Genomic DNA, 57,671 nt, shown 5'->3' on the forward strand with positions numbered 1-57,671 from the left:
GGCCGTCCGAGGCGCCCCGGTTCTCCGAACCCGAGGACCGCATGCTCGCCGAGCTCGGCACCCGGCTCGGCACCGTCCTGCACAACCGGCAGCTGGACGCCAACCTCCGGGACGCGCTCGCCGAGCTGCGGCACGCCAACGACGAGCTGCGGGTCTCGCGGGCGCGGCTGGTGGCCACCGCGGACGCCGAGCGGCGCCGGATCGAACGGGACCTGCACGACGGAGCGCAGCAGCAGCTCGTCTCGCTCGCGGTGGGGCTGCGGCTGGTCCGTGACCTGGTCGCCGACAGCGCCGCGGCCGGCGGTGCGGACGGGGCCGGCGCGGACGGCGCGAGCGACGCCGACGAACTGCTCGCCGCCATGGCCGAGCAGGTGGCCGAGACGATCACCGAGGTGCGCAACCTCGCCCACGGCATCTACCCGCCGCTGCTGCGCTCCTCCGGGCTGACCGAGGCCCTGCGCGCGGCTGGCCAGCGCTCGATGGTCGGGGTCACGGTGCGCGCCGAGGGGGTCGGGCGGTACTCGCCCGACATCGAGGCCGCGGTCTACTTCTGCTGCCTGGAGGGCCTGCAGAACGCCGCGAAGCACGCGACCGACTGCGCGGTGGAGGTGGTTATCGCCGAGCAGGAGGGAGCGCTGACCTTCTCCGTGTCGGACAACGGCGCCGGGTTCGACCCGGATCAGGCGGAACGCGGCCACGGCATGACCAACATGGCGGACCGCATCGGTGCCATCGGCGGGACGCTGCGCTGGGAGTCCGCGGTGGGTGCGGGAACCCGGGTGATCGGCGTGGTGCCGGTGTGACGCGCGCTGCCGGTACCAGGGCCCGAGGCGGTCTGCGGGCGCCAGGTGGCCCGGGTGGCCCGGGCACGCGGGGGGTCCTCGGCGCGATCGGGATGATCGCGCGCGCCGAGCTGCGCCGCCGCTGGACGGCGCTCACGGCGCTCGGCGTCCTGGTCGGCCTGGTCGTCGCCATCGTGGCCGGGACGACCACGCTGATCCGGCGCACGGCCACCGCGCACGAACGCCTCGAACGTGCCAGCGCGGTTCCCGACCTGCAGGTCAGCTTCCTGCGCCACGACCCGGAGCTGGCACGCCGGATCGCGGCCGTGCCCGGCGTCGTGCAGTCGTGGACGAGTGCCGGCTCCGTCGGGCGCCTTGAGGACCAGGCGTCCGTCTCCTACCTCGGCATCCTCGGGGACACCGGCGGCAGCCGGGACATCTACCGGCCGGTCGTCGTCAGCGGGCGAGCCGCCGACCCGGCGTCGCCCGACGAGGTGCTGCTCGACGAGCGGGCGGCGGCGGATCTGGGCTTCGAGGTCGGCGACGTCATGACGCTGCGCCTACTCACCGAATCCGACTTCCTCAACTTCGATACAGGATTCGGCACGCCGGGCGGGCCGCTGCTGAAACTGGAGGTCACCGGGCTGACGAGGGCCGCCGGCGAGAGCGCCCGGCAGATGCCCCTGACCATCACCCCCGCCCTCGTCAACCGGCTGGACATGGTGACCACCGTGGTCATGCTGCGGTTGGCGCCCACGCCCGAGGCCATGACGACGGCGACCTCGGCGCTGCGGCGCATCGGGCAGGGCCTGCGCACCGACCCCCTCGCCCGCGAGTTCCCCCCCTTGCTCGTCGCCCGCCCGGCCACCGACGGGGACGCCCGCATCGCGGCGACGCAGCGGGTACTCGTCACCGGGCTGGTCGTGTTCGCCGCCGTGGTCGGCGTGGCCGGGCTGGCCGCGGCCGGCCAGGCCTTCTACCGGCACCACGCGGCCGGCGCACGGGACCAGCGCATCGAGGCTGTACTCGGCCTGCCGGCCCTGGGACGCGCCAGCGCCCGCGCCCTCGCGGCCGCGCCCGCCGCGGGGGTCGCCGCCGCCGTGGCCGCCAGCGGGCCGCTGCTCGCCGGATCGCTGGAACCACTCGGCCCGCTCGCCGGAATGGAGCCCCACCCCGGCTACGCCACGCACACGGCGCTCATCTGCATCGCCGCGGCGGCGGGCCTGGTCACGACCACGCTGCTCGCCGCGGTCTCCGCGTTCCGGGCCGGGCAGCAGCCGGCGCCGGCCCAGGTCACCCAGGCGACGGCCGTCCAGGCGACCGCCGTCGCGCCGACGGCCACCCTGCGCGGCGTCGGCGGGCTGACCGAGGCTCCCGGTGCCGGTCACGGTCGGGCCGGGTCGCCGCAGTCACCGTGGTCCGCGGTTCCTGCCTGGCCCTCGCCGGCGCGCCGGGCCGCACCGGCGAGGCCGCCGCGGACGCCCGCGTCCCGGATCACGCGCAACGCGGTGGCCCGGCGCGGGCCGGCCTGGTGGTGGATCGGCGTGACGTTCGCGCTCGACCGCGGGCGGGACCGGTGGTCGGCCGCCCGGCGCCCGGCGATCACCGGCACGGCGATCGGCGTGACCGGCCTCATCGCCGCCGCGACGATCGCCGGAAGCATGAGCCGCCTCGTCGACGAGCCGCAACGCTACGGCTGGAACGCCGACCTGGAGATCACCGATGCCCGGCCGGAGATCGTCAATCGGCTCGCCGCCGACCCCCGCATCGCCGCGGTCAGCATGCTCGACGTCTCGACCGCCACCGTCGAGATCGACGGCCAGGGGCACGCGCTGTCCATGCCGGATGTGATCACCGCCCACGGTCCGGGCGACGCCGGGCCCGGCGCGATCGGCCGCGGTGACGCCGATCCCGGGGTGGATCTGACCGTGTACGCGCTGTCCGCCAAACCGACCGCCGTCCCCCCTCCCCGCCCCGTCGGCTGGACGATCTTCGAGGGGGCGGCACCGGCCCGCACGAACGAAGTCGCCGTCGGCCCACGGGCCGCGCGGCGGCTCGACCTGCGGGTCGGCGACCACCTCAGCATCGCCACGAACAACGGCGGCAACGCCCGGCTACGGGTGGTGGGCATCGGCGTGGGCCCCGTCCTGAACGGTGAACGCCTCGGCGAAAGCCTGCTGGTGGCGCCGGACATGCTCGCCCGCGTGCAGCGGACCCAGCCGATGCGCAGCGCGCTGGTGCGGGCCGTGGCCCAGGTGGACCCGGTCAACCTGGCGGCGGCGCTGGGCACCGAGTACGAGCTCGCCGCCGGGCTCATGCCCGCCGAAGTCGCCAATCTCGGCAGCATGGGCCGCCTGCCCGCGCTGCTGCAGGCCGTGCTGGCCGCGCTCGCGATCGCGGCGGCCGGCCACGCCGTCGGCACGACCTGGCGGCACGCGCAACGCGAGCTGGCGATCCTGCGCACGCTCGGGTTCACCCCCGCGCAGACCGCCCGGATCCCGCTGGTCACGTCCTGCGTCACCGCCCTGCTGGCGGTCACCGCCGGGGTCCCGCTGGGGCTGCTGCTCGGACGTCTCGCCTGGTGGGAGATCGCCGCGGCCACCGGGGTGTCGACCGACCTCGCGGTGCCCGTCGAGCTGCTCGTCGCGCTGCCGGCGGCGGCGGTCCTCATCGGTCTGGCGATCGCGGCCATGCCCGCGTCACGGGCCGGGCGGCTGCTCCCCGGGGCGCTCCTGCGCGGCGAGTGACCCTTCCGCCGGGGCGGGAGTGTGCCGGTGCCAGATCTCACGCAGCACGCTGGGCGCGAGATCCTCTTTGCACAGATAGTCCAGGCCGCTGTCCGCGACGGCCGCCGGCAGGTCCGTCCGGACGTAGGTGGAGCACAGGACGACCACGGTGCCGGGCGCGTCCCGCTGGATCCGCGAACCCGCGGTCACACCGTTGATCCCCGGCAGGTTCACGTCCATCAGCACCAGGTCGGGGCGCAGCTCGGCGGCGGCGGTCAACGCGTCCTCGCCCGTCTCCGCCTCACCTGCGAGGACGAAGCCGGCGGCGCGGCGCAGCACGGCCCGCACAGCGAGCCGGAAGGGGCGCTGGTCGTCCACAACCAGCACGGAGACCGCCGAGGAGGAGCTCATATCCGTAGTCTCGCGGTTGCGGGCCCAGGCTCCCAAGGGTGCAGCCATGTCATCAGGTCGGTGTGGCTACCTTCCCCGGCGGCTCACCGGCCGGCCGGTGCCCCGAATGCAGATACAGCAGGACGGCCTTCACCCGCCGGTTCAGGTCCGGCTCGTCGGTGAGCCCGAGCTTGGCGAAGATCGAGTTGCTGTGCTTCTCGACCGCCCGCTCGGACAGCACGAGGGCCGCGGCGATGGCCGCGTTGCTCCAGCCCTGGGCCATGTGGCTGAGCACCTCCAGCTCCCGCGGCGTCAGCCGTTCCAGCTCGCTGTGCTGGCGGCGGGCGTTCGCGGCGACCAGGCCCTCGACGACGGCCGGATCGATCACCGACTCGCCGGCCGCGACCGCGCGGATGGCCCGCAGCAGGTCGTCGACCCCGGCCACCCGCTCCTTGAGCAGGTAGGCACGGCCGGACGAGCCGCCTTCGAGCAACGCGAGGGCGTAGGTGGCCTCGGCATGCTGGCTGAGCACGACCNCCCCGACCCGGGGGCGCTCCCGCCGCAGCCACCCGGCGACCTTGATGCCCTCGTCCGACCGGGACGGCGGCATCCGGATGTCGGTGACCACCACGTCCGGGTCCTGGTCGCGGACCGCCTGCTCGAGAGACGGCCGGTCAGTCGCCGTGCCGACCAGATCAAGGCCGTCCGCACGCTCGATGAGAGTCGCAAGACCATGCCGGAGCAGGGCATTATCCTCGGCGAGAACCACACGTACGGCCATTCGTCCACTGTAGGCCCGCGTTCACCCGCGCAAGCCGCTCGGGAACCCGCCGGTTGGCGGAAACGGTGACCACCAGGCGACAGCCGGCCAGGCCGGGCCGCCGACCTGCCAGCACGGCCCCGAGGGACACAGCGGGCACACAGAGGATCTTCAGCCGGCACACAGGAACCGGTCGCATCCTGGCGATATGCAGCCGTCAAGCCCCCGCATCCTGGTCGTGGACGACGAGAGCACCCTGTCGGAGCTGCTGTCGATGGCGCTGCGCTACGAGGGCTGGGAGGTACGCACCGCCGCCGACGGGCGCGACGCGCTGCGCGCCGCCCGCGACTTCCGGCCGGACGCGGTGGTCCTCGACATCATGCTGCCGGACATGGACGGCCTGGAGGTCCTGCGCAGGCTGCGGGCGGAGAGCCCCGAGGTACCGGTGCTCTTCCTCACCGCCCGCGACGCGGTGGAGGACAGGGTGGCCGGCCTGACCGCGGGCGGCGACGACTACGTCACCAAGCCGTTCAGCCTGGAGGAGCTGGTGGCCCGGCTGCGCGGTCTGCTCCGCCGGCTGCACCGCTCGACGTCCTGGGACGGCGCCGTGCTGACCGTCGGCGACCTGGTGATGAACGAGGAGAGCCGGGAGGTCACCCGGGCCGGCAAGGAGGTCCGGCTGACCGCGACCGAGTTCGAGCTGTTGCGCTTCTTCATGCGCAATCCCCGCCGGGTGCTGAGCAAGGCCCAGATCCTCGACCGGGTGTGGAACTACGACTTCGGCGGCCAGGCCAACGTCGTGGAGCTCTACGTCTCCTACCTGCGCCGGAAGATCGACGCCGGCCGCCCGCCGATGATCCACACCATGCGCGGAGCCGGTTACGTCCTGCGCCCGGCGACCTGAGCCGGCGCCGGTGATGACGGACACCGCCACCGGGGCGCCCGGCAACCCGGGCGGTGGGCCGGGCGGTGGGCCGGGCGGTGGGCCGGGCGCGGTCCGGCGCCGTGGCCCGGCGCGCTGGTCGCTGCGGGTCAGGCTCCTCGTGCTACTGCTCGCGTTGCTCACCGTCATCTCCGCGGTGATCGTCTTCGTGACGCTGGTCGCGCTGCGCGGCGTGCTCGTCGAGCAGCTCGACGACCGGTTGACGGACGCCAGCAGGCGCTCGTTCATCAACGTGGACATGCCGATCGTGCCGGGCTACGGCGGAGCGGCACCCCCCGGCGACACGACTCCCGGGAACACTCCCGGGAACGACGGAACCGCTCCCGTCGACGATGCGGCACCCGGTGACGGTGCCGACACCCGGCCCGTTCCGGGCGGCGGCGGAGCCCGGTCCGCGGCCGATCGGTTGGGGGCGCTCCTGGGACGCAGCCAGGCACAGGGCACCATCGGCGCGATCATCGAACTGCGGGACAGGGTGCCCGTCGAACCCACCGGCCCCGAGGACCCACCNGCCGCACTCAACCGGGATGTCCGCGACCTCGTCGAAAGCGTCACCGCCGCGGTCATCGACAACAACTCGTTGATCCCGCTGACGGACGCCGACCTCGCCGTGCTGGCTCGGATCCCGCCGGACGCGACCCCGCACACCCACGCGATCAGCGGCCGCGGCGAGTACCGGCTGACCGCCCAGATCGACCGGGCCGGCGGATCCGTCGTCCTCATCGGCCTGCCGATGGACGAGGTCGGAGCGACCCTGACCCGCACGGCGGCGATCGGCGCGCTCGTCGCGGCGCTCGGGGTACTCGCCGCCGCCGTCGCCGGCGCGGCGATCATCCGGGTCACCCTGCGGCCGCTGAGCCGGGTGGCGGCCACGGCCGCGCGGGTGGCGGAACTGCCCCTGCACCGCGGCGCCGTCGACCTCCCGGCGCTCGAACCGGACGTCGACACCGACCCGAGGACGGAGGTCGGGCAGGTCGGAGCGGCGCTCGACCGGATGCTCGGCCACATCGGGGCGGCCTTCGCCGCGCGGCACGCCAGCGAGACGCGCATGCGGCAGTTCCTCGCGGACGCCAGCCACGAGCTACGCACCCCGCTCGCCGCGATCAGCGGCTACGCGCAGCTGACCCGGCGCACCCATGCCACGGTCCCGCCGGACGTCGTCTACGCCATGGGGCGGGTCGAATCCGAGAGCGCCCGCATGACGGCGCTCGTCTCCGACCTGCTGCTGCTGGCCCGGCTGGACTCCGGCCGCCCGCTGGAGCGGCGGACCGTCGACCTCTCCAGGCTGGTGGTGGACGCCGTGAGCGACGCCCATGTCGCCGCGCCCACGCACCGCTTCGAGCTCGACCTGCCGGATGAGCCCATCACCACGGCGGGGGATCCGGAGCGCCTGCACCAGGTGCTCGCCAACCTGCTCGCCAACACCCGCAGCCACACTCCGCCGGGAACGCGGGTGACGGCCAGGCTGACGACCCGGACCCGCCCGACCGCACCCGGCGCCGCCGCCCCACCCGTGACGTACGCGGTGCTGCAGGTGGTCGACGACGGGCCGGGGATACCTCCCGAGCTGCTGCCCCGCGTGTTCGAGCGGTTCGCGAGGGGAGACAGCTCCCGCTCCCGATCGGCCGGCAGCACCGGTCTGGGGCTGTCCATCGTCGCTGCCGTGGTGGAGGCACACCACGGGCAGGTCGAGGCCACCAGCCGGCCCGGGCGGACCGTGTTCACAGTGCTGCTACCCGTCGGCACAGCCCAGGCGCACCAGCCCGAGCAGGCTCCGGACGCGGCACCACCCAGGCAGGCGAGGTCAGTCGGTACCGCGGAACCGCACCATCCCGCGGAACCAGACGACCCCGCGGAACCGCACGGCGCCGCGGAACCGCACGGCGCCGCGCATCCTCACAGGTGACGCACAGGCGGCACACAAGGGCGGTAAAGGTCCCGGCCTGAGGCTGATATTCATGCCGATCACACCGACGCCGCCACCACCGACCGGCCAGGCCGGTCTTCCGGGGGAAGCCGGGGACGGGCCTCCGCCCGCCGCCGGTTCCGGTCCGGGCGGCGATCCTTCCTCGCCCCTCCGCCGCGGCGACCCGCTCACGAGAACCGACCAGCCCACCGGTGGTCGGCCAGGTCGGGTGCGCCGGCTGGTGCGCGGGCGTCCGGACGACCCCCGCTGGGTGCGGCCCGCGCTGATCGGACTGCTCCTCGCCACAGCAGTGCTCTACCTGTGGGACCTCGGCGCCTCCGGCTGGGCGAACGCCTTCTACTCGGCCTCAGCCCAGGCGGGGTCGGTGAGCTGGAAGGCGATGTTCTACGCCTCCTCCGACGCGGGGAACTCCATCACCGTCGACAAGCCTCCGGCGGCTATGTGGCTGATGGCGCTGTCGGCGCGGATCTTCGGGGTGAGCTCCTGGAGCATCCTCGTCCCGGAGGCACTGCTCGGCGTCGGGTCTGTCGGCCTGCTCTACCTGACCGTGCGCCGCGCCTTCCCCGCGGGGGCGGCCCTGATCGCCGGCGCGGTTCTCGCACTCACCCCGGTCGCGACCCTGATGTTCCGGTTCAACAACCCGGACGCCCTGCTCGTCCTGCTGCTGATCGCCGCGGCGTACGCGACCCTGCGGGCGATCGAGACCGCCAGCACCCGCTGGCTGGTGTGGGCCGGGGTCTTCGTCAGCTTCGGCTTCCTGACGAAGATGCTGCAGGCGCTGCTGATCGTCCCGGTGCTGGCGATCGTCTATCTCGCGATCGCGCCCACCCGGTTCACCCGGCGGCTGTGGCAGGTCGGCGCCGGGACGCTCGGGCTGCTGATTCCCTCCGGGATCTTCATCGCGATCGTCGAACTCGTCCCGGAGTCGTCCCGCCCGTATATCGGCGGCTCGCAGAACAACAGCATTCTTGAGCTCACGCTGGGTTACAACGGCCTGGGACGGCTCACCGGCAACGAGACCGGCAGTGTCGGTGGCGGTGGCGGTGGCGCCGGCGGCGGCCCCGGTGGCCCCGGCGGTGGCGGTGGCGGTATGTGGGGGTCGACCGGCTGGGGCCGGATGTTCGGCTCCGAGATCGGCTCCCAGATCTCCTGGCTGATCCCGACCGCACTCGTCCTGCTGGTGGCGGGCCTGTGGGTGACCAGGCGGGCGGCGCGTACCGATCCGGCGCGGGCGGCGTTCGTGCTCTGGGGAGGCTGGCTGCTGGTCACCGGCATCGTGTTCAGCCAGATGAAGGGGATTTTCCACGCCTACTACACGGTGGCGCTCGCGCCGGCGGTCGGCGCGCTGGTCGGCATGGGCTGCGCTGTGCTGTGGCGTCGGCGGAACCACCCGGCCGCGTCGGTCACCCTGGCCGGGGCGCTGACGCTGACCGCGATCTGGTCGTTCGTCCTGCTCAACCGGACGCCCGACTGGCACCCGTGGATCCGCTGGGCGGTTCTGATCATCGGCTTGACCGCGGCGCTGCTGTTCGTGGTGTTCACCTGGCTGCCCGGGCCCGCGCGGGCGGTGGTCACCGCGGCCGCACTGGTGGCGATGTTGCTCGGGCCACTGGGGTACTCGGTCGCGACCGCGGCCGTTCCGCACACCGGCTCGATCCCGTCCGCCGGCCCGAGCGGCGGCGGCTTCGGCGGCGGCCCAGGCGGCGGCCGGCCCGGCGGCGCCTTCGGTGGGCCGGGCGGCGGCGGTACGCAGGCGGGTGGCCAGAACGGCACCCCGCCCGGCGGCACCATGCCCGGCGGCACCATGCCCGGCGGTGGGGCCGCACCCGGCCTGCCCGGCGGGCAGGGTACCGGGGCTTTCCCAGGCGGTACCGGCGGCTTCCCCGGCGGCGGCTTCCCCGGCGGCGGCTTCCCCGGCGGCGGCACCGCCGGCGGCGGCACGCGCGGCGGCGGCATGGGCGGCGGCATGGGCGGTCTGCTGGGTGCCAGCGCGCCCAGCGACGAGATCCTCGCCCTGTTGGAGAAGGACGCCTCCTCCTACACCTGGGTGGCCGCGTCGGTCGGATCGAACAACGCGGCCGGTTACCAGCTCGCCACCGGCGACCCGGTCATGGCGATCGGCGGGTTCAACGGCAGCGACCCGTCGCCGACCCTCGACCAGTTCAGGCAGTACGTGGCCGAGGGCCGCATCCACTACTTCATCGGCGGCGGCGGATTCGGCGGTCAGAACGGCGGCAGCCGCGCGGCGAGTGAGATAGCCGCCTGGGTCCAGGAGAACTTCACTGCCACCACCGTCGGCAACGTCACCCTCTACGACCTGACCGCCCCGGCCGCGGCGGATTCGTCGGACAGCTCCAACACCTGAGCCGGAAATCCGGCGGGGCGCGGCCCCGGTGGCCGGGCCGGCATCTTCGTGCCGCCCGGCCACCGCACCATGACCGGCAATCATCCGGAAATCCGACAGGAGCGTCGTGTTTCTTTTCCGTTCCTTCTTCCGAGAGATCGCGGAACAGGCTCACAGCGGGCGCACAGCATCCGCACACAGCCACCACAGCCCGCGAGTGGACGGTGCGGGCATGAGCACGGATGCCTGGATCAGCACGAGGGTGACCAGCACGGACCCGGCCTCGGCGGCCCGGTTCGGAAAACCGGCCGCGGCCTCGGGCGGGGGAATTCCACAGACGCACCTGATACCCGGACCCCGCGGGGAACAGCTTTTCCCGGTCCGTCCGGTCCTCGATGTCGTCATCCCGGTCTTCAACGAGGAGAACGACCTCGCTCCCTGTGTCCGCAGGCTGCACGAACACCTTCGGACCACTTTTCCCTACCCGTTCCAGATCACGGTCGCCGACAACGCCAGCACGGACGGGACGCTGGCAATCGCGCAGGCCCTGGAACAGGAGCTTCCCGAGGTCTCGGTCATGCACCTCGACGCCAAGGGACGCGGCCGGGCGCTACGCGCGGCCTGGGGCATCTCGGCCGCACCCGTCCTTGCCTACATGGACGTCGATCTCTCCACCGACCTGGCCGCCCTGCTCCCGCTGGTCGCTCCGCTGATCTCCGGCCNCTCGGACCTCGCGATCGGGACCCGCCTCACCCGATCGTCACGGGTCGTGCGCGGGCCCAGGCGTGAAGTGATCTCGCGGTGCTACAACCTCCTGCTGCGCGGCACACTCGCCGTCCGCTTCACCGACGCGCAGTGCGGCTTCAAGGCGATCCGTGCGGACGTCGCCGCCAGCCTGCTGCCGCTGGTCGAGGACAGCGGGTGGTTCTTCGACACCGAGATGCTGGTCATCGCCCAGCGCAGCGGGCTGCGGATCCACGAGGTGCCGGTGGACTGGGTCGACGACCCCGACAGCCGGGTGGACGTCGTCGCGACCGCGGTGGCCGACCTGAAGGGGGTCGCCCGGCTCGCCCGCGCGCTCGGCACGGGCACGCTGCCCATCGCCGAGCTGCGCCGCGAGTTCGGGCGAGCCCCCCTGGGCGGCACCGGGGCGGCCCGCTCCGGCCCGCGCACCTCCGTGCCCGGTGTGCCGGCGGGGCTGACCGGCCAGCTGCTGCGCTTCATCGGGATCGGGACCGCCAGCACGCTGGCCTATCTGGTGCTGTTCCTGCTGTTGCGCGACGCGACCGGTTCGCAGGTCGCCAACCTCGTCGCGCTGCTGGTGACCGCGGTCGCGAACACGGCCGCCAATCGCCGGCTCACCTTCGGTGTCAGCGGCCGCGACGACGCCGGCCGCCATCACCTGCAGGGACTGTTCGTGTTCGCGATCGGTCTCGGGCTCACCAGCGGCTCGCTGGCCGTTCTGCACGCCCTGAGCGACGAGCCGGGCCGGCTGCCCGAACTCAGCGTGCTGGTCCTGGCGAACCTCGCCTCGACCGTGGCCCGGTTCCTGCTGCTGCGCGCCTGGGTGTTCCATCCGTCACGGCTGCGCGGTCGCNGGCACGGGAACGGGAACGCCACCGACGTCTGACCAGGGCACCCGCCCGGGTCGGTGCGGTGGCCGGGTCGGCCGTGGGCCGCGGCGGCAGTGCGCCGCCGCGGCCGACCGGCGTCAGGAACCGAGGACGAGGAGCAGGTCTCCGACCTCGACGGATTCGCCGCTGGCGCGGACGAGTTCGGTGACGGTCCCGCTGGCGGTGGCGGTGACCGCGGCTTCCATTTTCATCGCTTCGATGACGGCGAGCTTCTGGCCCTTCTCGATGGTGTCACCGACGGCGACGGCGAAGGTCACGATGCCGGGGAGGCCGGCGCCGACATGGGCGGGATTGGCCGGCTCGGCGCGGCGGGCGGCGGCCGCGGTGGTCTTGATTGCGGCGTCGCGGACGCGGACGGGCCGGGGTTGGCCGTTGACCCGCAGGTAGAGGGTGCGCATGGCGGCGTCGTCCGGCTCACCGACGGTTTCGAGCTCGACGATGATCTCGACACCGGGTTCGAGGAAGACGTGGACGGGCCGGCCGGGCTGCAGCCCGTAGAGGAACGCCTCGGTGGGGATGACCCCCGAATCGCCGTAGGTGGCGACGGCCTGGGTGTAGTCCTTCCAGGGGCCGGGGAACAGCAGCCGGGACAGCGCCGCGCGCCGGTCGGCGCCGGGGGTGGCGATGGCGGCGGCGTCGGCGGGGGGCAGGGTGGCGGCGGGGGGCTGCGGATGCCGGCCGGCCAGTGCCCGCTCGCGGAAGGGCTCGGCGAAACCGGCGGGCGGCGTGCCGAGCTCACCGGCGAGGTAGCCCAGAACGCTGGCGGGCAGGTCGTATTCCTCCGGGTGGTCGCGCAGCCGGTCGACGTCGACGCTGCCGCCGGCGATGAACAGGGCGAGGTCGCCGACGACCTTGGACGTGGGGGTGACCTTGATGGGTTTGCCCAGCAGGTCGTTGGCTACGGCGTAGCACTCGGTCACCTGGGTCCAGCGGTCACCGAGGCCGAGCGAGATGGCCTGCTGGCGCAGGTTGGTGAGCTGCCCGCCGGGGATCTCGTGCCGGTAGACGGCGCCGGTGGGGGCGCGCAGGCCGGCTTCGAACGGGGCGTACAGGTCCCGGACCGCCTCCCAGTAGGCCTCCATCGCCGACAGTGCGGACAGGTCGATGCCGGTCGAGCGGGGGGTGTGGTCGGTGGCGGCGACGAGCGCGGACAGGTTCGGCTGGCTGGTGCCGCCGGACATGGGGGCGGCGGCGGCGTCGACGGCGTCGACCCCCGCCTCGCACGCGGCGAGCAGGGTGGCGAGCTGCCCGCCGGCGGTGTCATGGGTGTGCAGGTGCACCGGCAGGTCGAACCGCTCCCGCAGCGCGGTGACGAGCCGGCTCGCGGCGGCGGGCCGCAGCAGCCCGGCCATGTCCTTGATGGCCAGCAGGTGCACCCCGGCCTCGACCAGCTGCTCGGCCAGGCGCAGATAGTAGTCGAGGGTGTAGATCTTCTCGCCGGGGTTGGTGAGGTCGCCGGTGTAGCACAGCGTGCCCTCGGCGAGGGTCGTCCCGGTCTCCAGGACGGCCTCGATCGCCGGGCGCATCTGCTCGATGTCGTTGAGGGCGTCGAAGATGCGGAAGATATCCAGCCCGGCGGCGGCGGCCTCGGCGACGAAGGCGCGGACGACATCGTCCGGGTAGGGGGTGTAGCCGACGGCGTTGCGGCCCCGGAGCAGCATCTGCAGGCAGATGTTGGGCACCGCGCCGCGCAGCGCGGCGAGGCGCTCCCACGGGTCCTCGGCGAGGAACCGCAGCGCGACGTCGTAGGTGGCGCCGCCCCAGCACTCCAGGCTGAGCAGCCCGGGGGTCGCGGCGGCGAAGGTCGGGGCGGCGGCGAGGATGTCGAAGCTGCGCAGCCGGGTCGCGAGCAGCGACTGGTGCGCGTCCCGCAGGGTGGTGTCGGTGACGGCGAGCTCAGGGCGGGCCCGCAGATCCGCGGCCCAGCCGGCCGGACCCAGCTCGACCAGCCGCTGCCGCGACCCGGCGGCCGGGGTGGTGGCCGGCAGCGGCGGCAGCATGGTCCGCGGATCGGTCAGCGCCCGCCCGCCCGGACGGGCGTGGCCGTTCACCGTGCTTTCCGCGAGCCGTGCCAGCATCCGGCTGGTCGCGTCCCCGTCGTCGACGGCGCTCAGCAGCCCCGGCCGCTCGTCGATGAAGGACGTCGTCACGCCACCGGCCAGGAAGTCCGGGTCGGCCAGCAGCCGGGTCAGGAACTCGATGTTGGTGCGCACCCCGCGCACCCGGAACTCCTTCAACGCCCGCCGGGCGCGCCGCGACGCCTTCTCCAGGCTCGCGCCGCGGGTGGTCAGCTTGACCAGCAGCGAGTCGAAGTACGGGCTGACCTGGGCACCCGGGTAGGTCGCGCCGTCCAGGCGCACCCCCGGCCCACCCGGCGACTGGTAGAAGGTGATCGTTCCGGTGTCGGGCCGGAACCCGTCGGACGGGTCCTCGGTGGTGACCCGGCACTGGATCGCGGTGCCGCGCAGGGTGACGGCCTCCTGGCCCAGGTTCAGGTCGGTCAGGCTCTCCCCCGCCGCGATCCGCAGCTGCGCGCCGACGATGTCAACCCCGGTGACCTCCTCGGTCACCGTGTGCTCAACCTGGATCCGCGGGTTCATCTCCATGAACGTGAACGCGCCGTCCGCGCCGACCAGGAACTCCACCGTGCCCGCGTTGACATAGCCGACGTGCCGGGCGAACCGCACCGCGGCGGCGCACAGGGCGTCCCGCACCTCCGGGNCCAACGCCGGTGCCGGGGCGATCTCCACCACCTTCTGGTGACGGCGCTGCACCGAACAGTCGCGCTCGAACAGATGGATCACGTTTCCGTAGGTGTCCGCCAGCACCTGCACCTCGACGTGCCGCGGCCGGTCCACCGCCTGCTCCAGGAACACCGTCCCGTCACCGAACGCCGCCGCGGCCTCGCGCGACGCGCTCGCCACCGCCTCCGCCAGATCCTCCGGGCGCAGCACCCGGCGCAGCCCGCGCCCACCGCCACCGCCGGAGGCCTTCACGAACAGCGGGAAACCGACCTGCTCGGCGGCCTCCGCGAAACCCTCCCCGTCCGGCAGCGGCTCCGACGCCCGCAGCACCGGCAGCCCGGCCGCGATCGCCGCGTTACGGGCCGCCACCTTGTCACCGGTAAGCCGCAGAACCTCCGGCGGCGGACCGACGAACGTCACGCCAGCCGCCGCGCATGCCTCCGCCAGCACNGCCGATTCCGACAGGAAGCCGTACCCCGGATGCAACGTGTCCGCATCCGCGATCTTCGCTACCCGCAGCAGCGCCTCGATGTCCAGATAGCCACGTACCGGATGACCCGGCTCGCACAACTCGTACGCCTCGGACGCCTTCGTCCGATGCAACGCCGACACATCCTCAGGGGTGTAGACCGCGACCGTGCGCAGCCCCAGCTCATGAGCTGCCCGGAACACCCGTACCGCGATCTCACTGCGGTTTGCCACAAGCACCTTGCGCACGCGCAGCTCCTCAAGGAATGCCCCGGAACGTCCCACACGGACCGAGGGGTCCGCCAATTTTCGACGGTTTGGTCGCCGGGCGCCAAGATTCGTGACATACGTTTCGTCGACCAGATCACCAGCCGCCGCCCTCCGTCCCGGTCTGGTACCCCGCCCGGGAGCGAAGACGCCACAACCAAACAACAACGGGCGCGGAGCGCACAGCGGGCGCGCGGGAAAGCCGTCAGTCTCTCGACCGCTCGGCCCGCTCCGCCGCCGCGCTCGGGGCCGCCGCCGCGCTCAGTAACGCCACCTGACCTGTTCGACGATCTCCGCCGGCTCGACGCCGTCGAAGAGCTCGATCTCGCCGCGGCGCACCGCCGCGATCGTGTCGTGCAGGCCGTCCCCCAGCGCGGCCCGCAGGACGTCGTCCGCCTCGAAGGCACGCACGGCCTCCGCGAGGCACACCGGCAGCCGCCGAACCCCGCGGCGGGCCAGTTCGTCCGGGCTCAGGCTGGCGGGATCGCCGGCTACCGGTTCCGGCAGCGTGCAGGGGCCACCCGCCGAGCGCGGCGCGCCCCCGCTCACGTCCAGCCCCTCCAGCCTTTCCGGTCCCTCCTGCGTTTCCAGCGTTTCCAGTGCTTCCAGCGTTTCCAGTGCTTCCAGTGCCGCGGCGAGGACTCCGCCGAGCGCGAGGTAGGGGTTGGCGGCCAGGTCGAAGCACTTCACCTCGATGTTCGCCGCGTCCGGCTCACCCGCCGGACCAGTGATCATCCGGAGCGCGGCCTCCCGGTTCTCCAGGCCCCAGCAGGCATACACCCCGGCCCAGTGCGACGGCACCAGCCGCAGGTAGGAGGCCACGCTCGGCGCACCGAGCGCCATCAGCGCCGGGAGATGCCGCAGGATCCCGGCGACGAACGCCTCCCCGCGGCTGGTGAGCCCGCAGGGCCCCGCGCCCGCCGACATCAGGTTCCCGCCGTCGCCGTGCAGGCTGAGATGCAGGTGGCCGCCGTTGCCCACGCCCCCGGCGACGACCTTCGGCGCGAAGGACGCCCGCAGCCCGTGCCGCGCCGAGACCGCCCGCACCGTCTCCCGCACCAGCACGGACGTGTCCGCCGCGCCGACCGGGTCCTCCGCCGCGACGGACACCTCGAACTGCCCCGGCGCGTACTCCGGATGGATCTGCAGGACGTCGACCCGCTGCCGGGTCAGCGCGACGACGATGTCACGCAGATAGTCCGAGAGCTCGACGATCCTGGTCATCCCGTACGCGGGCCCCGAGCAGGCGGCGGTGAAGCCGTCCCGGCCCGCCGGCGAGACCATCCACTCGATCTCGAAGCCGGCGAGGCAACGCAGGCCGCGCCGCGCCAGTCGCCGCACCTGGCGACGCAGGAACGCGCGTGCGTCCTGCGGGTGGGGTGGGCCGGCGAGCGTGCGGCGGTCGGCCGGGGCCCAGGCCCAGCCGGGCTGCGCGTGCAGCCGGGTGAGGCGGCCGAGGTCCGGCCGCAGGCGCAGATCACCGACCGGCCCACCCGCGTACCGGGTGACGAGCGTGCTGTCGTCGACGAGAAAGGCGTCGAACGTCGGTGAGGCCCCGACCCCGTGGGTCACCGCGTGGCCCAGGCGCCCCACCGGCACGCCCTTCACGCGGGTCAGACCGGCGTTGTCCACCCAGGTGAGCGCGATCGCCGCGACACCGTGCGCCGCCAGCCCGGCCGCGATCCCCCTGATCCCATCCGCCCCGTTCGCACCATCCGCCGACCCGCTCATCCGCCCGGCCGCTCCCCTCTTCCGGCCGGCTGCCCGGCTGCCCTCCGGCCGGCTGCGCGGCTGCGCGGCTGCCCGGCGCCGATCCGTGCCGCGGCGCCCCCTCCCGACCGCCATCATGATTCCGAGCGGAGCGTTCGTCTCGGCCACCCGTCGTGTTCGTCCACAGGCGGGTGTCCCGGGAAAGGCCGGCCAGCAGCGGACATACCGGGGGCACGGAAACGGCTATCCCCAGGATGAGGGCCGCCATCCACAAGTTATCCACAGCCCTGGGTTCAGGGGACAAGGCAGCCGCCGACCCCACCCGTCCACCCGAAGACGCGAGCGGCAGGCTTGCGGAGGCCACCGAACGGGCACGATCATGTGGTGCTGCCCTGCGTGGAGAACCTCTACCTGGTGGACCATCACTGCCACGGGCTGCTCACCCGCGACCTCGACCGCACCGACTTCGAACGGATGCTGACCGAGTCCGACGAGCCCGCCNCGGCCGGCACGACGCTGTTCGACAGCAACATCGGGTTCGCCGTGCGCCGCTGGTGCGCCCCCGTGCTCGACCTGCCGCCGCTCAGCTGCCCCGAGGAGTACCTGGCCCGCCGCCGCGAGCTCGGCGTGGAGGAGGTCAACCGACGGTTCCTGCGCGCCGCCGGCATCGGCTCGTTCTGCGTCGACGCGGGCTACCTGCCAGAGCCGTTGATGTCAGCCAGCGAGATCGCGCTGGCCTCCGGCGGCCGGGGCCACGACATCCTGCGGCTGGAGCGCCTGGCCGAGACCCTCGCCGTCGACATCGTGACCGGCCAGCTCGGCGTCAACCACTTCGCCGACTCCGTGCGTGAGCGGCTCGCCGGCGCCAGCCCGACGACCGTGGGGCTGAAATCCGTCGCCGCGTACCGCGTCGGGCTGGCCCTGCCGGCAACCCGGCCCACCGACCGCGAGGTCACGGCCGCCGTCCGGGAGTGGCTGGGCCAGATCCGCCGAGGCGCGCCCATCCGGCTCGCCAACCCGCTCCTGCACGCCTTCCTGATCTGGACGGGCGTGGACGCCGGGCTGCCCATCCAGATCCACGTCGGCTACGGCGATGCCGATCTCGATCTCGACCGGTGCAACCCGCTGCTGCTCACCGGCCTGCTGCGCACGCTCGCCCCGACCGGCGTGCCGGTGATGCTCCTGCACTGCTACCCCTACCACCGGGAGGCCGGCTACCTCGCGCAGATCCTCCCGACCGTGCACATGGACGTCGGACTCGCCACCCAGAACCTCGGGCGGCGCGCGTCGGCGCTGCTCGGCGAGGCGCTCGAACTGGCCCCGTTCCACCGCTTCCTCTTCTCCACGGACGCGTTCGGGCTCGGCGAGCTCTACCTGCTCGGCTCGCTGCTCTTCCGGCGGGCGCTGTCGGCCGTCCTGGCCGACGGGCTCGCCGCCGGTGACTGGACGGAGGATGACGCCGCCCGGCTGGCGGAGATGATCGGGGTGGGCAACGCCCGGCGCGTCTACCGCCTGGAGGAACCCGGCCGCGAGACGACCGCCGTGACAACCACGCGAGCCCACACCACGCCGTCCTGAACGCCGGCCGCCGCTAGGCTCACCACCTTGTGAGCGGATCGGACAGCTTGTGAGCGGAATCAGGCAGCCTGTGAGCGGGATCGGGCAGGGCGCGACGTCCACCGGGCCGCGGGTGGTGCGGCGATGATCGTCGCGATCGAGGGTGTGGACGGGGCCGGAAAGCACACGCTGGCGTCCCGGCTGGTCGAGGCCGTGGCCGCGGACGGGCGCACCGCCGGGGTCTTCTCCTTCCCCCGCTACGCCGCCGGGCCGCTCGGCACCGCCGTCCGGGCGATGCTGGACGGCGACGAGCGCCTCGCGGGCCTGGCGGCCTCGGCCCGGGCGACCGCGCTGCTGTTCGCGCTCGACCGGGCGAACGCGCTGCCGGAGCTGACCGCGGCCGCGGCCGCGTATGACGTCCTCATCGTCGACCGGTACGTGGCCTCGAACGCCGCCTACGGCGCCGCGCGGCTGCCGGCCGCCCAGCGGGCGGACTTCCTCACCTGGCTGGCCGAGGTGGAACTGACCGACCTGCGCCTGCCCCGGCCGGACCTGCAGGTCCTGCTGGACGTACCGGTGGAGACCGCCCGCGCCGGCGCGCGGGCCCGCGCGGCCGGCGACACCAGCCGCGCCCTGGACACCTTCGAGAGCGACGCGGGGCTGCAGGAGCGCTGCGCGGACGTCTACCGCACCCTGGCGGACACCGGCTGGGTGGCCCCCTGGCTGGTCGTCGACCGGGCCACCGGGCCGGAGGCCGTTCTCGAGGCCCTGCGGCCCAGCTGGTGCCCGGCCCGCCACTGAGTCCCGGGATCTGTGCTCCCAGTTGTCCCAAACAGGCAAATGTTTCCTGACCGACCGGAAGGTAGCTGCCCGGAACTGTTCCCGGAGAACAGTTCCGGGCCGGCATTCCACACCCCGCGGCCATGGTCACCGCGCCCCGGGTGGTGGAAGAGTTCAACCATGGGATCTCCTACGGACATCGACCTGTTGCGTGAACTCGAGCCCGTCGCCGAGGCGAACGTCAACCGGCACCTCAGCATCGCGGCGGAATGGATGCCGCATGAGTACGTGCCGTGGAGCCAGGGCCGCGATTTCGACACCACACCCTGGGAACCCGAGCAGTCCGCACTGTCCGAGGCCGCCCAGATGGCCTTCGAGGTCAACCTGCTCACCGAGGACAATCTGCCCAGCTACCACCGCGAGATCGCGGTCGCCTTCGGCCGGGAGGGCGCCTGGGGGACGTGGGTCGGCCGGTGGACCGCCGAGGAGGGCCGCCACGCCCTCGTCATGCGGGACTACCTCCTGGTGACCCGGGCCGTCGACCCCGTGACCCTTGAGCGCGACCGGATGCTGCAGATGCAGCGCGGCTACGACTCGGGCTCGAAGACGCCGCTCGAGGCGATGACNTACGTGTCGTTCCAGGAACTGGCGACCCGGGTCAGCCACCGCAACACCGGCCGCTTCACCGGCGAGCCGTTCGCCGAGAAGCTTCTCGCCCGGGTCGCCGCGGACGAGAACCTGCACATGGTCTTCTACCGAAACCTGGTGGCGGCGGCGCTGGAACTGGCTCCGGAACGCATGCTGCCCATCATTCGGGACGAGCTCGCGAAGTTCGAGATGCCCGGCACCGGCATCCGGGACTTCGGCCGCAAGGCGCGGTATATCGCCCAGGCCGGCATCTACGACCTGCGAATCCACCACGACGACGTGGTCTCGCCGATCCTCCGCCACTGGAAGGTGCTCACCCTGGAAGGGCTGACGGGCGAGGCCGCGAAGGCCCAGCAGGACCTGGGCGCGTTCATGGACGGTCTAAACTCACTGGCCACCCGCCAGGAGGAGAAGAAGGCCGCGGCCGCCGCCCGCCGGGCCGCCCGGCTGGCACAGGCGCCCGCCACCGCGAGCGTTGGCTGAAGCGAGCGTTGACTGAAGCGAGGGAAAGCGGGGGCTGGTGTCGTAACTGTTGCTCGATGTCCGTAGTGTCCGTGGCGTGAGCGCCGGGGCCGACTGGCTCCGGCGCCGCCACGCGCGGAACGCACGGAACGGACGGAGCGCAGTGAGCACACATCGCGGACCCGCCCGGTCGATCCCCACGGTGCAGCTCGTCCTGGCCGCACTGGCCGTGATCACGCTGGTGGTGGCGTTCCTGCTCGGCCAGGAGGGCTCCGGCGGCTCCTCGAACGTCGCGGAGACCTGCCGGGCCGGGTCCGCCGGATCCGCCGGTTCCCCGGCCGAGTGCCCGACCGCGGCGCCGACCCTGGGTGCGGCCGGCGGCGCCCCCACCGCGAGCCGCACGCCCGGCCCCGGCACCAAGTGGGTCCCCCCGCGGCCGTCCACCGAGACGGTCGGCGGCACCGGCGCGGCTGCCGGCGAACGAGGTGGCTCGGCACCTTCGACGACCGCGCGTACGGGTGGCACCGGCTCCCCGTCGCCTGCCCGCGGGGGCCGGCCGCGTGGCGGTCGCAGCCAGGAGCCGGTCGTCGACCTGGAGCTCCCCCCGGTGGCGGTACCGAGCTGCATCCTCGACTGCCGGTAGCCACCGGCGGCAACCCCCCGCCGCCGCGCGGGCACCCGACCGGGTTGACCTGAACGGTCAGATCCGGACGGCCGGGTCCGGATGTGCCGGCCGGCCGAGTGAGGTTTGGCACGGTTGCGCGACGTACCAGTGGGTGCACAGGTATTTCGGTTTCTTCTCGTATCCAGCTCACAGGTTGCTGCGGTGAGGTCAAGTGGACCAGCCGCTGACCGCGTGAGCGTGATCAGACGAACACGAGCGCCTGGCCTCCAGTACGGATCTTCGAGGAGCCGCCATGCCGTCGCCGGTCACCAGCCCGCACCTGCCCACCCTCACCCGCGGCCCGGTCGGCGGGCACAGCCCACTCAGCAAGCACAGCCCACTCAGCAAGCACGGCCCGGTCGGCGGGGCCGCCGCACGGGCGGTGATCGCCCGACCCGGCGCCGTGAGATCCGTCGGCACCGCGGCGGCGCTGGCCCTGATCGGCGGAACGCTCGCCGGCACCATCGTGGACAGGCTGGCCGCCCGGATCGCCGTCTCCCGCACCAACCGCCGGATCAGCCGGCGCCTCGGCGCCCTCGGCGGGACGGTGCGGGTCCGGCCGCCGAGCTTTCCCTACCTGCTCAACGCGGCCACCGGGCGGCAGGCCGCGCTGGAGGTCAGCGCCACCGCGTCCTACGGCGAGCTCCGGCGGTTGCGACGGGGTCACGACGCGCTCGGCAACACCTGGGACGACGCCGCCTACGCCCTGATGTCCCTCTTCGGCGGCTACGCGGGCATCTTCGGCGACTCCTGCGGCCCCGTCTTCGACGCCGACCCGGCCGGGAAACCGTCCCCCGGGAGCCAGTGGACGGAGATCACCTACGGCGGCGGCGAGCGACTGTCCATCGGCACCGAGGTCAAGCTGGGCAACCGCGCCCTGCCGATCAGGATCATCGGCACTCCCCTGGTGCGGGACGGCCGGCTGGCCCTGCTGCCGGAGGAGATCATCCTGGGGAACCAGCGGCTGCCCGGCGAGCTGATGACGGCGGCGCACACCGCGGTCTTCACCGAGCCGGTGGTGATCCTGCCGTCCTTCCCCCGGGGAACCCGGCTCGCCGACGCCGTCGCGACTCCCGAGGGCCTGCGGCTGCGGTTCGAGCAGCGGGATCCGGCCCGCCGCTGAGCCCGCCCGCCCCGCGACCGCCACCGAGCACCGCCGGGCCGGCCGGCGACCAGCACCCGCCGGCCGGCCCGGCGGCTACGTCCGCTCGGGTACCAACAGATACGTCCCTGGACGGACGACCTGACGTTCGCCGCCGGCTACCGTCAGACGGATGGACGTGACCTGGCGAAGCCGAGTCCGCCGGGCGGCCCTGGTGGCGGTGGCCGATGCGCTGCCGGCGCTGGTCTTCGGTGTGATCCTCCTGGTCGGGACGAGCAACATCGCGCGGGAACAGGTGCCGCCGGCGCACCCGCTGGACACCACCGCCTACGCGCTCCTCGTCCTGGCCGGCGGCGCCATCGCGGTGCGCAGGTACGCCCCGCTGCTCCTCCTGGCCGCCGAGATGTCGATCATCAGCACCTACACCGCGCTCGGCTACCCGCATGGCCCGGCGAACCTCGCGGTGGCGGTCGCGGTTTTCACCGTCGGCCTGCGCCTTGCCCCGCGCACGGCGAGCCGCGCGGGCCCGGCGTGCGCGGTGATCCTCACCAGCGCGGCCGCGGTCTCCTACGCCAGGGGCTATGTCGACGGCGGCTGGCGGCTCGTATCCGTCCTCCTGGGTGACCTTCTCCTGATCCTCGTCCCCGTCCTGCTGGGGGCGCTGCTTCGGTTGAGCAGGGTTGCGTCAGCCCGCGCGGAGGAGGAGGAGACCCGGCGGCGGATCGAGCAGATGCGCCTGCGGATGGCCCGGGAGGTGCACGACGTCGTCGGCCACGGGTTGTCGGTCATCTCCCTGCACGCGGCGGTCGCCCTGCACGTGCTCGACCGCCGGCCGGAGCAGGCGCAGGTCGCGCTGGAGGCGATCCGCCGCACGAGCGTGGACGCGCTGAACGAACTGCGCGCCACACTCGCGCTGACCCGCGCCGGCAGCGAGCACGCCGACACGCTGGCCGCGGGCGCCGTGCCCGTCGCCGGTGACGCGCGCGACTCCAGCCCGCCCGCTGCCGCGGCGCCACAGGAGCGGCCGGGCGCGCCCCGGATGCCGCTGACCGGGCTGAGCCGGCTGCCAGGCCTGATCGCCGAGGTCCGGCTGTGCGGCACGGCCGTCGACCTGGTCACCGACGGCGAGCTCACCGAGCTGCCCGCCGAGGTCGACCTGGCCGCCTACCGAATCGTGCAGGAGGCGCTGACCAACGTGCTCCGGCACGCCGGGCCCGCCGAGGTCCGGGTCGCCCTGACCGCGGCCGGCGACCACCTGCGGGTCGAGATCGTCGATTCGCCGGTCGCCGGGCCGGGCACCCCGGTCACCGGGCACGGCCTGCGCGGTCTGCGGGAGCGGGTCGCCGAGCTGGGTGGCACGCTCACCGCGGGTCCCTGCCCACAGGGTGGCTGGCGGGTGCGCTCGGACCTGCCGATCGGCGCCACCGCCGCGCTGCCCGACCCGGCCGGGGCGGCGCGGTGATCCGCGTCTTGATCGCCGACGACCAGCCCCTCGTCCGGCTCGGGCTGAAGGTTCTGATCGAGACCGAGGACGACCTCGAACTCGTCGGCGAGGCCGAGAACGGCCTGGCCGCCCTGGAGCTGGTGCGCCGGACTCGCCCCGACGTCCTCCTGCTCGACATCAGGATGCCGGGCCTGGACGGGCTGGCGGCGTTGCGCGAGATCACCGCGGACCCCGCCCTGGCCACCACCCGGGTAGTCATGGTCACCACCTTCGAGCTGGACGAATACGTCTTCGAGGCGTTGCGCAACGGCGCGTCGGGATTCGTCCTCAAGGATGCCGAGCCGGCGGACCTGCTGCGGGCTGTCAGAGTGGTCGCCGCCGGCGAGTCGCTGCTGTCGCCGACGGTCACCCGCCGGGTCATCGAGGCGTTCGCCCGCCGCCCGGCCGCCCCCGCCTCGGTGGATCTGCGCGGTCTCACCAGCCGGGAACGCGAGGTGATGGGGCTGGTCGGCCTCGGCCTGTCCAACGACGAGATCGCCGCGCGGCTCGTCATCAGCCCGGCGACCGCCCGCACCCATGTGAGCCGGGTGATGGTGAAGCTCGCCGCCCGGGACCGCGCCCAGCTCGCCGTCCTCGCCAACCAGGCCGGGCTGGCCGGCTGACGCCCGCCGCCGTACGCCCCTGGACGTAGGCACGGGACCGCTGAGACACGCAGCGGAATGACGCCCGTCGGCCGACGACCCGACCGCCCGCGACGATCACGCTGACACGCATGACAGTCATCGCGAAACCCGCGGCACCGCGGGAGTCCCGACCCGCCGCCGGACCACCGGCCGTCGACGTCCGCGGTCTGACGAAGCGTTATGGCCGCGGCACCGTGGTCGACAACCTGAGCATCACCGTTCCCGCCGGGGTCGTCGCCGGGTTCGTCGGCCCGAACGGAGCCGGCAAGACCACCACCCTCCGGATGCTCCTCGGCCTGGTCCGGCCGAGCGCGGGCGAGGGAGCCGTCCTGGGTGAGCCCCTGCGCCACCCGGCGAAGTACCTCCCCCGGGTCGGCGCGCTGATCGAGGGCCCCGCCCTGTACCCCACGCTGTCCGGGCGTCGCAACCTCACCTCGCTGGCGGTGCTCGCGGGCCAGGACCCGGCGAGCGCTGACGGGATCCTGGAGCGGGTCGGGCTGGCCGGGCGCGGCGACGACGCCTTCCGCACCTACTCCCTCGGGATGAAACAGCGGCTGGCCATCGGCGCGGCGCTGCTGTCCGACCCGGAGCTGCTCGTCCTCGACGAGCCCACGAACGGCCTGGACCCCGCCGGCATCCGGCAGATGCGGGACCTCGTCCGCTCCCTGGCCGACGCGCCGGGCCGCGACGGGGCGCGGGCACGGGCACGGGCGCGCACCGTGCTGGTGTCGTCCCATCTGCTCGCCGAGGTTGAGCAGATCTGCGACTGGATCATCGTGCTGGACCGGGGACGACTCGCCTACCAGGGCCCCACCGAGGGGTTCATGACGTCGGCGACGAGCCGGGTCGCGCTGCGGCCCGAAGACCCCGCCGCGCTGGGCATGCTCGCCGACCTGGTCGCCGGCCTGGGGTTGCCCGGTGACCGGATCGGCGACCGGCTGCTTGTCGAGCTCGACCGCACCGCCAGGGTCAGCGGCGCCGTGACCGCGGCAGCGGAGACCACGGCGGCGGCGGCCGCCATCGCGGGAGTCAGCCGCGCCGCGCACGCGCGCGGCATCACCCTGGTGGAGATCAGCTGGCAGCGCGCGAGTCTGGAGGAGCGCTACCAGGGTCTCGTCGAAGGCCAACCGGCCGATCCCGCCCGTTCCGCCACAGCCACCACAGCCACCGCGGCCACCGCGACCGCCATGGCCAGTCGTGTCGGAGGTTTGCGATGAGCGCCCTCCACAGCGTCAGCCGCTCCTACCGCGCCGAGATGATCAAGCTGCGCCGCCCGGGCACGGTGGTGGCGATGTCCGTGCTCGCTCTGCTCACCGTGCTGTCGACGGTGCTGACGATCGCCCTGGCCGACGAGCCGACCACAGCCGCGGCCGGAGGCGGCAGCGGGGACCCCGGCGCCGGGACGCCGCTGGACGTCTCGCTGGCGCGACTCGCGACGTCCCAGGGGCTGGTTCTCGGTTTCCGCGGCGGCGCGACGTTCAACGGCCTGCTCATCTTCGTGCTCTTCGCGGTGAGCATGACCGCCGAGTACGGCCAGGGCACGCTGCGCACCCTGTTCCTGAAGGAGCCCCGCCGGCTCGGCTGGCTGGCCGGGCGCCTCGGTGCCCTGCTCGCCGCCGTGGCGGTCGCGCTGCTCGCGGCACTGGGCCTGAGCGTGGCCGGCGCGGCCGTACTGGCGCCGCTGCGTGACGTCGACACCAGCGCCTGGTGGACCTTCGGCGCTCTCGGCGAGGCTGCCGCGGCCTACCTGAACGCCCTGCTCGCCGCGGCCTTCTTCGCCGTCGCCGGCACGGCCCTCGGCGTGGCGCTGCGGTCGACCACCGCGGCGCTGCTCGTCGGCATCGCCTGGATGTTCCCGATCGAGCACATCATCCAGGACTCGTGGGGCACCGCGACCTCCGTCCTGCCCGGCCTCGTCTTCGACGCGGTGGGGCGCGGCGGCGTGCCCGCGGCGGCGTACACCCCGGCGCTGCTCACCGCGCTCGGCTACGCCCTGCTCGCCGCCGCGCTCACCGCGGTGAGCCTGCACCGCCGGGACGTGACCGCCTGAGCCAGCAGCCAGCAGCCAGCCGCCTGCACCGCCGTCCCATCACCCGCCCCCATGACCCGCCTGCCTGCCCGTGGCCCGTGGCGGCGACCGACGGCCGGGGTGTTCACTTAGGAATGTGGCCGAGGGGATTCCGGTGGGGCGGCGGGTGGTCTTCACCATGCTCGGCCTCGGGGTGCTCGGCGTCGTCGTCGGCGCCGACGTGCAGCGCGGCACCGACAGGTTCGTCGCCCCGCTGCGGGAGAAGGACCCGACCGGGCTGACCGGGCTGCTCCCGTCCAGCGGGTTCCGCTACTACTCGGTGGTCGGTCACGTCCCGGTCCGGACGTCCGCCGACTACGAGCTGACGATCAACGGGCTGGTCGACCGCCCGCTGCGCCTCACCCTGGACGACCTTTCCCGGATGCCGCAGACCGAACTGGTGCGTGATTTCCAGTGCGTGACGGGCTGGCGGGTACCCAAGGTCCGCTGGACGGGCGTGCCGCTGGCCAGCCTGCTCGACGCGGCCGGTCCGCGGCCGGGGGCGGGGGCACTAACCTTCCGTTCCTTCGACGGTGCCTACGACGAGAGCCTGACCCTCGAGCAGGCCCGGCACCCGGAGGTCCTGGTCGCCCTGACCATGCTCGACGGCCCGATCACGCACGACCACGGCGGCCCCGTCCGGCTCTATGTGGCTCCGATGTACGGCTACAAGTCGATCAAGTGGCTNGGCGGGATCGAGGTCGTCCAGACTGTCGCCCCCGGTTACTGGGAGCGGCGGGGCTACGACGTCGACGCCTGGATCGGCCGGTCCAACGGGCGGGACGATGAGCCCGTCTGAACCCGCGGGCGCACCGGCGGGGACGGGGGCGGGGGCGGCCCCGCTCCTCGTCCGGCGCTTCGGCCGGGCGACCCGCGTGGCGCACTGGTCCACCGCGGCGCTGACCGGCGTCTGCCTGGCCACTGCCGCCATGCTCTACCTGGGGCCGCTGGCGACGATGGTCGGCCGGCGCCAGCTCGTCGCGGCCGTACATCTGTACGCCGGTCTCGCGCTGCCGGTGCCGATGCTGGCCGCCGCGGTGTCCGCCGCCTACCGGCGGGACGTCGCCGAGCTCGACCGGTTCGCCGCCGGCGACTGGGCCTGGCTGCGCACCCGCCCGCGGCGCCGGGACACGACGGCGGTCGGCAAGTTCAACGCCGGGCAGAAGCTCTACGCCGCGTTCGTCGCGGGAGCCGTGCTCGTGCTGCTGGGCACCGGGCTGATCATGGAGTTCGGCGGCCCACTGGCGGTCTCCTACCGCACCGGCGCCACCTTCGTGCACGACCTGCTGGCACTCTTCCTGTTCGCCGGGGTCTGCGGCCACCTGTGGATGGCCTCGCGTGACCCGGTGGCCCGCCTGGGAATGCGCACCGGCATGGTCCCGCTGCCCTGGGCCCTGCGCGAACATCCAGGCTGGCACGTCCCGAGCCCTCCGCCCGCCGACTGACCCCGGCGGGCGGCAGGCCACCGGGCGCACTTCCGCGTCCGAGGCGCTCCTGGCGGATCCCTCGCGGCGCGACGGGCGTGCCCTCGCGCCCGTCGTACCTAGGAGCCGCTCGCGAGCACGGCGAGCGAGATGAGCTGCCCGACGAGGCCCACCGCGAACGACACGATCGTCCACGTCTTGGCCTTGCGGGACGCCTCCAGCGCTCCCTGGATGTCACCGGCCTGCTGACGGCTCTGCACCCGCGTCGCGAAGACGATGGCGGCGATTCCGGCGGGCAGGCAGCACAGCAGGGTGCAGACGATCGACTGCCACAGGTAGGTCGGGATGGGCTGGCCGCCTGGCGGGGGCGGGCCGAAGCCGGGCGCCCCGTATCCGGCGGGCGGGACCGGCCCGGAGGGGTACGCGGGGTACTGGCCGGGGGCGCCGTATCCGCCCGGCGGGGGAGTCCCCCCCTGGGGTGCGCCCCAGGGACCTGCTGGCTGGCCACCGCCGGACCACTGCGGGTCGTTTCCGCCCGGCTGCGGGCTGTCCGGGTACTGGGACACGGCTTCTCCTGGATCTCGGGCCTGACCCGCCTGCACCCGGGCCGCCCGGCCGCGGCCCGTGCCATCGGCACCGGTGGGCGTGAGCGCCAGCGGGCGGCAGGCCTCGGGCGCGGTTCGCGGATTACACCGCGTGACCATTGCCCGTGCCGACCGTCGGGGCGCGACGCAGGCCCCGCTCCGCGCGAGCGCACGGAACGTTCCGTGCGGGGGCGATTATGACACACACCCCGCGACAGACGAGACGAATGCAGTTAACAAAAGGAGGCATATAACAACACCAAAATTACTGCTGCATGTCGTCCAGACGACAAGGTGCGGCCCGAAACAACCACCCAACACTCAGCGCGACAGTCCGTAAGGGATCCCTCCCCACGCCTACCTGGCCATCCACCTCCGTGTACGCTGCCGTCACAACTGTCTAGTCACGTCAGGGTGACCAGATCAAGTTCCCAGTCCACGACATGTGGAGGGTCGTCCGCTCAGGAGCCAGCGGGTGGGACCGGGGGGTCCACAACGACACCGTCCGGCACAGCAGATGCCGGGCACGGAGGGATGTCTGCGGTGAGACATCGTGCGGAGGGCCAGCCCAGCCCTCCGAAGTCAGCTACCGGCGCGCGCACGCGACGCCCGGCCCGAAATCCCGCCTGGATCGCTTCACTCAGCGTCATGGCATTCGTCGCCATGGTCGTCGGATGGACCTTGGCCCCCGAAGGTGACGGCGACAACGCCGCTGTCGTCGAAGCGTCAGCCATCGACCCCCGTGATCTGCGCCACATCCCCGACGACAACGTCACGGCGTCACCGTCTCCGTCACCGTCGTCGTCACCCTCGCCGTCACCATCGCCTTCACCGGTGGCGGGTTCGAGTTCCGCCCCTGCCACGGCACCGGCCACCACACCGCCCGCCGCCTCGGCACCCGCGCCGCGCGGCGCACTCGGCGCTGTCGGCTCGGACGCCCCCGCCGGCGGCGGGGGCGGGCGCGTCCCCGGGGGCATGAGCGGCGTCTACGCGAACAACCTGACGACCGTGCGGAACTGGGAGGCGCTGCGCGGCTCACCCGTGGACGTCGTCGTGACCTTCGCCGACCGCGGGAGCTGGGAGACCATCACCCACCCCTGGGTGGGCGGCAGCGCGGAGAAGTTCTCCACCTTCAACGGCACCTGGGTCATCTCCCAGCCCTTCTACCCGACCGGCCAGGGCAGCCTGTCCGCGTGCGCGTCCGGCGCGTACAACAGCCACTGGGCCGAGTTCGGCCGCTGGCTGGTCAGCAAGGGCCGCCCGGCGACCATCATCCGGCTCGCCTGGGAGTTCAACGGCAACTGGTTCGACTGGTCGATGCGCGGCAATGCCAGCGGCTACGCGAGCTGCTTCCGCCAGGTGGTTTCCGCGGTCCGGTCGACCGACCCGCAGGCCCGGTTCGACTGGACCGTGAACGCCCACAGCACCAGCCCCTGGGACGCCTACCCGGGCGACGCGTACGTCGACATCATCGGCATCGACTCCTACGACCAGTGGCCCGCCAGCACCACCGAGGCGAAGTTCGACGAGCAGTGCAACCAGGCGGTCGGGCTCTGCGGGATCATCAGGTTCGCCCGCCAGCACGGCAAGCAGTTCTCGGTACCCGAGTGGGGCCTCGTCGGGCGTTCGGACACCGAGGCGGGCCGAGCCGGGCAGGCTGGCGGCGACAATCCCGTCTACATCAAGAAGATGTACGAGACCTTCCGCGCCAACGCCGACGTCCTGGCCTACGAGGCGTACTTCAACGACGCCCGGGCCGGGAACGTGCACTCGTCCCTGATGAACCCCAACGAGAATCCCAACGGGGCGGCGACCTACGCGTCCCTCTGGTAGCCCGTCTCCTGCTCCCTGCCACGGCCCGCGGTCACCGACCGCGGGCCGTCTCGGTCTCCGGCGCCGCCCGGCGGGTCAGACCCGGCCGGCCAGGGCGAGCGCCGGCAGGGGGCCCGCCAGGTGGGCGACGGCCTCGGGGTCGCCACGCAGCTCGACCTGGGCGGCCGCGCGCCGCCCGAAGGCGAACAGCAGAAGCTCCTCGGGCGGTCCCACGATCTCGACGACCGGCTCCCGACGACGCAGCGCCAACCGGCCGGGAGCGTCGGTGCGCTCCACCACGACCCCGACCTCGCTGTGCCGGAATCCGGCCAGGCCGATCAGCCGCAGTGCCGCCCACATCGCGTCCCGGTCGACGGCCGCGTCGTCAGCCGGCGGATTCGAGGCGAGACCGCCCCCGACGCGGCCGCCGCCGGCGCCGCCGAAAGGGTCCGCCGGCGTGTAACCGGGGGCGGCCCGGCGCAGGTCCTCTGTGTGGACGTAGAACTCGACCAGGTTGGCCGCGTCGTCCACCGGGGTGAGTCGGGCCGGGTGCCACCACGGCGGCCCGCAGCGGAACATCTCCACCAGCTCGGGGTAGCGGTGTGCGCGCATGGTGGCCCGCTCGGCCCGCTCGGTGACGCCATGCAGCGCACCGACCACCAGACCGGGGCCGGCCCACGGCGCCCGCTCCCGGGTGACCAGGTGCGCGGCCAGGTCGTGGGCCGTCCAGCCCGCACACAGGGTGGGACTCGCCGGCCCGAGCTCGCGGAGCAGATCCGCGAGTATCTCCCGCCTCACTCTTGCACGCCCGGCAGCCATGAGGTGACTGTAGGCAGACGGGGCGACTACTGCGCGGGAAGCCGGGCGACCGTGATGAAGAAGTCGTCGATCTGGCGGACGACCGAGACGAACCGGTCGAAGTCCACCGGCTTGGTGATGTAGGCGTTGGCATGCAGGTCGTAGCTGCGCAGCACATCCTCCTCCGCCTCCGAGGTGGTGAGCACCACGATCGGGATCCGCCGGAGCCGCTCGTCGGACTTGACCTCCGCCAGCACCTCCCGGCCGTCGCGCCGCGGGAGGTTCAGATCGAGCAGGATGAGGTCGGGCCGCGGCACGCCCGAGTAGCTGCCCTCGCCCCGCAGGTAGGCAAGCGCCTCGACACCGTCGCTGACCACGTTGAGGTTGTTCTTGAGCTTGTGGTCCTCGAACGCCTCGCGGGTCATCAGCACATCGCCCGGGTCGTCCTCGACCAGCAGGACCTCGACCGGGACCACGGGCTTGGTCATGACGTACCTCCTGGTTTCGACGGGACAGGCGGTGCGGCCGGCACGGAAGCAGCCCGCTGCTCCTCGCTCAGACCCAGGTCGGACGGGAGCGGCACGATGCGCCGCTTGGGCAGTGTCCACCGAAAAGTGGTGCCGGAATCCACCGTACCGTCAAGCCAGATCCGCCCCCCGTGGAACTCCACGATCTTGCGGCACAGCGCGAGGCCGATCCCGGTGCCCTCGTAGACGTCCCGCCCGTGCAGGCGCTGGAAGATCACGAAGATCTTCTCGGCGTACTCTGGTTCGATGCCGATGCCGTTGTCGGCGCAGAACAGCTCCCACTCCTCGTCGCGTTCCACCGCCCCGATCCGCACCCGCGGCGGCTGCTCGCCGTGGAACTTCAACGCGTTGCCGATCAGGTTCTGGAACAGCTGGGCGAGCAGGACGGGGTCACCGGGAACCGTCGGGAGCTCGCCCGGGGTCACCTCCCCGCCGCTGCCCTCCNGCGCGATCGACAGCGTCGCCCGGACCTGCCCGACCACCTCGCCGAGGTCGACCTCGACGAACGACCCGGTGGTACGGCCGACCCGGGAGAAGGCGAGCAGGTCGTTGATGAGCTGCTGCATGCGCTTGGCACCGTCCACCGCGAAGTGGATGTACTGGGCGCCGCGCTCGTCAAGCTGGTCGCCGTAGCGGCGGGACAGCAGCTGGCAGAAGCTCGCCACCTTGCGCAGCGGTTCCTGCAGGTCATGCGATGCGACGTAGGCGAACTGCTCCAGGTCGCGGTTGGAGCGGCGCAGGATCTCCGCCTGCGCCTCGACGGATGACCACGCCGCCCGAGCCGTGTCCAGCTCGCCGATGAGCTGCAGGCGCATCGACTCGACGTCATGGGCCAGCGACTCGATGTCCGGGGGGCCCACGGCCGCGATCTCATGCTCCAGGCTGCCGGCGGCGACCTGGCGCACGTCCGCCCCGACGGCCTCCAGCGGCCGGGTCACCCACACCCGCAGGGCACGGAAGATGAGAGTCAGCAGCAGGATGAGCGCCCCGGCCACCACCACGAGGGAGATCACCAACGTCCGCAGCGCGCTCCGGACGTTGTCGCGGGCCCGCAGCGCCGTGGTGCGCACCTCGTTGTCGAGGGCGGTGCCCGCCGCCCGCACCGCGTCGAACCGGTTCTTGCCGATGCTCGGGTCGAACTGGCGCGGTCCCGCGGCGCCACCCGCGGCGCCACCCGCGCGCACGGCGGCGATCGCCGGGTCGGCGTACTCGCTGTGCCACTCGTTGACCCGCGTCTCCAGCAGCGCCAGCCGGCGCTCCAGGGCGGGGCGGCCAACCACCCGCGCGGCGAGGGTGGCGCGCAGCTCGGTCTCGGACTCCCGGCCCCGGGTGTAGGGCTCGAGGTACTCGTCGTCGCCCTGCAGGACGTAACCGCGCACACCCGTCTCCTGGTCGACCAGGCTGGAGACGAGCCGCACCGTGCTGATCTGAATGGGGATCAGCACGTCGCTGCGGGTTTGGATGGCCTCTCCCAGCCGGACCATCGACCAGGCGGTGAGGCTCGTGGCGAGCACCAGCACGAGCGCCAGCGCGGTGTACACGGCCCCGAGCCGGCGGCGCAGGCGCCAGCGCCCCGTGGAGCTCGCCGCCGCGCGGGCCCGGGCGGCGAAGCCGCTCATGCCAGCTGCCCGCGCATGAGCAGGAGCAGCGCCACGTCGTCGGTCAGCGGCCCGCCGTTACGCTCCTCCACCCGGTCGATCAGTGCGTCAAGCAGGCCGTCGGGACCGCATGAGGGCCACAGACGGGCCACCTCCGGCAGCACCCCCTCCCAGCCCAGCGGCTCGCCGCCGGGACGGTCCCGCCCCTCCAGCAGCCCGTCCGTCGCCAGCAGCAGAGCCCAGTGCTCACCCAGCTCGACCGATACCTCGTCAATCACCACATCGTCCAGAATGCCCAGCGCGGGGCCGACTACATCACCCCGCAGGGCGGAGATCCGCGGAGACAACAGGGCCGGTGGCGGATGCCCGGCCAGGGTCATCCGCAGGCTGCGCCGGTCCGGTGCGATCGCCAGCGCGCAGACCGTCGCGAAGATCTCGTCCCNCTCCCGCTCGCTCACCAGCACCTGTTGCAGGAAGCCCAGGCGGTCCCCGTCCGGCACCCCGGCCAGGACGAGGGTCCGCCAGGCGATCCGCAGGGCGACCCCGAGAGCCGCCTCGTCCGGGCCGTGCCCGCACACGTCACCGAGCAGTACGTGGACGGTCCCGTCCCGGGTGGACACCATGTCGTAGAAGTCGCCGCCCAGCAGCGCCTGCCGGTAACCCGGCCGGTAGCGGGCCCGGTGGCTCAGCGTGGCGTCGTCGACCAGCGGTCTGGGCAGCAGACCCCGTTCCAGGCGGGCCTTCTCCTCGGCCCGCAGCTCGGACTCGCGCAGCGCCAGCGCCGCGTTGTCCGCCCGCTCGCGCTCGATGGCGTAGCGCACGGCCCGCAGCAGGTCCCGGCCGTCCACCTGACCCTTGACCAAGTAGTCCTGAGCGCCGGCGGCGACGGCCTCGGCACCCCGGTACTCCTCCACCAGCCCGGTGAGCACCACGACCGGGGCGCCGCCGTCGATCGACAACAGCCTGCGCANGGCGGAGAGGCCCTCGCTGTCAGGCAGGCCGAGGTCGAGCAGGATGCAGGCGGCGGCGCGCGCCCGCAGCACCGCCTCGGCCACCGTGCGCACCCTCGTCACCTCGACCGGGGCGGCCACCTCGTCGAGCAGCTCCGACACCAGGTAGGCGTCTGCGTCGTCGTCCTCGACGAGCAGCAGCGGCCAGCTCACACCCTCCACGCCCAGGGCGGGGGCCGCCGACGGCCGCATGGCGGGGATCTCGCTTCCGGTCACATCTCCTCGGCAGGGGGACATCGACGGTCGTCGACCTGGACCAACAGGGGGCGGAAAGCCAGCACCGTCACGAGACGTGACCGACACCGACCTCCCCGCGGGCCGGCTCGTCCCGTTGACCGGAGACTTCGCAGCATTGCATGAAAGCGACGGCCCGCGAACGATGGAACGCCGAAATCCGGCCGCGCGGGGCGTTCGGACACCTCCGAACCAGGTGCTTCCCATCACACGATGATCGCCGGGCCCGATCAACCGCCGGAGTTCCGAGCGGGTGGGCACCTCCGGCCCCACCCGGCCGGCCGGCCGGTCACCGCGCGCTCACCCGTCTCGGCTGCGGCCCTCCGCCGTCGACCGGGCGTCCGCCGTCGACCGGCCCTCGGCCGTCGACCGGGCTTCCGCCGGGGAGGCTTCCGCCGGGGAGTGGTCCTCCGTGGGACGGCCCAGCAGATACCAGCCCCACAGCCCGGCCGGCGCCGGCGCGCGGACAGGCCGGCCCGCCACCGCGCGGGCGTCCACTGTGTCCAGCAGGTGGTCCCAGTGCCCCGCCAACCGTGCGGCGAGACGGGTCGGCAGGCTCGTCCCGTGTCCCAGATGGGGATGCGGCCGGGTCGGCGCCCGCCGCATGGCCCGCTCGAAATCGGCCTGGAGCCGCCGCGCCCGCGGACCGCCCAGCCGCTCCTCCAGATCTGCCAGCAGGCGCTCCTCCGCACGGGCATGCGCCGCGGCGAACTCGGCCAGTTCGTCACACAGCTCCCCCGGGCCGCGCTCGGGCTGGTACCGGTCACCCTGCACGTACTGCTGCAGCCCGCGCATCAGCAGAGCGGCCCGGTGGGACGTCTCGCGAAGCGCCGCCGTGCGGGCCCGCCCGCGGGGCAGGACCGCGGCCGCCTCCGGGTAGACGACGCCCTCCATAACGCTCAGATGCGCACTGATCGCGGCGACGGCCGCGTCGCTCGCATGCAGGGTCAACCGCGGGTCAGCCGACGGGTCACCGCAGCGCCCGGCCCGGTCGCGGAGCTCCCGCTCGGCCAGTTCGAGGAGCTCCGCGGCGTCGCGGTGCGCGGCACTGACCAGACCGACGAGCGAATCCGCTCCCCCGGGCTCCCCCGACCGGGCCGTCGACTCCGCGCCGCGGGGCGACGCACCGCCGGGACCGGTCACCGCGTTCGGGTGGACCGCCTCGTCCGCGTGGCTTGTCACATGCGCGTGGGCCATGGCTGCCTCCCGACAAACAACGCTACGCCCGCCACCCTCGGGACGCAGCGCTCCGGACCGGCCCACGGCCAGCCACACCGGCCGGATCAGTCACCCCAGCCCGTGAGCTCCGCTCCGCGGGGATGCTCCAGCCGGTACGAAAGCCGGATCTCCCGGTCGGCCCCCGGCGCAAGCTCCACCTGCCAGGTCACCAGGCCCAGCTCGGTTAGTTCGTCGGCGGCGGGCTCGGTCACCACGTCCTTGATCGTGACGCTCTCGTGCCGGGACACCGGCACCTGATCGCGCACCGTGACCCGAGCGAGCAGGGGTGCGTGATTGGTGACCACGATGGTGTAGCCGACGTCCGTCCGGCGGGTGTTGCCGACCATGCGCCGCCCGGTCACCCGGCGGACCAGCTCGCGGTCGACCCGGATCCGGTCGTCGACGCCGAGCCGCAGTTCCAGCTCGCCGCCGGGCGGGGTGAGATCCAGCCGGGTGGAACCGACGAACTCCTGGTCATGGAACACCGACACCTTCCCGGCCGGCAGCGTGTGCGGAGAAGTGTTCACGACAGCCGCCCGCAGATGCGCCTCGGCGGCGAGCTTCGGCACCGTCACATGGTCCAGCACCGCGTCGAGCTCGATCACGGCCACGGTCGCGCGGTGCGGGTCGCCGTCGGCGGGCACGGCCACCGGGCGCGGCGGCCGGTACGTCGACGCCGCGCCGGTCGACTCCAGCGTCGCCTGGGCTGCGACCATCGCGACCGGCGGGGCCGCCGGCCGCGGGGCCGCGGCGGCCAGGGCCGCCATCTCCAGGCCCGGCTGCCCGGAACCGCCGGGCGCCCCCGCCATGCCACGCACCGACCCCGCCGCGTACTCGGGGGGACGCCGGATGTCGACGAACTGCGGGGCCAGCTCCGGCAGCGCGAAACCGCTGGCGGGACGAGCGGTCGACAGCCGCAGATCGGTCTCGGGCCAGTCCTCGCCCGTCCGCTGGCTGATCATCGCGAACCAGGTGAGGGTGACCCGCTCGCCTTCGAGGCGGGCGTCGTAGCCGGACGACCAGGAGGCCGATCCGACCAGGTAGGAGACTTCCAGTTCCACCGCACCGGCGGCTGCCGGAACCGTCGGCGCCTCCTTGGCCGGAGCTGGTGCCGTGACGGGTGCACCGGCAGGCAGCTCCAGGTCGACGACGATCGCGCGGGTGTCGGGCGTCGACTGCGCCCGGCGGGCCTCGATGATCCTGTCGAGCCGCGCCAGCTCCTTCCGGGTGGCCTCCCGCCGCTCGGCCAGCGCCCGCCGGCGGGCGTGCACACCGGCGATCTGGGCCGCCAGCGCGTCACCGACCTCGACCAGCTGGGCGGTCGGCCCAGCCCTGCCGGGCTCATCGCCGGACGCCTGCCCCTGGCCGCCGGAGCCACCGGCACCTCCGGGAGGGCCGCCACTCCCCCCTGGCCCCCCGTGCCCCCCGCGCCCGCCGGCCCAGCCCCGGGCCAGCGCACCGGCGCCCACCCGCGCGGCCACGTCGAGGAAGGAGCGCCGAGCCCGCTCGGTCTCGTCCTCGTCGTCGATCTCGGTCAACGACGCCCGCAGCTCGTCCTGACNGGCGTGCAGGTCCGCCAGTGCACCGGCGTCCAGGGTCGCCCGCGCCTGCGAGACCACCCGCACCCCCAGGATCCGCGCTGGCCCCGTTCCGCCCACCCGCACGGAGTCCTCGTCGAGCCCGAGTGGCAGCCCACCGACGACCACCTCGACGCGAGTCGGTGACGATGCCGAAGACGGGAGGTCCGCGGGCGGGAGGTCCGCGGGCGGGAGGTGGAGCGCGCCGCGCCGCGTCACCCGCGCCGCGGTGGGGTAGACGACCACAGCCGTGATCGGCGCCTCCAGGTGCACCGGGCGGACGGCCCCGTCTCCGGGCGCGCCGGCACGGGCCGGGGCCGCGCCGGGAGAGGTGTCGCCCCGCGGAGCCGTCTCCCGCACCCGCGCGCCGGGTTCGCCGGGGGTCTCCGGCAGGTCATCCGCCTCGGCAGCCATGCGATCACCCTACGGGCGGCCCGTTCGGCGGCCTCGCCCCACCGACACCTCCGCCCGGAGGAGCTGGCCGGCCAGCCGGGGGCCCGAAGCGGTCCCCTCAACCGGGGGAAGCGAACGCGTCGTCCGGGCAGGTGGACGCGGCCGGTTCCCCCGGACGGCGGCGCCGGGTGGTGTGGGTGGCCGGTGTGGGTGGCCGGCCGCCGTGGCCGATCGCTGTCAGTGGCCGGCGGCCGGCGCACGCCGGCCGGCTCGGCCCGGGTTGGTGGTCACCCTGCGGAACAACGGTCGCCGCCGGGGAGGCCGCCGCCCAGCGCTCCCCGCGTGCCCGTCACCACCGGCCGCGGGCCACCGCGATCGACGGGGTTCGGAGCCCGCGAGCGTGCCGGGCGCCGGCCGGTCCATTCTCCCCGGCGCTCTCTCCCGGGCTCGTCACAATGTGCCGCCCACAATGCCTGTGGGAGATCGGCGCAGCACCGCCGAAGGAGCGAGGCCGCCTTCGTGCCCGATCGTCGCCCCGTCCTCGGTCCCGGTCCGGCACAGCACGGATCGTCGGCGGGCGGGCAGCCTCCCCGCGAGAATGCGCGGCCGGACCCGTCAGCGGTCCTGGGCGGACCACCACCAGCGGCGGGAAAGTGCCCGCAAAGGCGGCGCGGCGGCATCGCTTACCCTCGCCGCCGGACGACTCGGAGAGCAGGTCATCCAGAGCGGGTCGCGGCGCCGGCAGCCCGTTCGCGCCCGTTCGCGCACGACGATCGCGCCGAATTTCCCCCACCGCGGGCATTTATGCCGGCGCACCACCGGATCGCGGCGATGACCACCGACGGGCGGGAGCCCGGCCCAGCGTCCCACCGCTGGTAAGCCGCCTGCCGGAAGAAATATGAACCTGAATTCACCGTACTTTGGGAGTGCCGGGACCGACGCCGCGCATTCCCGCCCCGGGCCGTGTCCCCCGGGAGGTATTCGGTGCGTCCGGGCGGGTCCCGGCGCGCTGGCCCGCCGGCACGGCGGGCCGTGATCCGGGCCCTTCCGGCGAGGGTCGGCGGTCGCCGCGGCGGCGGCACGGACAGCGCCGGCCGCGGCTCCCGCGACCGGCTGCGGTAGGCGCCGCGAACTGGCCACACATCGGATCTACAGTCACTCCGAGTGACGATCAGAGAGGTCTTGATCACCGACGTGGCGTCAACGATCACCCGGGGTCACCGGAGGGCCGGGGGCCAGCCCTCCGCCGCACGTTGTCGACGGGGAGTTCTCCCGTTGTCTCCACGCACCGCGTTCAGGGCGGATCCACCCCGGGTGGGGGTATCCGTTGGCCGGTACCCGCCGGGGGACCCCCGCGTCGGTCGCCGTCCGTTGACGCCCGGCCGGATCCGGCCGTCCGCATGCCCAAAGCCCCGTGTGTCGACTAACGTAACCAACCGTGTCGGAACTTCGGCGACAGTCACGAGCGGTGTGGAGAGGGCGTGTCTCACCGCCCGCTTTCGCCCAGCTCGCGACGCCCCCGCGCCGATCCGGCGCGGCCACCAGCTTCCGGAGCCGAGCATGACGCACCCGCACCCCCGGCATCACGACATCTCGATCCTGCCCGGCCGCGGTGACCTGATGGCCGAGCTGGCCAGTCGGCTGGAGGCCCTGGACGCGCTCCTGAGCCGGCTGGAAGACGCCGAGCGCCAGGCCGCGGACGCCGGTGAGCACATCCTCCGCACCAGGCAGTGGCAGGAGGAGACCGTCCGGACCCTCCAGGAGGAACGGGCCCGGATGCGCCAGCGCCAACAGGCCCTGGACGATCTCGCCGAGCACGCCCGCGCGGCTGTCGAGGCGTTGCAGAGCAGTCACCGCACCCTGCCGCCCGAGGTCCATCAGCTCGCGATCGAGTTGCAGGTCCTGCGCAACTCCGGATTTCTGAGCCGGCGCACCAGCCGCCCTCGCTGACCTCCCCGCACCCCGCACCCGCCGAGCCGCGCGCGGCGGGCTGTCGGCACGCGCGAGGACGCCCTCACCGCCCGGCTCCAGAGCTCCCGGCGGGTGCGCTGCCCCCGGCAGGCACCGAACCCCCGGCCGGCACCCGGCGGCCGTCAGAGCTTGCCCCGGTCGAGGCGGCGAAGACCGCCCAGCTCCTCGAATCCGGCACTTCCGGGCCTCGCGCCCATACCCCCACGCTCCGGCGCCACCCCGCTCCAAAGAGCACCGAATTCCCGCTCGAATACTCACCGTAGCGTTCTCCNGGAGACGCACCAGACCCCGCGGAACGACTGAAGAACCTGGAAATTCTCGTCACCTAACGTGTTGATGCGTGATCCTCATGTGGCCGCCCAAAAACGTGACGGGAAGCTCAGTACCCCTTCTGACCTGGGCAGATGCGCACCGGCAAGGGGCACTTCTCCGCGCACTCGACGTAGTTGGGTGGGACTAGTGTTTACCCACACCATCCGTGTGGACTAGTCTCGCTTGCGACGTCACGACAACACCGGGCCGAACGCCGAATCCTGCCCGCGGCCCCGGTGTCCCCTCCGAGTCGTCACCTCGGGCAGGAGCGGGGGACCCACCTCCATCGGCCGGCGCCAAGAAGTGGTGCGGGTCTAGGGGTGAAGTCCATCGCGTGAAGGTCGCGCGACGGACCGGGCAGCCCAGCCCGAACCCGACAGCTCACCTCGCAGGCGTACGGGAAGGATCGCAGTTGTCTGCGCAAAGCGTGCAGCTTGATACCGAGAGACGCCGGCAGCAGGAAGGCCGCGGTCGCCATCGGGCGCCCGCCGCCCCCACGGCGTCGAGTCGAGCCAGAGCAAGAGCCCGAGCTGTGGCAGCCGTCACCACCGGGACCGTCGCGGTCTCCGGAGTCGCACTCGCCGGATGTGCTCCGGACATCAACGCGGATGCCGCGCTTGACGACGGGTTCAACACCGCTCCGATGACCCTCGCGACGCAGATCGGCTCGCGGTTCGCGGTCGACGGGGCCATCCAGGCGGCGGCCGTGACCGGCGGCGGGAGCACCACGGTGCTCGACGCCACCACGGACATCTCCGCCCCCACCTTGTCGGCAAAGATCGATGTCGGCCTTCGCGTGACCAATCCCGAGGTCACCGTCAACGCGAACGAGCCGGTCAACATCGGTTTCTCGCTCTACGACGAGCAGAGCAAGGCCCCGCTCGCCGACCAGCTCATCAAGGTTCAGGTCAAGCTTCCCACCGGGTGGGCGACCTTCCTGCACCTGACCNCGGACGACCGCGGCTTCGCCTCTTACNCCGCCCGGGTGCTGACGACCACGAACGTCACCGCCATTTTCGACGGCACGGACGCCCTGCAGTCCGCGCATTCGGACAACGAGGCCACGCTGACCGTCCGGCCGACGCCGCCGCCGCAGGCATCCCGCCAGGTGGACCGCTCGGCCGTCGAGGTCAACACCCCCACGGTAAGCGTCAACCTGCCGGCCAACACCGTCGGTGAGAAGGCCGTCTACCTGGCCTCGCTGCAGGCCGGCAAGCCCTACGTCTACGGCGCCGAGGGCCCCAGCTCGTTCGACTGCTCCGGGCTCGTGCAGTACGTCTACCGGCAGCTCGGCAAGAGCCTGCCCCGCACGACCGACGCGCAGTACGCGGCCACCGCTCGGGTCTCCCAGTACAACAAGCAGCCCGGAGACCTCATCTTCTTCGGCAGCCCGGGCAATATCTACCACGTCGGCATCTACGCCGGTGACGGCAAGATGTGGGTCGCCCCGCGCAGCGGCGATGTCGTCAAGCTCCAGACGATCTACACCACCTCGTACTCGGTAGGCCGCGTCACCTGAGCACCGCGGGCCCCGGGCGGCCAGCTGGCCGCCGGGCTCAGCACTGTTCGGCTCCAGAACCCGCACGTACCGACGGGGTGGCGGGAGCACCGACGCCCTGTCCCCGGAACGAGCCGCAGCGCGATCTCCCCCTCCGGTCGCGCGCGGCTCTTCACCGCCGGGTCGGGGTTGTCGGGATCGACTCCGACCCGGCGGGCACCAGAGCCGATGATCAGGTCCCCTGCACCGGACCGAGGACCCTCCCGCACCCTCTCGGGTGATGCGAAGCAGGCCGTGAGCCACGCATCTGAGGCAGTACCACACCCGTACGCAGGTCACTTCGCTACCCGGTAGGCCGTTGCGACATCATTCTACTTCGGCATAAGCGGTGTAGATGCGGCGAAAACCGTCCAGAATGCGACCATCGGGCATCAACACCTGCCATACAAACCCAACCGGCGAACACCTGGAACCGCCCGCCGCACCAACCGAGATCCTTCCGGTGGGACGGACGTCAGATACCCCCCCATCTGACGTCCGTCCGGCCGGAAGGCCCCGGACTCCGCTGGTCGTCAGTCCAATCCCCCCCCCATTGGACGGGCGGCCAGCGGACCCTCCGATCTTCCGGCCACCTTCTGGTCCGTCGGGGCCGTTACCCCCCCTCCCGGCGACGTCGACGGACCAATCCGGGCCCCGGTCGCCCACCCCACACGGGGTCGGCGGCCGGGGCCCGGCGCCGTTTCCCGACCCTGCGCACTCTCGGGCACCGACCGGTAGATCACACCCGGGCAGGAAGCGCAATACCCCGACCAGGCCAACGGCTCGGCGCCATCTCCAGCCGCGGCCGCCGCGCAGGCTAAGTGACTAGTTATTTTCAGCTAACGTAAACACCGGGCGTCCCGGGCCGCCCGTCACAGCGCGTACCCTCGCCCCCGATACGGCGCCGACGACACGGCCGCGGCGCCATCACGCGGTGCGGCGCAGGTCCCGGGAGAACTTCCACAGGGCGTCGGTAACATCGCCGTCCCATTTCGTCTCCGCCACCCGACCATGCGGGGTGACGCTGTCACACGTCGGGCCGGGCTCGGTTTCGAACTGCCCCACCACGCCGACCGCCGCGAAGGTCGGGGTGCCGGTGCCGCAGGCCGCGAGCAGCGCGAGCCGCGCGCCCTCCCCGACGCCCCAGACGTAGACCCGGTCCGGATCCACGTCCGTGCGCTTCTCGTCCATGAAACGCACGACATCGCGCAGATACTGCAGGTCGGAGCCGTTCGGGTCGTCCAGCCGCCAGGTTCCGGCGACCGCCTCCGGGAAGGCGAGCGCGAGGTCCCTTCGATTGGCGAGCGAAGACGCCTTGCTCTCCCGCTCCAGTGTCTCCACGTCGGAATTACCGTCATGCAGGATGATCACCAGGGGTAGCGGGTCATCCGGGTCGGAAGGCGCCTGGACGAGCACCTCCCGGCCGGCCGACGGATACCCATCCGGGATTGCGGTCCTTTCGACCTCGGGATGGCCTCGGCCAGCGGCCAACCACCAGACGGCAACCAGGGCGACCCCGATGATGATCGCTTTTTTCTTGTTCTTGCCCCACCAACCGGCGAGAGGATTCGACGCCACGCTCCAACCGAACCACACCCCGCGTCCGGGAATCGCCGTATTCCGCTCAGCGCGCCCCGGTAGACCCGGTCAGGACGACACCCGGCGGCACCCACGTGCCNCGTCGGACGCGCCCTGGCGGCTCAGACATCCGCGAGCGCGCGCGCTCTGGCCTCCCTCAGGACGCCCACCTCGCGGGGGCCGTCCAGCGGGGCCAGCGGGCCGTGCACCCAGGTCAGCAGCAGATCGGCCAGCGCCGGGTTCTGCGCCAGCACCGGCCCGTGCAGATAAGTACCGATGACCCTGCCGTCCACCAGGCCGTCGGTGCGGTCCGGCGTCCCGTTCCCGACACCGACCCGGACCGACCCGAGGGGGATGCCGCTGGCACCGGGCAGCGCCCGGGTGCGCCCGCCGTGGTTCTCGTACCCGTAGAGCGTCGGCAGGCCCAGCTCCGGGCTCGGCTCCACCACGATGTCGCCGACCGCGCGCGGCGGGACAGGGGCGTCCGGCGGGTCGAACGAGCGCCGGGTCTCCACGTCGATGAGGTTGACCCCGTCGTGCAGCCGGCCCTCGCCCGCCGGGAAGTTGGTGCCGATCACCTGGTAGCCGGCGCACACGGCCAGCACAGCCGCCCCACCCGACACCGCGCGCACCAGCGAACGGTTGCGGCGCATGCCGTCGGCGGCGAGCACCTGCGGCTCGTCCTCACCACCGCCGAGCAGGTAGATGTCGCAGTCGGACGGCACCACCTCACCGGCGGGCACCTCCACGATCTCGGCCCGCAGCCCCCGCCAGCGCAGCCGCTGCGCGAGCACGATCGCGTTGCCGCCGTCGCCGTAGGTGCCGAGCAGCTCCGGGTAGATCAGGGCGATCCGGGTCGCCGACGGGCGGATCACCGGGTCGTCCGCACGAGCAGGTCGCGGAAGGCGGTGTAGTTCGCCACGACGTCCACCATCTTGTCGTTCGCCGCCGCGGCGGCGGCCTCGGCGTCGGCGTGGACGGTGTNGGGAACCTCCGCATAGGCGAGGCGCACGCTCATGTCCTCCTTGCGGCCGCCGGTGACGAGCACCTGACGGCCGGAGAGCCGCTCGAAGGGCACGTCCCAGATCCAGGACGGGTCACGGCCGTCCGCCGTCTGCGAGTTGAAGTCGATGACGACCGGCCGGGGCGGCGAGGAGTTCAGCAGCTCCATCATCTCCACCCAGCCGGCCGGGTTCTTCGCGAGCAGCAGCCGGGCATGCCGCCCGTCCGGGCCGAGCGGGACCTCCTGGTAGCGGCCCTGGACGTCGCCGATCCCGCGCATGGCGGCCAGGGCGTCCTCGACCTCGACACCGAACTCACGGGCGGCGGCGGCGGCCATCGCCGCGTTCGCCAGGTTGACCCGTCCGGGAAGGTCGATGTGCGCCGGGATGCGCCGGCCGAACCACATCAGCTCGCCGAGACCGGCCACGGAGACGATCGGCTCCGGCCGGGCCAGCCCGCACTCGCACCACCAGCCACTCTCGTTGCGGTGCAGCAGCCGGGCGCACTGCGGGCAGACCATCGCGTCGGCGGTCCAGTTCTGGCCGGCCGACACCCACACCTGGCGCGACCAGGTCATCGACGCCCAGGCGACCAGTGGGTCGTCCACGTTGGCCACGACGGTCGTGCCGCGCAGGTCGGCGCCCAGCTCCCGCCAGAGCGCGGCGATCCGGCGGGTCTCGTTCGAACGGTCAAGCTGGTCCCGCGAGATGTTGAGCAGCAGTACCACCCGAGGACGGATCGCCCGGGCGACCTTCGGCAGCCAGATCTCGTCGACCTCCAGGGCCGCCGGGGAGTCGTACGGCGGCCTGGCCAGGGCGGCCAGCACCCCCGGCGCCATGTTCGCGCCGCCGCTGTTCGACTTCACCGGCCCGAGGGTGCCGAGCGCCCGGGCGAGCAGCCTGGTGGTGGTCGTCTTGCCGTTCGTGGCCGAGACGCAGGCGGTCGGGCGGTCGCCGCCGACCTCCGCGAGGGCCGACGGGGAGATCCGCAGGGCGAGCTTGCCGCCGATCATCTCCCCGGAACCGCGGCCCAGGCGGCGGGAGGCTCCCGCGGCCAGCCGCTCGGCTGCGAGCGCGAGCTGGGTGCGGACGGTGAGCCGGCGTGGCAGGGGTGTCATCATCGCGCCTCAAGAGTGCCATGCGCCCGCCCGGGTGTGATGCGGACCCCGGGCTGTGCGCCGTTCGTGCCCTTTGCTGGACGCCGGGGCGTTCCGGTTCGCCTCCTCCCACCAGCCGCGACCTTCCGCGGCCGTTGTGCTCTTCCGTGGTCTTCCGTGGCCGCCGTGGTCTTCCGTGGCCTTCCGCCCGTTTCCGCCCGCCGCAGCCGTGCCGCGGCACTCATGAGTGGCCCAGCTCGGCCCCTGATGGATGAGTAGGACGGCCAGCGGTGAGAATCACAGGAAGGAAGCGNCATCACCCCGGGTCGGCGGACGCACGGACCGTACGAGGACACGCGAGACCCGGCGGGAAGGGACGTGAGGACAGACCGTGAGCACCAAGGGGATAGCGATCGCTCAGAACGGCGAGCGATGGACGGCCCACGACCTCGATATCGCCGGCATGGAGGATCTCGACTCGCTCGTCGACGCCATGCACGACCTCTCCTCAGGCACCGTGGTCGCGTTCGTCGAGGAGGACGACGAGTACCTCGCCATCGTGCGGATCACCGCTCGGTACCCGGACCCGAAGGTCTTCCTCTCCGACCGCCNGGTCCTGTTGACCTCCGAGCACGCCGAGCGCCTGTTCGCCGACGCGCTGCCGTCCATGGTGGCGCTCGACGACGACTCGGACGACGCGCCGGTCGGCCAGGCCTCACCCGTCGGGGACCTGGATCTCCTGGAGGATCTCGGGATCTCCACCGAGGCGCTGCTCGAGCTGATCGCCGAGGAGGGCATGCTGCCGGCCGATGTGATCAGCGCCATCAGCGAGCGGGCCGGCGCCGGGGAGATCTTCGACGAGGCCCGTGGCTGACCTTTCCGCGGGGGCCGCCGAGGCCCCCGCGGAGGACGGCTACCACCGGGTCATGGGCCTCGCGCTGGCCGAAGCCGCGCTGGCCGAGGCGGCCGGCGACGTCCCGGTGGGTGCCGTGGTCGTCGCCGCCGACGGCCGGGTGCTGGGCCGCGGCCACAACGCGCGGGAGGCCGGTGCCGACCCGACCGCGCACGCGGAGGTCCTCGCGCTGCGCCAGGCCGCGGCCGAGCTGGGTTCCTGGCGGCTGGGCGGAGCGACACTGGTGGTGACCCTCGAGCCCTGCACGATGTGTGCGGGAGCGCTCGTCCTCGCCCGGGTCGACCGGCTGGTGTACGGAGCGGTCGACGACAAGGCCGGCGCCGTCGGCTCGCTGTGGGATGTCGTCCGGGACCGGCGGTTGAACCACCGCCCCGAAGTGATCGCCGGCGTCCGCGAACGGGAGTGTTCGGAGCAGCTCGCCGCCTTCTTCGACGGTCGGCGGGCCGCCCGCCGCGCCCCCGGCCGGCCGGGCCGGCCGGGACACCCGCCGTTCACCCACCCCGGCGAACCGGACCAGCACGGCGTCGCGTAAGCTAGCTTGCGGTGGAGTCGCCTAGTGGCCGAGGGCGCACGCCTCGAAAGCGTGTGAGGGGGCAACCCCTCCGTGGGTTCAAATCCCACCTCCACCGCTCGTTGATGTACTGGCTGTGCCCGCCGAAGGGCGGGCATTTTCGGCTCGCCGTTTCTGTCGGCAGCGGGCTCCTTCGAGTGCTCCCCCGTCCTCCGGGGCCGCGCCGGGTTTTTGTCGCCTTCCGCACGGTCGCCTCCGAAAGCAGCTGACAGCCCCGGTCTCACCGGACAAATCGACGGTCCCGCCGGACGGGCCGCGGCCCCGCCTGGAGTACCGCCGGCGTTCGCCTCGCTGTTCCGATCGCAAACGACACCGAGTTGCGTTGACTCCGGAGCGTGTCATAGTCGATGCGCAAGGTAAACAACCGTGACCATGCCGCTGTTGCGCTGCATCCAGCGGATCGTTTTTCCACGGTGGCTTCAGTCAACCGAGTCCGGAGGTCATGAATGGCAAGGATCGTTGTTCTCGGTGCCGGTGGTCAGGTAGGACGTTCCATCGTCGCCGAGGCCGTAAGGCGCGGCCACGAGGTCACGGCGGTCGACCAGGACCAGAAGGCAATGAACGGAATGCCCCGCCAGGCCAGGGCGGTCGCCGGGGATGTCACCTCCCGCGACGCGGTTGCGCAGCAGGCCCAGAACGCGGACGTCATGATTGTCGCGCTCGCCGGGTCAGCCCGGCCCGAGCACGCCAATGTCGCCCGCACCATCGTCGACGTCGCGAACAAGCTCGGCAACAAGGCACCGTCGGTCATCCACGTCAGCAATGGCGGGCTGCTGGAGAACGCCGACGGCGAGCGGACCCTCGACACGGCCGACTTCCCCGCCGCCGAGCGCAAGGAGGCCCTTGACCAGGCCGACGCCCTGGACGTGCTGCGCGCGGCCAAGGGCAGCATGAAGTGGTCCTGTATCACCCCGCCGCCGCGCAACTTCGGCCCGGGACGCCGTCGGGAGGCCTACCGCACCGCGAGCGACCGTCCGGTGATGGATGCCCAGGGCAACATGGGAATCTCGCACGAGGACTTCGCGATCGCCGTCATCGACGAGGCGGAGAAGCCGCGTTTCCGCAACAAGCGGTACACGGTCGGGTACTGACCAGGCCGCGGCTGGCCAGCCGGTGAGGAAAGCCGGGTCCCGGGCATTCCGGCCGGGATCCGGCCACTTTCGTGGATCCTCCGTGCAAACTCCTGTCGCGCCGGAATTCCCGGTGCACCACAGGCACGGCGGATCAGCCGGTTCCGTCAGCCATGGTCGCGAGGATCCGGTCGATGTCCGCCACCGTCGTCAACGGATTGACGATCGCGAAGCGGGTCACCGTCTCGCCGTTGTGCACCGTGGGAGTGACGAAGGCGAGGCCGCACCGGAGAAGTCGCTGGGTCCACCGGTGATAGTCCTCGGGTGCCCAGCCGAGCCGGCGCAGGACGACGACTGACAGCTCCGGCTCACGCACGAGTTCCACATGGGGCAGCGCCCGGACCCGGTCGGCCGCGGCCCGGGCCGTCGCCAGGCAACGCTCGACGGCCCGGCTGTAGGCGAGCGTCCCGTGGGTCGCGAGCGAGAACCAGAACGGCAGGCCGCGTACCCGGCGGGACAGCCCGATGTGGAAGTCGGACGGGTTCCAGGCGCCGTTGCGGTCCAGGACGTCGAGATACCCCGCGTGCTGGGCGTGGGCGGCCCGCGCGACGGCCGGGTCACGGTAGACCAGCGCGCACGCGTCGAACGGGGCGAACAACCACTTGTGCGGATCGACGATGAAGGAGTCCGCGTCCCCGACCCCGTCGAACAGGTGCCGCGCTCGGGGCGCGGCGATGCCNGCGAGCCCGTAGGCACCGTCGACGTGCACCCACACCCCCCGGGCGTGGGCGGCCTCGACGATCCCGCGGATGTCGTCGACTATTCCGAACTGGGTGCTGCCCGCGGTGGCGACGACCGCGAACACCCCCGCGCCCGGGCCGTCCAGGGCTGCCGCCACGGCCTGGCCGGTCAGCCGCCCGGCGCTGTCGGCCGGGACGAGGACCAGGTCGACATCCATCACCTCCGCGGCCTGCCGCAGTGATGAATGCGCCTCGGCGCCGCAGAGGAAACGCCAGCGTGGTGGCATGGGAAGACCATGCGCGGCCCGCCGTGCCCGCTCCGCATGCCGCGCCGCGACCAGGGCGGACAGATTGCCGAGAGTGCCCCCCTGGACGAAGACGCCGCCGGCCTCCGCCGGGAATCCGACTAGGTCGGACAACCAGCGCAGGGCCTGGTTCTCGGCGTGGATCGCGCCGCCGCCCTCCATCCAGCTCCCGCCGTAGATGGACGAGGCACCGACCACCAGGTCGAACAGAATGGAGGCGCGGGTCGGCGCCGCCGGGATGAACGCGAGATTGCGCGGGTGGTCCGCCGAGATACAGGCTCGGGACAGTACCTCGTCGAAGAGCCGCAGCGCGGCGAGCCCGCCGATGCCCTCCGGGGTGATCGTCTGCCCGGCCCGCCGCGCCAGCTCGGCGGGGGTGCTGGTCCCGTCCNGCGGCACCGGGTCGAGGCTCATCCTCGTCCGCGCGTAGTCAACGACCGCCTGTTCGAGGCCGGGGTCGAGCACGTCGAAGATCGAGGACTCGGGTCGGTGCACCCGCCGAAGTCTAGGTCGACCCTCGGGTCAGCCCGGGACGCGCACGCGGAGCGTCCCGGACTAGCTGGCGCGCTGGCGCCGCACGAGGAACCCACCACCGACGAGGGCGAGGAACATGACGATCAGGCCGGCGCGCTTCATGGGAGACCTCCACGATGAGGGCAGGTGAACGCCGGGCCTCGGCGCTCACCGCTTTCAGGCGCACAACATACCGGCTGCACAGGCCCCGTTCCGCCCGCCGCGCGGAAGTGAAAGAAGTGTTGTCCCGATACGGGTTTTGTTGGGCNGTCACGCACCGTCCCACCGCCGGATCTCCCACTGGACCACCTGAATCGCCGCCCCCGCCCGCCGCCTCGACTCGGCGCGGCCCGTCCCATCCCGGCCCGCGGGTCACATCGCGGGACCCACGGAAAGACGAATGTTAGGTTTTTTCTCCCCGTCCACGTCGAGAGAGGCTGCCCGTGAAGGTCGACACGACGCTGGGCCCGGCGGAGCTCGCCGTGGAACAGGCCCGCTCCGCCCAGGAGACCGGCTACGACGGGATCTGGACCGGTGAGGTCAACCACGACCCGTTCCTGCCGCTGACCCTCGCGGCGCACGCGACCAGCCGGCTGGAACTGGGCACCTCGATCACGGTCGCGCTGGCCCGCTCCCCCATGTCACTCGCCTACACCGCGCACGACCTGCAGCGCTTCTCCGCGGGGCGGCTGCGCCTCGGTCTCGGCTCACAGGTGCGGGCGCACATAACCCGGCGTTTCTCCATGCCGTGGGGCCGGCCCGCGGCGCAGCTGCGGGAATTCGTCCTGGCGATGCGGGCGATCTGGTCGTGCTGGTCGGACGGAATTCCCCTCGCCTTCGAAGGCGAGTACTACCGACACACCCTGATGCCACCGGCGTTCGTCCCGAAACCGCACCCGTTCGGGCCGCCACCGGTGCTCCTCGCCGGTGTCGGTGACGTCATGACCCAGGTCGCCGGCGAGGTCGCGGACGGCTTTCAGTGCCACTGGTTCACCACTCCGCGGTGGATCCGCGAGCACACCATTCCCGCGCTGGAGCGGGGCCGGGCACAGACCGGCCGCACCCTTGACGGGTTCGAGATCCTCGCCGGCGGTTTCGTGGCGACGGGCAGCGACCGGGAGATCGTCGAGGGCGTGGCGAGAATGCGTTCCCAGATCGCCTTCTACGCCTCCACGCCGACCTACCGACCGGTCCTGGAACTGCACGGCTGGGGAGCTCTCGGCGACGAGCTGACGGTGCTGTCGAAGCAGAACCGGTGGGCCGAGATGCCGGCTCTGATCGAGGACGACGTGATCGACGCGTTCGGTATCGTCGCCACGCCCGCCGAGCTGCCCGCCCGCCTCGCCGAACGCCTCGGCGGCCTGGTCACCCGGGTGGCTTTCGCCCCGCCGGCATCCTTCGACCCGGACCAGGTGCGGGAGACCCTGGCCGCTGTCCGGGCCGTCCCCGCCTTCTCGCCCACCCGCCCGGCCGGCGGCGGGACGACCGGCGGGCGGCAGGCGAACGGCGGGCAGGCGGCCGCCGACGGGACGAACGGCGGGCAGGCGGCTGCCGGCAGCGGATGATCAGACGATGACGGGCAGCTTCTCGTACCCACGCACCGTGCTGGTGTGCAGGCGCACCAGGCGGTCCCGGTCGACCTGCCAGGTCGGGAAGCGGCGCAGGGTCTCCTCCAGCGCGATGCGGCCTTCCATCCGGGCCAGTGACGCGCCCAGGCAGAAGTGCGGGCCGTGGCCGAACGAGACGTGGCTGTCGAACCGCCGCCTGACGTCATAGCGGTCGGCATCGGGGTACTTGCGCTCGTCCCGGCCGGCGGAGGCGGTGAGCAGCAGGATCCGCGACTTGGCCGGGATCTCGGTGCCGTGCAGCACGACGTCCCGGGTGAGGATGCGGCCCTGCACCGGTGACGGCGCTTCGTAGCGCAGCGTCTCCTCGAGCGCGTTCGGCACCAGCGAAGTGTCCGCGGCCAGGTCGGCGCGCTGGTCGGGGTGCGAGTCCAGCAGGTCGCAGGCCCAGCCGAGCAGCCGGGCGACGGTTTCCGTACCGGCGGCGACCAGCAGGTTGGTGAAGTCGGCCGCCTCCGAGGTGCTGAGGCGCCGGGTCCCCTCGTCCGTGGTGATCTCGGCCTGGGCGAGGCCGGTCATCATGTCGTCGCGCGGTTCCCGGCGCCGCGCGTCGATCTGCTCGGAGAAGTAGGTGTGCAGCTTGATCTGGGCGGCGAAGGAGATGTCGTTGATCATCCCCTTGCCTTCCTCGATGTGGAAGGTCTGGTCGATGGTCTGGCGGATCTCCTCCCGGTCCTCCGGGTTGACCCCGATCAGGTGGGAGATCACCAGCGAGGGCAGCGGCGCGGCGAAGTCCTGCACGTAGTCGAACCCGCCGCTGCCGACCTGGTGGTCGAGCAGCTCGGCACACACCTGGCGGATGTGGTCCTCCAGCGCGGCGATCCGCCGCGGCGTGAACGCGCGCGAGACGAGCACCCGCATCAGGGTGTGCGTCGGCGGGTCCATGAAGATGATCTGGCCGCTGTGCATCGGCTCCGGACCCATGAGCTCCAGCACCGTTCCGTGCGCGGAGCTGTACGTCGCGGGGTCGACCAGCGCCTCATCGACATCCTTGTGCCGGGAGAAGGCGTAGAAGTCGAACTTGTCGTTGCGGTAGACCGGCGCCTCGTCACGCATCCGCCGCCACACGGGGTACGGGTCGACATCGATGATCTTGTCGAAGGGGTCCCAGTAGAGGTCGTCCGTCACAGTCAGATCCCTTTCCCATCCCGTGCCGCGCCGGCGCCGCCATCAGCGCCTGTAAGCAGACTGACGTGCGGCACACCCCGCGAGCAAGGAACTTCGGCCCTTGCCGTCATCGGCGACATCTCGGGCTCGCGAGTACCGGGCAGGCGCCGGATCCGTGCAGGTCAGAGCATCCGCCACAACAGCCACCAACAGCAAGCGGACGACTACCTTCCGCTTATCGTCACANGGCGGACGCGGGCCGCGGGACGCGGGCGACGTGACGCTCAGGCCATCCCGAGGCTGGAAAGCCAGCAGCCGAAGCGGGTCAGGACGGGAATGTCCGCCGGTGCGGCCGTGCACCGCGCCGCCGGAGCGCGCCCACAGGCCACGCCGTCGCGATCCGGATCGAGCCCCACCCGGTACCCCGGCTCGTTCGCATACAGCGGAGCGGCGCCCGCGGCACGCACCTCGAAGCAGGAGCGGTAGAACTTCGACGCGGCGGCGGGCGTGGACCCCGCCGGCTTCGGCGGGTCGGTCCGCGTGGTGGGTGCGGTGCCCGGGCTGGTCCGCGCCGCCGCGGACGCCGAGGCGACGGATCGCGGGGCAGGAGCGGTGCCGGAGCCGGGAGCAGGGGGCGCGCTGGTCGCGACAGTCCCCACGGGCGCGGGCATCCGGCCGGAGGCCCGGTCGGCGGGCACCACCGGCTCGACCGGGCGCGGTACGAGGGTGGACGGGCCCGCCGGGTCCAGGGCCACCGAGGCGGCGACGTCCCGCGACCCGGCCGGCGACCCGGCGGGGGTGACGGCGGGCGACCCGGCGGCGTCCCGCACCGCGGCCGGCCCGGGGGCCGGCATCAGGGCGACCGCGACCAGCAGAAGCAGGCAGGCGGCACCGGCCGCGGCGCTCACCCGCGGATGTCGGTGCGTCCACCCGCTCATGTCGCGCCCCAGCCGCACGGGACGCTGCCAGACCTTCACCAGGCGTTGCCGCATCGGACGCCCCCTCTCTCGACCGTTAGTTTCGGAAGAAAAAGGGGGTTCTGGTGCGAACGGGTGCAAATCCGACACTTTTTGGCGCATGCCAATAGACGGAACGTGCCCAGTCAGTCACCCAGGTGGCGGCGGGTGTGGTCAGGCGGCTGCCTTTGACCACACCCGCCGCAGGTTCCGTCGCACCGCACCGCGCCGCACCGACCCACCGAAGCCGTTGGAGCCGTTGGAGCCGTTGGAGCCGTTGGAGCCGTTGGAGCCGTCAGCTTATGCTGATCGCCCTTTCCGGGCAGTTCTCCGCGGCCTCGCGGGCCTTCGCCTCGTGCGCCGGGGGAACCTCGGGGACCGCGACTAATCCGTGCCCCTGCTCGTCCAGCTCGAACACCTCGGGGCAGATGTCCCAGCAGCGGGCGTGCCCCTGGCAGAGATCGTGGTCGATGGACACCTTCATAACTGATCCCTTCTCTCGCGTTTCTCCAGGCGGGCGGCACCAGGTTGGGCGCCGCCATCGGTCAGTCGAACAGATTGATCATCAAACGCCGTCCGAGTTCGGTGGATTCGATGAAGGGCGCGTTCGTGGCCAGGCACGCCGACCAGGCCGCGCCGGCCCGCGCTGGATCTCCCGCCTCCAGAGCCGCGACCACCTCCCCGAACAGACGCGCATTGTGGTCCGCGGTTGCCACCCAGTCGTCGCCGGCCTCCGACCTGATGGTCGCCTCGGTGCCGACCCGTACCCACTGCAGGATCTCGGCGGTCACCGCCAGCGCGGGGTTCCCCGTCGCGCCGAAGGCCACCGCGCTGCCCCGGCCCCAGCGGTCGGCGAAGCGGGGTATGTCCCGGGTGTGGCCGGACAGCTCGGTGTGCAGGGCCCGCAGTGTCACCAACGCCTCATGGCCGATCCTGGACGCCGCGAGCCCCATCATCGCGGGCTCGATCACCCGCATCGCCCGGTAGAAGTCGGCGAGCGTCGTCTGCCGGGCCTCCAGCGCCGTCCCGGCCAGCTGGGCCGCGACCTGGGTGGACGGATGGCGGATGCGGGGGCCGGCGCGATCGCCCGTCCGCAGTTCCAGCAGGCGTTCGGTCTCCAGGATCCGCAGTGCCTCCCGCAGCGTGGGGCGGGAGATCTCGAACTCCCGGGCAAGCTCGGCGAGCGCCGGCAGCCGGGCGCCGTCGACGAGGCGGCCTTCGGCGATCCGCGACCTGATCTCGGCCGCGACAGCCGTCGCCATCCGCGGTGGGGGCCCGCTCCCGGCCGAGCCGATCTGCGCCCGCCAGAGCGGCACCACGTCGATCTGCTGCCGGCTGCGGCTCCGGCTGACCTGCAGCCTGCTGGTGCTGCTCAGGTAGTCGCTCCACGCCTGCCGCGCCCGGTCCCCGTCGCCTGCCCGGACGGCCCGCAGGAAGTCGCCCTGGCTGGCGACGACCCTGCGCGCGCTGCGCTCGGCCAGGATCGGGTCGGCGACGCGGATCGCCGTGTAGACCTGCCCGGCGTAGATGTCACGCAGCACCCCGGCGAGCACCGCGACCGAGCGGTTGCCGGCCAGGTCCGTCACCGCCTGGTCGAAGCCGGCCACGGCACCCGCGAAGGCGAGCGGCTCGGCCTCGGCCGCCCGGGCGTTCTCGTGCAGCGCCGCCAGGTGATCCAGCCCTTCCGGGCCGCGGCGTAACGCCAGCTGCTCGGCGGCCNGCGGCTCCACGACGAGCCGGGCTTCTTCCAGGTGCGCGAGCGTCGCCTGCCGCAGCTGCAGCAGCAGCGCCACGTAGCGGCTGACCGCTGCCAGCCCAGGGCGGCGGACGACGGCACCGCCGCCGCGGCCACGCCGCACCTCCAGCAGGGACTGCGACTCAAGGATGCGCAGTGCCTCGCGCAGCGTCTCGCGGGAGACTTCGAGGGCCGCGGTGAGCTCGGCCTCGCGGGGCAGCCGCTGGTCGACGGCAAGCTCGCCGCCGAGGATCTGGCGCCGCAGATCCGCGGCGAGCACATGCGCGATCTTGCGGGCGGGCCGGCGGACCGGGACACGGAAGGCCACGGTCCGCTCAGCGGTGCCGCCTGCCGGGGAGGTGATCACGCGGGACCCCGCGGTCTCCCCCTCGCTCGTCAACAACCTTCGCCGCCCCGTCAGTGCCGCCGATTCCAGTTCGACATCCGCTTTGACGTCCGTGTCGAGTATCCGCCGGCCGCCGGCCNGGTGCGCGCCGCGGGTACGCGACCCGGCTCCATCGCAGCCACCGAGTCAACTATATCGACGAAGTCGAATTCCAAGATCTTTGGAATGGGCCGGAGGCGAGGGAATATCCCCAGGCTACCTGGGTATATCTGCCACCGATGGTGGCCTTCCCGCCCCTGGACAGGGAACCTAGGCAACTGTATCGTTGCAGCTCGAATTCGAAGTGACCCAGGTCACCTGATGCAGGTCGCCTGACTCAGGTCGCCTGACGGATCTGCCCGGCCGGCACAGCGCCGGCACCGCTGCCGGCAGCCACGGAGCAGCACCGGCGTTCCGGTCCCCATCCGGCCGGTGACCCTTCGTGTTCCGACCCCGGCCGGTGGCCGTTCGCGCCGGCGCGTCCGCACGTCCGCGCGGGAGAGGACCTCCAGTGGTGGAGCACAACGAGCCGGGAAACACCCACGGCGGCAGCTACCTGAATCTCATGACGACCGAGGTGGCAAGCCATCCACAGGCCGTCTACACGCGATTAAGAGACACCCCCGTCCTGCCGGTCGACGGGATGAACGGCCCCGGCGTGGTCATCAGCCGGCGGGCGGAGATCGACCAGGTCTTCCGGCGCCCGGACATCTACTCCTCGGCCAGGCACCACGGCCGGCTCGGGAACGCGCGCCCGCTGATCCCGATCGAGGTGGACCCGCCCGAGCAGCGGAGGTTCCGCAAGCACNTCAATCCGCTCTTCGTGCCACAGGAGCTGGCCGCGCTGGAGGAGTCGGTGGCCCGGCTCGTCCACGAGCTCATCGACGGCTTCGCCATGGCCACTGAGATCGACTTCGCCCGGCAGTTCTCGGTGCCCCTGCCCTCGCAGGTGTTCCTCACCNTGCTCGGCCTTCCGATGGCGGACCTGCCGACCTTCCTCGCCATGAAGGACGGGGTCATCCGCCCGTTCCACGTGCTGGGCAAGCACCCCGCCGACCCCGAGGTGAAGGCCTACCAGGCCCGCACGGCGGACTCCATCTACGCCTACTTCGACCGGGTGCTCGACGAGCGCGCGAAGCGGCGCGAGGGCGACCTGCTCAGCCGCCTGCTGGACAGCGAGGTCGACGGTGATCGGCTCAGCCGCGAGAACCTGCTCGACATCTGCTTCCTGTTCCTCACCGCCGGCCTCGACACCGTGTCGGCGTCGCTCGACTGCTTCATCACCCACCTGGCCCGCCATCCCGACCGGCGCCGCCAGCTCGTGGCGGACCCGACCCTGATCCCGCCTGCCGTCGAGGAGCTCCTGCGCTNGGAGTCGCCGGTGATGCTGGTGTCGCGGTTCGCCACGCGTGACAGCGAACTGGACGGCTGCCCCGTCCGGGCCGGCGACGAGGTCTATCTGTTCATCGGCTCCGCCAACACGGACGAGCGCGAGCTGCCGGACGGCGACAGCGTCCGCTGGGACCGCGAGGTGAACCGCCACCTGGCCTTCGGAGGCGGCGTCCACCGCTGTCTCGGTTCACACCTGGCCCGGCTGGAGCTGCGCGTCGTCCTGCGTGAATGGCATGCGCGCATTCCGGAGTACCAGATCAGGCCCGGCGCGGAACCAGCCTTCACCCCGGGGATCCGCTCCCTCGACACCCTGCCGTTGCTGATCAGAGCCGTGCGGTGACGCCGCGGCCGCCCGCCGCGCCCCGCGGACACGAACCGCTCCCGAAGGGATACCGCCATGGATGTCGATGACCTGGTTCTCATCAGCGTGGACGACCACCTGATCGAGCCGCCGGACCTCTTCATCAACCACCTGTCGCCGAAGTACCTCGACCGGGCACCGAAGATGATCCGCTCGGAGCAGGGCGACGATGTCTGGGTGTTCGGCTCGGTCGTCATGGAGACCGCGGCACTGAACGCCGTCGCCGGCCGCCCCCGGGAGGAGTACGGGCTCGAACCACAGAGCCTCGATGAGGTCCGGCCGGGTTGCTACGACGTCCACGCGCGGGTGGCGGACATGAACGCCGGCGGCGTGCTGGCGTCCATGAACTTCCCCTCGTTCCCGACGTTCACCGCCCGCGTCTTCGCGANTGACGACGCGGATCTCTCCCTGGCGCTGGTCCGCGGCTACAACGACTGGCACATCGACGAATGGTGCGGCGCCTACCCCGGCCGCTTCATCCCCCAGGCCGTCCCGGTGATCTGGGACGCCGAACAGACCGCGGCGGAGATCCGCCGCTGCGCGGCCAAGGGCTGCCATTCCCTCAGCTTCACCGAGAATCCCGCCGCGCTCGGCTACCCGAGCTTCCACAGCGAGTACTGGGACCCGGTGTGGGCCGCGTGCTGCGACACCGGGACGGTGCTTTCCATCCACCTCGGGTCGTCCGGGCGCCTGTCGATTCCCGCGGTGGACTCGCCGCCGGATGTCATGATCACGTTGCAGCCGATGAACATCCAGTCCGCCGCCGCCGACCTGCTCTGGTCCCGCGTCCTGAAGAACTTCCCGGACCTGCGCATCGCCCTGTCGGAGGGTGGCAACGGCTGGGTCCCCTACTTCCTCGACCGGGTCGACCGGACCTACGAGACGCACCGCGCGTGGACGTTGCAGGACTTCGGCGGGCGGATGCCCAGCGAGGTGTTCCGCGAGCATTTCCTGACCTGCTTCATCAATGACCCGATCGGCGTCGAACTACGGGCGAAGATCGGGGTCGAGAACATGGCCTGGGAGGCCGACTACCCGCACAGTGACTCGCTGTGGCCGCAGGCGCCGGAGAGCCTCGCCGCGGTGTTCGCCGACAACGGCGTCCCCGCCGACGAGCAGCGGCTGATCAGCCACGAGAACGCCATGCGCTGGTACAGCTTCGATCCCTTCGTCCACGTGCCGCGGGAGCAGGCGACGGTGGGTGCCCTGCGGCGGGCCGCGGCC

The 57,671-nt window shown here is 72.6% G+C and carries 41 protein-coding genes, 1 tRNA gene, 24 pseudogenes and 1 riboswitch (2 of these 67 cut by a window edge); of the genes and pseudogenes, 37 read left to right on the forward strand and 29 right to left on the reverse strand.

Annotated features, from left to right (window positions below; translation table 11 throughout):
- Both UG55_RS12250 and UG55_RS12255 read left to right on the forward strand, forming a co-directional pair.
- On the forward strand, positions 1 to 803 hold the 3' portion of the coding sequence (locus UG55_RS12250; RefSeq protein ID WP_066067185.1) for a sensor histidine kinase. Its footprint begins 790 nt before the window's first position; 803 of the gene's 1,593 nt are visible here — the last part of the coding sequence; its start codon lies beyond the left edge, outside the window; its stop codon occupies positions 801 to 803.
- Positions 800 to 3,529 carry an ABC transporter permease gene (locus UG55_RS12255; protein WP_242424228.1) on the forward strand — a complete coding sequence of 910 codons (2,730 nt, stop codon included), beginning with the start codon at positions 800 to 802 and terminating at the stop codon, positions 3,527 to 3,529. Before UG55_RS12250 ends, UG55_RS12255 begins: the two co-directional genes overlap by 4 nt.
- On the opposite strand, the gene UG55_RS12260 is transcribed toward UG55_RS12255, so the two are convergent.
- From UG55_RS12260 to UG55_RS36010, 3 genes and pseudogenes are all read right to left on the reverse strand, one after another.
- Entirely contained in the window at positions 3,482 to 3,919 is a 438-nt protein-coding gene (locus UG55_RS12260) for a response regulator transcription factor (protein WP_066067190.1), read from the reverse strand. The two genes, UG55_RS12255 and UG55_RS12260, sit on opposite strands and share 48 nt — an antisense overlap.
- 52 nt (positions 3,920 to 3,971) lie before the next feature.
- Positions 3,972 to 4,434: response regulator transcription factor (locus UG55_RS12265; RefSeq protein ID WP_242424229.1), on the reverse strand; the 463-nt coding region annotated here is incomplete at its 5' end.
- Between the two features lies 1 nt (position 4,435).
- Positions 4,436 to 4,679: pseudogene (locus tag UG55_RS36010) on the reverse strand (response regulator); the annotation flags it as partial.
- A gap of 187 nt (positions 4,680 to 4,866) precedes the next feature.
- Here UG55_RS36010 and UG55_RS12270 point away from each other — a divergent pair.
- From UG55_RS12270 to UG55_RS36030, 5 genes and pseudogenes are all read left to right on the forward strand, one after another.
- Positions 4,867 to 5,562: a response regulator transcription factor gene (locus tag UG55_RS12270; RefSeq protein WP_066067198.1), complete on the forward strand. Its 696-nt coding sequence runs from the start codon at positions 4,867 to 4,869 to the stop codon at positions 5,560 to 5,562.
- A gap of 772 nt (positions 5,563 to 6,334) precedes the next feature.
- Positions 6,335 to 7,507, forward strand: coding sequence for a sensor histidine kinase (locus tag UG55_RS36020; protein WP_396230878.1), 1,173 nt, complete (start codon positions 6,335 to 6,337; stop codon positions 7,505 to 7,507).
- A gap of 52 nt (positions 7,508 to 7,559) precedes the next feature.
- The gene (locus tag UG55_RS12280) at positions 7,560 to 9,893 is read left to right on the forward strand and encodes a glycosyltransferase family 39 protein (protein WP_066067201.1); all 2,334 of its coding nucleotides are present in this window, start codon (positions 7,560 to 7,562) and stop codon (positions 9,891 to 9,893) included.
- Positions 9,894 to 9,999: 106 nt separating this feature from the next.
- The coding region (locus UG55_RS36025; protein WP_242424230.1) for a glycosyltransferase at positions 10,000 to 10,594 on the forward strand (595 nt) is incomplete at its 3' end.
- 1 nt (position 10,595) lies between these two features.
- Positions 10,596 to 11,469 (forward strand): annotated as a pseudogene (locus UG55_RS36030) (GtrA family protein); the annotation flags it as partial.
- Between the two features lie 114 nt (positions 11,470 to 11,583).
- Here the strand turns inward: UG55_RS36030 and UG55_RS12290 are convergent.
- From UG55_RS12290 to UG55_RS12295, 4 genes and pseudogenes are all read right to left on the reverse strand, one after another.
- The coding region (locus UG55_RS12290) for a pyruvate carboxylase (protein WP_242424231.1) at positions 11,584 to 14,227 on the reverse strand (2,644 nt) is incomplete at its 5' end.
- 1 nt (position 14,228) lies between these two features.
- Positions 14,229 to 14,700: pseudogene (locus tag UG55_RS36035) on the reverse strand (pyruvate carboxylase); the annotation flags it as partial.
- 1 nt (position 14,701) lies between these two features.
- Positions 14,702 to 14,967 (reverse strand): annotated as a pseudogene (locus UG55_RS36040) (biotin carboxylase N-terminal domain-containing protein); the annotation flags it as partial.
- A 279-nt stretch (positions 14,968 to 15,246) separates the two neighbouring features.
- On the reverse strand, positions 15,247 to 16,716 hold the full coding sequence (locus UG55_RS12295) for a glutamine synthetase family protein (RefSeq protein ID WP_066067313.1): 1,470 nt from the start codon (positions 16,714 to 16,716) through the stop codon (positions 15,247 to 15,249).
- Positions 16,717 to 17,076: 360 nt separating this feature from the next.
- On the opposite strand from UG55_RS12295, the pseudogene UG55_RS47055 reads away from it, so the two are divergent.
- From UG55_RS47055 to UG55_RS12350, 14 genes and pseudogenes are all read left to right on the forward strand, one after another.
- A pseudogene (locus UG55_RS47055) lies at positions 17,077 to 17,196 on the forward strand (amidohydrolase); the annotation flags it as partial.
- 1 nt (position 17,197) lies between these two features.
- Positions 17,198 to 18,273, forward strand: a pseudogene (locus UG55_RS12300) (amidohydrolase family protein); the annotation flags it as partial.
- A gap of 123 nt (positions 18,274 to 18,396) precedes the next feature.
- Positions 18,397 to 19,053, forward strand: a complete 657-nt coding sequence (locus tag UG55_RS12305) for a dTMP kinase (protein WP_066067210.1) — start codon at positions 18,397 to 18,399, stop codon at positions 19,051 to 19,053.
- Between the two features lie 159 nt (positions 19,054 to 19,212).
- Positions 19,213 to 19,658 (forward strand): acyl-ACP desaturase (locus UG55_RS36045; RefSeq protein WP_242424232.1); only part of this gene is annotated, 446 nt, incomplete at its 3' end.
- Between the two features lies 1 nt (position 19,659).
- A pseudogene (locus UG55_RS36050) lies at positions 19,660 to 20,163 on the forward strand (acyl-ACP desaturase); the annotation flags it as partial.
- Positions 20,164 to 20,305: 142 nt separating this feature from the next.
- On the forward strand, positions 20,306 to 20,785 hold the full coding sequence (locus UG55_RS12315) for a hypothetical protein (protein ID WP_066067216.1): 480 nt from the start codon (positions 20,306 to 20,308) through the stop codon (positions 20,783 to 20,785).
- A 274-nt stretch (positions 20,786 to 21,059) separates the two neighbouring features.
- On the forward strand, positions 21,060 to 21,929 hold the full coding sequence (locus UG55_RS12320) for a hypothetical protein (RefSeq protein ID WP_199865117.1): 870 nt from the start codon (positions 21,060 to 21,062) through the stop codon (positions 21,927 to 21,929).
- A 151-nt stretch (positions 21,930 to 22,080) separates the two neighbouring features.
- Positions 22,081 to 23,370, forward strand: a complete 1,290-nt coding sequence (locus UG55_RS12325; protein ID WP_083986708.1) for a sensor histidine kinase — start codon at positions 22,081 to 22,083, stop codon at positions 23,368 to 23,370.
- Positions 23,367 to 24,014 (forward strand): response regulator transcription factor, encoded by a 648-nt coding sequence (locus UG55_RS12330; RefSeq protein WP_066067218.1) that lies wholly within the window; start codon positions 23,367 to 23,369, stop codon positions 24,012 to 24,014. The genes UG55_RS12325 and UG55_RS12330 overlap by 4 nt, the downstream gene beginning before the upstream one ends.
- Before the next feature lie 110 nt (positions 24,015 to 24,124).
- Entirely contained in the window at positions 24,125 to 25,252 is a 1,128-nt protein-coding gene (locus tag UG55_RS12335) for an ABC transporter ATP-binding protein (protein WP_066067225.1), read from the forward strand.
- Positions 25,249 to 26,085, forward strand: a complete 837-nt coding sequence (locus UG55_RS12340; RefSeq protein ID WP_066067227.1) for an ABC transporter — start codon at positions 25,249 to 25,251, stop codon at positions 26,083 to 26,085. Before UG55_RS12335 ends, UG55_RS12340 begins: the two co-directional genes overlap by 4 nt.
- A 157-nt stretch (positions 26,086 to 26,242) precedes the next feature.
- Positions 26,243 to 26,790 (forward strand): molybdopterin-dependent oxidoreductase (locus tag UG55_RS12345; protein ID WP_242424241.1); only part of this gene is annotated, 548 nt, incomplete at its 3' end.
- Between the two features lies 1 nt (position 26,791).
- Positions 26,792 to 26,902 (forward strand): annotated as a pseudogene (locus UG55_RS36055) (oxidoreductase); the annotation flags it as partial.
- Positions 26,889 to 27,548: a cytochrome b/b6 domain-containing protein gene (locus UG55_RS12350; protein WP_066067230.1), complete on the forward strand. Its 660-nt coding sequence runs from the start codon at positions 26,889 to 26,891 to the stop codon at positions 27,546 to 27,548. The pseudogene UG55_RS36055 and the gene UG55_RS12350, both read left to right, overlap by 14 nt.
- A gap of 98 nt (positions 27,549 to 27,646) precedes the next feature.
- Here the strand turns inward: UG55_RS12350 and UG55_RS12355 are convergent, their stop codons facing one another.
- Entirely contained in the window at positions 27,647 to 28,093 is a 447-nt protein-coding gene (locus UG55_RS12355; protein ID WP_066067233.1) for a CD225/dispanin family protein, read from the reverse strand.
- A gap of 666 nt (positions 28,094 to 28,759) precedes the next feature.
- Here UG55_RS12355 and UG55_RS12360 point away from each other — a divergent pair.
- Positions 28,760 to 29,944 carry a glycoside hydrolase family 26 protein gene (locus tag UG55_RS12360; RefSeq protein WP_083986710.1) on the forward strand — a complete coding sequence of 395 codons (1,185 nt, stop codon included), beginning with the start codon at positions 28,760 to 28,762 and terminating at the stop codon, positions 29,942 to 29,944.
- A gap of 75 nt (positions 29,945 to 30,019) precedes the next feature.
- Here the strand turns inward: UG55_RS12360 and UG55_RS12365 are convergent, their stop codons facing one another.
- From UG55_RS12365 to UG55_RS36080, 10 genes and pseudogenes are all read right to left on the reverse strand, one after another.
- On the reverse strand, positions 30,020 to 30,742 hold the full coding sequence (locus tag UG55_RS12365; RefSeq protein ID WP_066067238.1) for a TIGR03085 family metal-binding protein: 723 nt from the start codon (positions 30,740 to 30,742) through the stop codon (positions 30,020 to 30,022).
- A 26-nt stretch (positions 30,743 to 30,768) separates the two neighbouring features.
- On the reverse strand, positions 30,769 to 31,209 hold the full coding sequence (locus UG55_RS12370; protein WP_066067241.1) for a response regulator: 441 nt from the start codon (positions 31,207 to 31,209) through the stop codon (positions 30,769 to 30,771).
- A complete protein-coding gene (locus tag UG55_RS36060) occupies positions 31,206 to 31,673 on the reverse strand; it encodes an ATP-binding protein (RefSeq protein WP_396230879.1) in 468 nt (155 codons plus the stop codon). The genes UG55_RS12370 and UG55_RS36060 overlap by 4 nt, the downstream gene beginning before the upstream one ends.
- A gap of 20 nt (positions 31,674 to 31,693) precedes the next feature.
- Positions 31,694 to 32,867, reverse strand: a pseudogene (locus UG55_RS12375) (CHASE3 domain-containing protein); the annotation flags it as partial.
- The coding region (locus UG55_RS36065; protein ID WP_242424234.1) for a PP2C family protein-serine/threonine phosphatase at positions 32,864 to 33,288 on the reverse strand (425 nt) is incomplete at its 5' end. The gene UG55_RS36065 and the pseudogene UG55_RS12375, both read right to left, overlap by 4 nt.
- 1 nt (position 33,289) lies before the next feature.
- Positions 33,290 to 33,816 (reverse strand): annotated as a pseudogene (locus UG55_RS36070) (PP2C family protein-serine/threonine phosphatase); the annotation flags it as partial.
- Position 33,817: 1 nt separating this feature from the next.
- Positions 33,818 to 34,048 (reverse strand): annotated as a pseudogene (locus UG55_RS36075) (serine/threonine protein phosphatase); the annotation flags it as partial.
- 342 nt (positions 34,049 to 34,390) lie between these two features.
- Positions 34,391 to 35,287: a hemerythrin domain-containing protein gene (locus tag UG55_RS12385; protein ID WP_083986712.1), complete on the reverse strand. Its 897-nt coding sequence runs from the start codon at positions 35,285 to 35,287 to the stop codon at positions 34,391 to 34,393.
- A gap of 86 nt (positions 35,288 to 35,373) precedes the next feature.
- Positions 35,374 to 36,869: DUF4139 domain-containing protein (locus tag UG55_RS12390; RefSeq protein ID WP_242424235.1), on the reverse strand; the 1,496-nt coding region annotated here is incomplete at its 5' end.
- A 1-nt stretch (position 36,870) separates the two neighbouring features.
- Positions 36,871 to 37,299: pseudogene (locus tag UG55_RS36080) on the reverse strand (DUF4140 domain-containing protein); the annotation flags it as partial.
- A gap of 1,539 nt (positions 37,300 to 38,838) precedes the next feature.
- Here UG55_RS36080 and UG55_RS12395 point away from each other — a divergent pair.
- From UG55_RS12395 to UG55_RS36090, 3 genes and pseudogenes are all read left to right on the forward strand, one after another.
- Entirely contained in the window at positions 38,839 to 39,228 is a 390-nt protein-coding gene (locus tag UG55_RS12395; protein WP_066067331.1) for a hypothetical protein, read from the forward strand.
- A 574-nt stretch (positions 39,229 to 39,802) separates the two neighbouring features.
- Positions 39,803 to 39,970: riboswitch (cyclic di-AMP (ydaO/yuaA leader) on the forward strand.
- Positions 39,971 to 40,093: 123 nt separating this feature from the next.
- Positions 40,094 to 40,510, forward strand: a pseudogene (locus tag UG55_RS36085) (glycoside hydrolase); the annotation flags it as partial.
- A 318-nt stretch (positions 40,511 to 40,828) separates the two neighbouring features.
- Entirely contained in the window at positions 40,829 to 41,080 is a 252-nt protein-coding gene (locus tag UG55_RS36090) for a C40 family peptidase (RefSeq protein WP_242424242.1), read from the forward strand.
- Positions 41,081 to 42,025: 945 nt separating this feature from the next.
- On the opposite strand, the gene UG55_RS12405 is transcribed toward UG55_RS36090, so the two are convergent.
- From UG55_RS12405 to UG55_RS12415, 4 genes and pseudogenes are all read right to left on the reverse strand, one after another.
- Positions 42,026 to 42,694, reverse strand: a complete 669-nt coding sequence (locus tag UG55_RS12405) for a PHB depolymerase family esterase (RefSeq protein ID WP_066067248.1) — start codon at positions 42,692 to 42,694, stop codon at positions 42,026 to 42,028.
- Between the two features lie 104 nt (positions 42,695 to 42,798).
- Positions 42,799 to 43,551, reverse strand: coding sequence for a type 1 glutamine amidotransferase (locus UG55_RS12410; protein WP_066067251.1), 753 nt, complete (start codon positions 43,549 to 43,551; stop codon positions 42,799 to 42,801).
- A partial coding sequence (locus tag UG55_RS36095; RefSeq protein ID WP_242424243.1) for a hypothetical protein occupies positions 43,548 to 43,660 on the reverse strand: 113 nt, incomplete at its 5' end. The genes UG55_RS36095 and UG55_RS12410, both read right to left, overlap by 4 nt.
- A gap of 1 nt (position 43,661) precedes the next feature.
- A pseudogene (locus tag UG55_RS12415) lies at positions 43,662 to 44,798 on the reverse strand (MurT ligase domain-containing protein); the annotation flags it as partial.
- A gap of 367 nt (positions 44,799 to 45,165) precedes the next feature.
- Here UG55_RS12415 and UG55_RS36100 point away from each other — a divergent pair.
- The 5 genes and pseudogenes from UG55_RS36100 to UG55_RS12435 all read left to right on the forward strand — a co-directional run.
- Positions 45,166 to 45,385 (forward strand): annotated as a pseudogene (locus tag UG55_RS36100) (tRNA adenosine deaminase); the annotation flags it as partial.
- A gap of 1 nt (position 45,386) precedes the next feature.
- Positions 45,387 to 45,648: pseudogene (locus tag UG55_RS36105) on the forward strand (tRNA adenosine deaminase); the annotation flags it as partial.
- 52 nt (positions 45,649 to 45,700) lie between these two features.
- Positions 45,701 to 46,219 (forward strand): tRNA adenosine(34) deaminase TadA, encoded by a 519-nt coding sequence (gene tadA / locus UG55_RS12425; protein WP_083986719.1) that lies wholly within the window; start codon positions 45,701 to 45,703, stop codon positions 46,217 to 46,219.
- 10 nt (positions 46,220 to 46,229) lie between these two features.
- Positions 46,230 to 46,316: transfer RNA gene (locus tag UG55_RS12430), tRNA-Ser, on the forward strand.
- A 388-nt stretch (positions 46,317 to 46,704) separates the two neighbouring features.
- Complete coding sequence (locus tag UG55_RS12435) at positions 46,705 to 47,349, forward strand: NAD(P)-dependent oxidoreductase (RefSeq protein ID WP_066067259.1); 645 nt, start codon at positions 46,705 to 46,707, stop codon at positions 47,347 to 47,349.
- Between the two features lie 133 nt (positions 47,350 to 47,482).
- On the opposite strand, the gene UG55_RS36110 is transcribed toward UG55_RS12435, so the two are convergent.
- On the reverse strand, positions 47,483 to 48,067 hold a 585-nt coding region (locus UG55_RS36110; RefSeq protein WP_242424236.1), incomplete at its 5' end, for a pyridoxal-dependent decarboxylase.
- 1 nt (position 48,068) lies between these two features.
- Positions 48,069 to 48,764, reverse strand: a pseudogene (locus UG55_RS36115) (pyridoxal phosphate-dependent decarboxylase family protein); the annotation flags it as partial.
- 565 nt (positions 48,765 to 49,329) lie between these two features.
- Between UG55_RS36115 and UG55_RS12445 the strand changes: the two are divergent.
- Positions 49,330 to 50,451, forward strand: coding sequence for a TIGR03617 family F420-dependent LLM class oxidoreductase (locus tag UG55_RS12445; RefSeq protein WP_083986715.1), 1,122 nt, complete (start codon positions 49,330 to 49,332; stop codon positions 50,449 to 50,451).
- On the opposite strand, the gene UG55_RS12450 is transcribed toward UG55_RS12445, so the two are convergent.
- The 5 genes and pseudogenes from UG55_RS12450 to UG55_RS36120 all read right to left on the reverse strand — a co-directional run.
- Complete coding sequence (locus UG55_RS12450; RefSeq protein WP_066067264.1) at positions 50,452 to 51,639, reverse strand: cytochrome P450; 1,188 nt, start codon at positions 51,637 to 51,639, stop codon at positions 50,452 to 50,454.
- A gap of 263 nt (positions 51,640 to 51,902) precedes the next feature.
- Positions 51,903 to 52,610 (reverse strand): excalibur calcium-binding domain-containing protein, encoded by a 708-nt coding sequence (locus UG55_RS29470; protein WP_066067267.1) that lies wholly within the window; start codon positions 52,608 to 52,610, stop codon positions 51,903 to 51,905.
- Between the two features lie 259 nt (positions 52,611 to 52,869).
- The gene (locus tag UG55_RS12460; RefSeq protein WP_066067270.1) at positions 52,870 to 53,058 is read right to left on the reverse strand and encodes a ferredoxin; all 189 of its coding nucleotides are present in this window, start codon (positions 53,056 to 53,058) and stop codon (positions 52,870 to 52,872) included.
- Positions 53,059 to 53,119: 61 nt separating this feature from the next.
- The coding region (locus UG55_RS12465; RefSeq protein ID WP_255360470.1) for an FCD domain-containing protein at positions 53,120 to 54,293 on the reverse strand (1,174 nt) is incomplete at its 5' end.
- Between the two features lies 1 nt (position 54,294).
- A pseudogene (locus tag UG55_RS36120) lies at positions 54,295 to 54,676 on the reverse strand (FadR/GntR family transcriptional regulator); the annotation flags it as partial.
- A gap of 532 nt (positions 54,677 to 55,208) precedes the next feature.
- Between UG55_RS36120 and UG55_RS36125 the strand changes: the two are divergent.
- The 6 pseudogenes from UG55_RS36125 to UG55_RS12475 form a co-directional block, all read left to right on the forward strand.
- Positions 55,209 to 55,502, forward strand: a pseudogene (locus UG55_RS36125) (cytochrome P450); the annotation flags it as partial.
- Position 55,503: 1 nt separating this feature from the next.
- A pseudogene (locus UG55_RS47060) lies at positions 55,504 to 55,655 on the forward strand (cytochrome P450); the annotation flags it as partial.
- Between the two features lies 1 nt (position 55,656).
- Positions 55,657 to 56,064 (forward strand): annotated as a pseudogene (locus UG55_RS36130) (cytochrome P450); the annotation flags it as partial.
- Position 56,065: 1 nt separating this feature from the next.
- Positions 56,066 to 56,426 (forward strand): annotated as a pseudogene (locus tag UG55_RS36135) (cytochrome P450); the annotation flags it as partial.
- A 57-nt stretch (positions 56,427 to 56,483) separates the two neighbouring features.
- A pseudogene (locus UG55_RS47065) lies at positions 56,484 to 56,835 on the forward strand (amidohydrolase); the annotation flags it as partial.
- A 1-nt stretch (position 56,836) separates the two neighbouring features.
- Positions 56,837 to 57,671 (forward strand): annotated as a pseudogene (locus UG55_RS12475) (amidohydrolase family protein) (its annotated part continues 108 nt past the right edge of the window); the annotation flags it as partial.

This window comes from Frankia sp. EI5c (genome assembly GCF_001636565.1).
GTDB lineage: Bacteria > Actinomycetota > Actinomycetes > Frankiales > Frankiaceae > Parafrankia.

Excerpts from the sequence above, each read along its gene's own strand:
- UG55_RS12260 (WP_066067190.1), bottom strand. The coding sequence starts at position 3,919 with ATGAGCTCCTCCTCGGCGGTCTCCGTGCTGGTTGTGGACGACCAGCGC.
- UG55_RS12270 (WP_066067198.1), top strand. The coding sequence starts at position 4,867 with ATGCAGCCGTCAAGCCCCCGCATCCTGGTCGTGGACGACGAGAGCACC.
- UG55_RS36020 (WP_396230878.1), top strand. The coding sequence starts at position 6,335 with ATGGACGAGGTCGGAGCGACCCTGACCCGCACGGCGGCGATCGGCGCG.
- UG55_RS12280 (WP_066067201.1), top strand. The coding sequence starts at position 7,560 with ATGCCGATCACACCGACGCCGCCACCACCGACCGGCCAGGCCGGTCTT.
- UG55_RS12295 (WP_066067313.1), bottom strand. The coding sequence starts at position 16,716 with ATGAGCGGGTCGGCGGATGGTGCGAACGGGGCGGATGGGATCAGGGGG.
- UG55_RS12305 (WP_066067210.1), top strand. The coding sequence starts at position 18,397 with ATGATCGTCGCGATCGAGGGTGTGGACGGGGCCGGAAAGCACACGCTG.
- UG55_RS12320 (WP_199865117.1), top strand. The coding sequence starts at position 21,060 with ATGCCGTCGCCGGTCACCAGCCCGCACCTGCCCACCCTCACCCGCGGC.
- UG55_RS12325 (WP_083986708.1), top strand. The coding sequence starts at position 22,081 with ATGGACGTGACCTGGCGAAGCCGAGTCCGCCGGGCGGCCCTGGTGGCG.
- UG55_RS12335 (WP_066067225.1), top strand. The coding sequence starts at position 24,125 with ATGACAGTCATCGCGAAACCCGCGGCACCGCGGGAGTCCCGACCCGCC.
- UG55_RS12340 (WP_066067227.1), top strand. The coding sequence starts at position 25,249 with ATGAGCGCCCTCCACAGCGTCAGCCGCTCCTACCGCGCCGAGATGATC.
- UG55_RS12350 (WP_066067230.1), top strand. The coding sequence starts at position 26,889 with ATGAGCCCGTCTGAACCCGCGGGCGCACCGGCGGGGACGGGGGCGGGG.
- UG55_RS12360 (WP_083986710.1), top strand. The coding sequence starts at position 28,760 with ATGGCATTCGTCGCCATGGTCGTCGGATGGACCTTGGCCCCCGAAGGT.
- UG55_RS12365 (WP_066067238.1), bottom strand. The coding sequence starts at position 30,742 with ATGGCTGCCGGGCGTGCAAGAGTGAGGCGGGAGATACTCGCGGATCTG.
- UG55_RS12370 (WP_066067241.1), bottom strand. The coding sequence starts at position 31,209 with ATGACCAAGCCCGTGGTCCCGGTCGAGGTCCTGCTGGTCGAGGACGAC.
- UG55_RS12385 (WP_083986712.1), bottom strand. The coding sequence starts at position 35,287 with ATGGCCCACGCGCATGTGACAAGCCACGCGGACGAGGCGGTCCACCCG.
- UG55_RS12395 (WP_066067331.1), top strand. The coding sequence starts at position 38,839 with ATGACGCACCCGCACCCCCGGCATCACGACATCTCGATCCTGCCCGGC.
- tadA (WP_083986719.1), top strand. The coding sequence starts at position 45,701 with ATGGGCCTCGCGCTGGCCGAAGCCGCGCTGGCCGAGGCGGCCGGCGAC.
- UG55_RS12435 (WP_066067259.1), top strand. The coding sequence starts at position 46,705 with ATGGCAAGGATCGTTGTTCTCGGTGCCGGTGGTCAGGTAGGACGTTCC.
- UG55_RS29470 (WP_066067267.1), bottom strand. The coding sequence starts at position 52,610 with ATGCGGCAACGCCTGGTGAAGGTCTGGCAGCGTCCCGTGCGGCTGGGG.
- UG55_RS12460 (WP_066067270.1), bottom strand. The coding sequence starts at position 53,058 with ATGAAGGTGTCCATCGACCACGATCTCTGCCAGGGGCACGCCCGCTGC.